The following is a 57012-nucleotide window of genomic DNA, read 5'->3' as shown; positions in this document are numbered from 1 at the left end:
AAGCTATAGCAGATGCGAAAAAAAGAATTATTAAAGTTGCTTTAATTGAGGGTACTGTTCCGCACGATGTTTATGGAGAGTATGACTCAGCAGTGGTTTTATTAAAACCTGCAAGGAGAGGTACTGGTGTGGTTGCAGGTGGACCAATGAGACCAGTATTAGAGCTCTTGGGAGTTACCGACGTTTTAGCAAAAATCGTTGGAAGAACTACAAATCCTAATGCTGTAGTTAGAGCAACGTTTGACGCACTTTTAAAGCTCAAATCTCCAGAAGAAGTTGCAAAAGTAAGAGGATTAGAAGAAGAAAAAATAAAATCTGTATATAGAATATATGCAGGAGGAGTGCCTGTAAGATGAAAATAAAAGTGAAATTAATTAAAGGATTGGCTGGTAAAGATCAAAAACAAAAACAAGCATTAAGATCTCTTGGATTAAAGAAGATTTATGAAGAAAGAATTTTAGAAAAAAATCCTGCGGTACTTGGCAATTTAGATAAAGTAAGACACTTAGTTAAAGTGGAGGAAGTTGAATAATGAGATTACATGAATTAAAACCTAACGAAGGTGCAACTCATAAAAAGAAAAGAGTAGGCAGGGGAATCGGATCAGGACATGGTAAGACTTCAACGAAAGGTCAAAAAGGACAGACATCAAGGTCTGGCGATTCTAAGCTTCCAGCAAGATTTGAAGGTGGACAAACTCCATTTATAATGAGAATTCCAAAAAGAGGATTCAAAAATCCTTCGAAGATAGAATACGAAATCGTTAATTTAAAAGCTCTTGAAAATAAATTTAATGAAAATGAAGAAGTTAATCCTCAAACCTTAAAAGAAAAAGGATTGGTGAAAAAAGGAGAATGTGTAAAAATCCTTGGTGATGGTCAGTTAACCAAAAAATTAACTGTTAAAGCCCACGCTTTTTCAGCTTCAGCTGAAGAGAAAATCAAATCAGTTGGCGGAATAGCTGAAAAAATAACAGCGGAGACAACTTGATAGAAAAAATAATCAACATACTCCAAATAAAAGAATTAAGAAATAAAATTCTTTTTACCTTAATTATGCTCTCTGTTTACAGATTGGGGACTCATATTCCAGTCCCCGGTATTAATTCCGAAACTTTACTTCATTATTTTAACTCTTCAGGTGGAGCACTTTTTAACATTTACAATTTATTCTCAGGTGGAGCCTTAGGAAGATTCTCCATTTTTGCCCTTGGAGTAATGCCATACATTTCTGCATCAATCATCATGCAGCTTTTAACTGCTGTCATTCCATCCTTAGAACGCCTTCAGAAAGAAGAAGGTGACTATGGTAGATGGAAGATTTCTCAATACACAAGATATTTAACAATTGCAATTGCGGGCTTTCAATCCTTAGGTTTATCTATATGGTTATCTAATCTTAAAACTGAGGCTGGAGCATCTCTAATTTCTATATCTCCTTTTTGGTTTGTAATTCTTACAACCGTTATAGTTACAACAGGGACGGTATTTTTAATGTGGATTGGCGAGAAAATTACTGAATTTGGTATTGGAAACGGTATTTCAATGATTATTTTGGCAGGTATAGTTGCTGGCATAATTCCTGCTATTTTAAAAACATATGAGCTTTTAAAAGTTGGCGAACTTTCAATATTGACACTTTTGTTAGCTATATTGATAATAGTATTGGTTGTAGCTGGTATTGTTTATATTCAAGAAGCAGAAAGAAGAATTCCTATACACCATGCAAGAAGGTCTATATCAATTACAAATCAATCTGCATCTTACCTTCCATTTAAACTTAATCCATCTGGTGTGATTCCAATTATTTTTGCCGTTGCAATTTTAATGTTCCCAGCAACAATAGCTCAATTTTTTGCAGGACATAGTGAAATAGCACGTATTATCGTTGATTATTTATCTCCACAAAGTTATGTTTATTTTGCTTTATACGTTGGACTAATTATCTTTTTTGCATATTTTTATACTGCAATTTTAATTAATCCTGTAGATATTGCAGATAACTTGAGAAAAAGCGGTGCATTTATACCTGGTGTTAGAGCAGGAACTCAAACGGTTGAATATTTAAATTATGTATTAACAAGGCTTGTTTTTGCAGGGTCAATTTTCTTAGCTGTTATAGCGGTATTACCAATGATACTAATTAAACTCTTAAATGTTCCATTCTATTTTGGCGGTACATCAGCTTTAATCGTAGTAGTTGTTGCCCTTGATACAATTCATCAAATTGAAGCTTATTTAGCCATGAAAAAGTATGAAGGATTTTTAAAGAGAGGTTAGGAAATGTCTAAAATAATTATCTTTCTTGGACCACCGGGAGCTGGCAAAGGAACACAATCACAATTATTAAAAGAAAGAAATGGCTTTATTCAAATTTCAACGGGAGATTTATTAAGAGAAGCAGTAAAAAATCAAACAGAATTAGGTAAATTAGCAAAACAATATATGGACGAAGGAAAACTTGTTCCAGACGACCTTATTATCTCTTTAATCAAGGAAAAATTACAAGAATATGCGGATAAAAATATAATTTTTGATGGCTTTCCAAGAACAATTCCACAGGCTGAAAGCTTAGATAATTTGTTATCCCATCTAAATAAAAACGTTGATGCTGTTATTCTCTTTAAAATCGAAGATGATGAAGTAGTAAAAAGACTCGCAGGGAGAAGAGTTTGTCCGTCTTGTGGAGCAGTTTATCATATGATTTACAATCCTCCAAAGACTGATGAAATATGTGATAAGTGTGGAGCCAGATTGATACAAAGAGATGATGATAAAGAAGAGGTTATAAGAAAGCGATTGGAAGTTTACCATCAACAAACAAAACCATTGATTGAATATTATAAAAATAAGATAGTAGAAATAGATGCAACAGATAACCCAAAAAATATTTACAATAAAATTGCATCTATGATATAATATTTGGTTCAAATGATAGAATTAAAAACTAAAGAAGAAATTGAGAAGTTAAGGATTGCCAACATACACGTAGCAGAAATTTTAAATTTATTAACTGAATATGTAAAGCCTGGAGTTAGTGCTGCTGAGCTTGATGAAATTGCTTTCAATGAATGTAAAAAACGAAATGTCAGACCTGCTTTTTTAGGTTTATACGGTTTTCCAGCTTCATTATGTGTTTCAATAAATGAGGAAGTTGTACACGGTATTCCAAGGAAGGATAAAATCATAAAAGAAGGCGATTTGGTAAGTCTTGATTTTGGCGTAGAATACGATGGTTGGTATGGTGATGCTGCTATAACGGTGGCAGTTGGAGAAATCAGTGATAGAAAACAAAGGTTAATAGAAGGTGTCAAATTAGCATTGGATAAAGCTATTGAACTTTGTTATCCGGGTAATAATTTAAAGGATATAGCAAGAGTTATAGAAGAAACGTTAAAAAGTTATAAATTAACACCTGTTTGTACTTATGGCGGGCATGGTATAGGTAGAAAGCCACATGAAGAGCCTCATGTCACAAATTGCTTGACAAATGCAGAAAATATTGAATTGAAACCGGGAATGGTTTTAGCCATTGAACCGATGGCTTACTTAGGCAAAGGGAAAATCAGAAAATTAAAGGATAATTGGACGATAGTTACAACTGATAAAACCCATGCTGCCCATTTTGAACATAGCGTAGCAATTACAGAAAATGGACCATATGTTTTATCAAAAATTTAAAAGGATGAAATAGAAATGGGAAAGAAAAAAGAAGCTCAAGAAAAGGAAAAAGGAATAGTTTTAGAAGGTACTGTTTTAGAGGCCTTACCTAATGCTATGTTTAAAGTCCAATTAGAAACAGGGCATGAAATATTAGCCCATGTTTCAGGTAAGATGAGAATGCACTTCATAAAAATACTTCCAGGTGATAAAGTTAAAGTTGAGCTGTCACCTTATGATTTAACCAGAGGAAGAATTATATTTAGAGTTTAAAGAAGGAGGAATAATTATGAAAATTAAAGCATCTGTTAAACCAAGATGTGAAAAATGCAGGATTATAAGAAGAAACGGTAGAGTTATGGTTATCTGTGAAAATCCAAAGCATAAGCAAAAACAAGGTTAAGGAGGCTAATTCAGTATGGCACGTATAGCAGGTGTAGATTTACCAGATAGAAAAAGGTTAGAAATCGCCTTAACTTACATTTATGGAATAGGTAAGACAAGAGCTAAGGAAATCTTGGAAAAGACTGGAATTGATGGAATGAAAAGAGTTGGGGAATTAACTCCAGACGAATTAAATACAATTAGAAGATTTATAGAACAAAATTATAAAGTTGAAGGTGACCTTAGAAGGGAAGTATCTCTTGCAATTAAAAGGCTTGTCGATATGGGTTGCTATAGAGGGATTAGACATAGATTAGGTCTCCCTGTTAGAGGTCAAAGAACAAAAACTAATGCAAAAACAAGAAGAGGAAAAAGAAAGAAGTAATTTAATAAAAAGAGGTGCATAAAATGGCGAAAAAAAGAAGAACTGTTAAAAAAGTAAAAAGAACAGTAACATCTGGGATTGCTCATATTCAATCTACATTTAACAATACAATTGTAACTATTACTGATAAAGAAGGAAATGCTTTAACATGGGCAACAGGTGGTACAGAAGGTTTTAAGGGAACAAGAAAGAGTACTCCATATGCCGCTCAGCTTGCGGCTCAAAAAGCAGCAAAAAAAGCTATGGATGAATATGGATTAAAAGAAGTTGAAGTATGGGTTAAAGGTCCAGGTGCGGGTAGAGAACCAGCTATAAGAACATTGGCTGCAATGGGACTTACAATTAAAGCGATTAGAGATGTTACGCCTATACCTCACAATGGATGTCGTCCAACAAGTAAAAGGAGGGTTTAATTTATGGGTAGATATATTGGGCCATTAACAAAAGTTAGTAGAAGATTAGGAGTTTTTGTTGGCGGTGATATAGAATCTTTTCAAAAGAGAAATTTTCCACCAGGTCAACATGGTAGAACTCAAGGAAGAAAGAAGCTTTCAGACTATGGAGTTAGATTGCAAGAAAAACAAAAATTAAGATTTTTATACGGCGGAATTAGAGAAGGACAATTCAAAAGATATTTTGAGAGAGCATCTAAAGCGGCTGGAAATACTGGTACAGTATTATTACAATTACTTGAAAGAAGGCTTGATAACGTTGTATACAGACTTGGTTTTGCAAAAACAAGGCTTCAGGCAAGACAATTGGTAAAACATGGCCACTTCTTAGTAAACGGAAAAAAAGTAGACATCCCATCTTATGAACTTGATAAAGGCGATATTATTGAAGTTAGAGAAAAAAGCAAAAAATTAGAAGTTTTTAAAGAAAATTTAGAGAGTAGAGATCCTCGTTCTGTTCCAAGATGGTTGGAGATCGATAAAGACAATTTTAGAGGAAAGGTTGTTGAAATTCCAGAGGAAATTGAATTAGAAATTCCAGTTAACGTTCAGTATATCATTGAGTACTACTCGATGTAATGATATTCCCCAAAACCGCCTGCCGGGTATAGGGGTTAAAATGGGCGGTAAATAAATAGCCCGGTACCGGTACACCGGTTTAATATGGAGTTAAAATGTCATTATTAGATTTTGTAATGCCAACAAAAATTTACTGGGATGAAGCAACTAAAACAGATACATACGGAAAGCTTTATGTTGAACCATTAGAAAGAGGATTTGGTATAACTATTGGTAATGCCTTAAGAAGAGTTTTACTCTCTTCATTGCCCGGAGGAGCAATTACGGCTGTTAAGATAATGGGTGTTCCTCATGAATTTACAACAATTAAAGGTGTACTAGAAGATGTAGTTGAAATAGTATTAAATTTAAAACAAATAAGATTGAAAATAGATGAGAATATAGAAAGAGATTTTGCTATATTAGAAGCAGAAAATGTAGGTAAAGTATATGCAAAAGATATAAAATTTCCAGCAGGAATAGAGTTAGTTACACCGGATGTGCATATCTGTACAATCTCTGAACCGACGAAGTTGCAAATGGAATTTAGAGTAGAAAGAGGCATTGGTTATAAAACAGTCGAAGAATTAGAACCTATTTCAGAAATAGGTTGGATAATTATAGATACAGCTTTCTCTCCAATTAGAAAGGTCGCGTTTAATGTAGAACCTACAAGGGTTGGAGATAAAACAGATTATGATAAATTAATTTTGGAAATTGAAACAGACGGGACAATTACACCGGATGAAGCATTAACAAAGGCATCAAATATTCTTATTGATCATTTTAATATTTTACAAAAACCAACTGTTAAAAAAGTTCAAGTAATTAAGAAAACCGTAGCTCCAAAATCTGAAGAAATAAAAATTGAAGAAGATAAACTTTCTTTATCTATAGATGAACTTGAAATTTCTTCAAGGGCTATAAATACTCTTAGAAAGCTGGGAATAAACACAATTGGTGATTTAGTGAGATTGTCTGAAGAAGATTTAAGAGAAGCTAAAAGCATTGGTAGAAAATCTTTAAAAGAGATCAAAGATGCTTTAGCAGAAATGGGATTAGAATTAGCCCCATCAAAATTAACATCTTAATAAAAAGGAGGCTTAAAAATGCGTCATAGAGTAAAAACGAAAAGTTTTCATAGAAAAAAAGAACAGAGAGAAGCTTTATTTATAAATCTTGCTAAAAGTTTAATACTAAATGGCAAGGTAGAAACAACTCTTCCAAAAGCGAAAGCCTTAAGGTCTTTTGTTGAAAAGCTTGTAACTTTGGCTAAAGAAGACACTATCCATTCAAAAAGGTTGGTAGCTCAAAGATTAAAAGACCAAAAAGTTGCAAAGAAGCTGTACACTGAAATAGCACCATTATTTAAAGAGAGAAATGGTGGATATACAAGAATTTATAAATTAGAAAACAGAAGAATTGGCGATGGTGGAGAAAAGGCTCTAATTGAGTTTGTAGAATATCCAAGCTAAATGTTTATCATATCTCAATTTTTTGTGGCAATGTCTGAAGTTTTGGACATTGCCCTTGAACTCTATAAGTGGATTGTCATAATTGCCACCTTAATATCCTTTGTAAATCCAGACCCTTATAATCCAATCGTAAAATTTCTAAGAAATGCAACCGAACCGATTTTTAGATTAATCAAAAGATATATTCCAACAGTTATTTATAACGTAGATTTTGCTCCTTTTATTGTGATTCTAATTATTATTTTTCTTCAAAAGTTTTTAGTCCCAATTATTTATAATTTTGGTATGAGTTTAAGATAACCAGGCTTTTATAATTTATTAATCACTTTCTCACTTCTTAAACAACTTTTTAAAATTAGGGTGTTCCAAGTTTCAACCAAGTCTAAAATTAACCAGTCTCTTGATCGTCATTCTGAGCGTAAGCGAAGAATCTCCTTTTTCCTCACTTTTAAAAGAGGAGATCCTTCGGCCTTACGGCCTCAGGATGACAGAGAAAGCGAAAGTATGTTAACAATTGCTTTATTTGTCATTCTGTAGCCGGCGAAAAATTTCTTAAATTTACCTCTCACTTTCTCACTTTCTCACTTCTTAAACAACTTTTAAACTCAACTTTTCCAATCTTTCTCTTCTTTGAAACTCTTCTTCTATAGCTTTTAAAACTTCCATTTTATATTTTGGAGAACACCAATATGGAGCTACAAGTTCATCTTCCGTAGCTTCTCCTGTTATCCTATGGACTATTATATCTTTTGGCAGGTATAATAAGAAATCAACGGCTAATTTTGCATATTCTTTCATATCAAGCTCTTTTATTTCTCCTCTGTGATACTGCTTTTCCATCGCAGTATGTTTTACTATATGAAGTGGATGGATTTTTATGCCATCTATTGGCAGTGCCGCAATAAGCTTTGCTGTTTCCATCATATCATCATAGTCTTCACCAGGAAGTCCAAGAATAACATGGACGCAGATTTTTATTGAAGACCTTTTTTTAGTTCTTAAAACTGCATCAACAAATTCAGAAACTCCATGAGCTCTGTTTATTTTTTTTAGTGTTTTATAATGGGCTGTTTGCAGACCATACTCTACCCATATTTCAGGTTTTTCAATGGTGTAAGAAGCTATCAGATCAAGAACTTCCTCCGGTACACAGTCTGGTCTTGTTCCGATAGACATTCCGATTATTTCTGGATAACTCATTGCCTGGTCATAAACTTCTCTAAGCTTTTCAACTGGTGCATAAGTATTTGTAAATGCCTGAAAGTATGCAAGAAAACCTTTTGTGTTTTTAAATTTATTCTTATAAAATTCCATGCTTTTTTCTATCTGATCTTTTACAGTTTGTTTTGTCATAGCATACGGGCTAAAAGATTCATTATTACAAAATGTACATCCACCCGATGCTTTAGACCCGTCTCTGTTTGGACATGTAAAACCTGCATCTATTGCTATTTTCTGAATTCTTCCACCGTATTTTTCTTTAAGATAATCATTAAACTTTCTGTAATACATTTTTTACCGTCCTTGTAGAGAGATTTTTGTTAATTTAATATAGTCTGCCACCTTATTTAAACAATGTATAACCTCATTCTATTTAAAAAAAATATAGATATAAATTTAAAAATACGTCGAGTGAGAAATCAATAAAAGTAGGAGATTCTTCGCACGGCTGCAGAATGACAAATAAGATTACCCTTTTTCTATTGCTTACTATTCAACCTTTGACTGTCATCCTGAGGACTTTAGTCCGAAGGATCTCCTTCTTAAGTTTAATAAAAATTTCTAATTTCTCATCCAAGGTATTTTTGATAAATATAATAATCAACTGCCGTGTTTTAAACAATGTTTATTTTAACATATAATCAATGATTTGAGTTATAATAATACTTTAAAAAATTCGCAGGAGGATTTTGTTTTATGTATAAAGTCTTGGTCACTGATGATATATCTCCAAAAGGATTGGAAATATTAAGCAACGATGAAGAAATAGACCTTGATTATCAACCAGAGATTAAATTTAATGAATTGCTTGAAATAATTAAAGATTATGATGCGATTATCACAAGAAGTAGAACGCCGGTTACAAAAGAACTTTTAGAAAGAGCAGAAAAATTAAAGGTAATAGGTAGGGCTGGAGTAGGCGTTGATAACGTAGATTTAGAAGAAGCTTCTAGAAGAGGTATTTTAGTTGTAAATACTCCGGGGGCTAATACGATCGGTGCTGCTGAAATCACAATGGCGCATCTATATGCAGTCTTAAGAAAGCTGCATTTAGCTCATGACTCTGTAAAGGCTGGTGAGTGGAAAAGGTCAAAGTTTATGGGTGAAGAGTTAGACGGAAAGGTGGTTGGAATAATTGGTCTTGGTAATGTTGGTTCTCAAGTTGCTATCAGATGTAAAGCAGCAGGAGCAAAGGTTATAGCTTATGACCCATACATTCCAAAAGAAAAAGGTGATAGGCTCGGTGTTGAGATAATAGACGATTTACATGAGCTTATAAAGATATCTGATATTATTACTCTTCATTGCCCATTAACAGAAGAAACAAGAAATATGATAGGAAAAAAAGAATTTGACCTTATGAAGAAAGGTGTTTATTTCATAAACTGTGCAAGAGGCGGGATCGTTGATGAAGATGCTTTGTATGATGCAATTCAAGAAGGCAAAATAGCCGGGCTTGGACTTGATGTATTCTCAAAAGAGCCACCGGATGAAAGAATCAGAAGATTATTTGAATTTCCAAATATTAGCCTATCTCCACACATTGGAGCAAATACTTATGAATCACAAGATAACGTGGCAATTAAAATAGCTCAGTATGTTATAGCTGCTTTAAAAGGTCAGTTTGTTGAGGTGGCAGTAAATGCACCATTTACAATAACAGAAGGATTTGAAAACATAAAAGCATATCTTGAACTAGCAGAAAAGCTTGGAAGCTTTTTAACTCAGTATGCAGGAGGACATTTTACAGAAATAAACATAGAAGTTAGAGGAAGTATAAAACAGCATATAGAACCGATAACAGCATTTTTCTTAAAAGGCTTTTTATCGCCAATTTTAGATACACCTGTTAATATAATTAATGCACCTTTCATAGCAAAAGAAAGAGGGGTTAATATCGTCAAATCTACAAGAGAGGCAGGGCTTAACTTTAAAGAGTTTATAAAAGTTACTGCAAGGTCTAAAGATAAAGAAGTGTCTGTCGGTGGAACTGCTCTTTATGACAAATTCCCAAGAATCATGATGGTTGATAACTACTGGATAGATATTGAACCACAAGGTGTGATTTTAATGTTTGAAAATAAAGACGTTCCTGGTGTAATCGGAAAACTTGGGACATTGCTTGCAAAACATAATGTAAACATAGCAGGATTTAGACTTGGAAGATTAGAAAAGGGTAAAATAGCTCTTGGAGCTCTTCAGCTTGACGATAGATTAAATGAAGAAGTTTTAGAGGAAATTCATCAAATACCAGAAATTATAAAAGCAAAACAAGTTATATTATAAGGAGGCGATAAATTGTCTGATAAGAAAATTAGAGTAGCTATTGCCGGGGTTGGAAACTGTGCAAGTGCTTTGATTCAAGGAATTTATTATTACAAAGATAAGCAAAATTTAGAAGCAAGCGGAATAATGCATGAAGAGATAGGCGGATATAAACCTTGGGACATAGAAATAGTGGCAGCATGGGATATAGATGCCAGAAAAGTAGGTTTTGATGTAAGTCAGGCAATTTTTGCACAACCAAACTGTACGACAATTTTTAAAAATGATGTTCCATATATGGGCGTTAAAGTCAGAATGGGTAAAGTCCTTGACGGCTATCCAGAACATATGAAAAACTACCCACCAGAAAATGCTTTTGTCTTAGCAGATGCAAAAGAAGATAGTTTAGAAACAGTTGTGAAAGTATTGATAGAATCAAAAGCAGATGTTTTAGTTAACTATGTGCCAGTTGGAGCTGAAAAGGCAGCAAGATTTTATGCTCAAGCATGCTTAGAAGCGGGTGTTTCATTCATAAACTGTATGCCAACTTTCATAGTATCTGACGATGAATGGGCTAAAAAATTTGAAGAAGCAGGCATACCGGTAATCGGAGATGACATTAAATCACAAGTTGGAGCAACAATAACTCACAGAGTTCTTACTCAGCTTTTATTAGAAAGAGGCGTTAAAGTAGATAGAACATATCAATTAAACGTTGGTGGCAATACTGACTTTTTAAATATGCTTGAAAGAAGTAGATTAGAGACTAAGAAAAAATCTAAAACAGAAGCTGTTACATCTTTAATACCTTACGGCATAGACTCAAGAAACGTTCATATTGGACCAAGTGATTATGTACCATGGCTAAAAGATAAAAAACTTGCTTTTATCAGAATAGAAGGAAGATTATTTGGTGATGTTCCTATGAACATTGAACTTAGATTGGAAGTTGAAGACTCACCTAACAGTGCAGGGGTTGCAATAGATGCTATAAGATGTGCTAAACTTGCTCAAGACAGAGGAATAGGTGGTCCGTTATATTCTATTTCTGCATATACGATGAAACATCCACCAATCCAGTATAAAGACTATCAAGCAAGACAGATGGTTGAAGAATTTATAGCAGGAATTAGAGAAAGGTGAGAATAAAGGTAAAAGTTAAGCCGGGTACAAGTAAAAACGAAGTTAAAAAGATAGATGAAAATCTTTATGAAGTAAGAACAACTACAATACCGGAGAAAGGAAAGGCAAACGAAAAAGTTGTTGAGCTTTTATCTGATTTTTTCGATGTTCCAAAAAGTAAAATAAAGATAGTTAAAGGTCAAACAAGTAGAGAAAAAGAGGTGGAGGTAGGAGAGTAACTACCTCCTTTTGATGTATTACCAAGTTTTATTCTCTTCCTTTTTTTCATCCTTTTTTTCGTTTTCTTTAGCTATAACTGGTCTTTCTATGATTTTATCTTTAGCATAGGTTTCTGCTAAATAGTTTGTAGCTTCAACAATAACCTCTCTTGCAACAGTATCCAATGCTAAATTATTCGACCAGCTCCATCCACCGCCACCACCGAAGCCACCAACTCCACCAGCACCAAAGAGTCCCCATGATGTTTTTTCAGAGTTAGCTTTAAAGCTTTTAGCTTCACTAATCTCTAATGTAACAGGGTCCATTAAAGCTACATCTATGCCAACTTCTGCAGATTGGGTATCTTTTTTAATTGCACCAATTATGGGTATAAGACCACCACCTAATGCACCAGAGCTTCTTGATAAAGCAATTTGAGTAATAGTTAAGTTTATAAACTTATCAATTTTTGGAGGTTGAACTTTTTGTCCTGTTGCTTCTAATTTTTTCTTGACTTGTTCGAATTGGTCTAAGTCAATAACTTTAAAACATCCACTTTCTTTAAGGGCGGTAATTAACATGTTCCCAAGTCCTTTTCCAATTCCTTGCACATTAGCACTTCCACCAAAAATAGCTGCAAGCATGTTTTGTTTAGGGTCAGCTGGAGCTTCACAAGCTTGAGCTTTGCAATCAACAGAACCTAAAGCAACGGTCATTACAGGCTGAGAGCATTTTACGATAGGTAGCTTGTTTTACTGTACTTTCGTTTCATCTCCTGCAAATGCAAAGCTAGAGACTGTAGCAACTGCTAAAGCTGATAAGAAGATTTTTTTCATAAGAAACCCTCCTGCAAATTTTTTCTAATACTATAAACGAAAAATTTTCCATTTTCTGACATATTGTATTAGTGAAAAGAAGTATTGGAAGTATAGATTTGAAAAAGTTTTATTCTGGGATTACTCGCTTGCTCAAAATCACTTTTTATTTGGAAGTTTTATTTTTGCTATCCTGAACAAATAAAAAATATGTTAAAATGCTTTTGGTGAGAAAGCATGGATTTTTACAAAATTTGGATAAGGAGATCCTTTAGACTAAAGTCTTCAGGATGACAGGAAAAGGTTGATTGATAAGATTAGAGGAAGGACATCCTTGTCTGTCATTCTGAGCGAAGCGAAGAATCTCCAACTTTTATTGAATTTTTAACCCGACGTATATGTATGGCAAACTATAAAAACTTGCATAAATTAAACACAAAATTTTAGATTGGAGGTAAAAAGGATTTTAAAATTAGAAGTTCAAATCCCGGCGGAAGCATTTTTTAACGTTGTAGGAACAAAGGATGAAAATCTCAGATTCTTTGAAGAAATCTTTGGATTAAAAATCTTTGCAAGAGGAACGTCAATCATAGCATCAGGAAAAGAAGAAAATTTAGACAGATTTGAAGAATTTATGGAAAAAGTGTCTTCTTATTTTGAAGTTGGACACGTTTTAATGCCTTCTGATATTAGAAATCTTGCCATTGGCTTTAAACTTGAAAAAGAAAGCCTAAAAGCTCCAAAAGAAGAAGATTTTACTGATACTATCCTATTTTCTCATAAAAGAAAGCCAATAATGGCTAAAACCCCAACTCAAAAGCTTTACGTAGAAACTATAAAACAAAATGATATAACATTTGGAATTGGTCCAGCTGGAACAGGTAAAACATACCTTGCAATGGCTGTAGCAGTCTCTTATTTAAAACAAAATAAAGTAAATAGAATAATTCTTACAAGACCAGCAGTAGAAGCAGGAGAAAAGCTCGGATTTTTACCCGGCTCCTTAGAAGAGAAAGTAGACCCGTATCTAAGACCATTGTATGATGCACTTTACGATATGGTAGACCCGGAGAAAGTGGCTGATATGATAGAAAAAAAAGTTATAGAAGTTGCACCCCTTGCATTCATGAGAGGAAGGACTTTAAACGATGCTTTTATCATTCTTGATGAAGCACAAAATACAACAAAAGAACAGATGAAAATGCTCCTCACAAGAATTGGTTTTGGCTCAAAAGCTGTTATCACGGGAGATATTACTCAAATAGACCTACCAAAAACAGCCCAATCTGGTTTAGTAGAAGCTATAAATGTTTTACAAGATGTCAAAGGGATTGGGTTTGTTAAATTTTCTGAAAAAGATGTTGTCAGACATCCAATAGTACAAAGAATAATAGAGGCTTATAGTAGATATGAAGAACAAAACTCAAAAGAATAGAATTTTAATCAACAAAGAAGTTTATAGCAAAGAAATAACAAAGAAATTTTTAAAAGATATTACTGAAAAAATTTTATCAGAGCTTAATCTTAATAATGTTGAAATAAGCATCACATTGACAGATAATGAAAGAATAAGAGAAATAAATAAAGAATGGAGAGGAAAAGACAAGCCTACAGATGTTCTATCCTTTCCACAAGATGAAACAATTGGATATAAATATAGACTTTTGGGAGATGTTATCATCTCCCTTCCTTACGCAAAAGCTCAAGCAGAAGAAATAGGGCTTACTCTTAGAGAAGAAGTTTTGAGATTATTGGTTCATGGAATTTTACATTTACTTGGCTATGACCATGAAACAAACGAAGAAGATGCAAAAATAATGTTTGATTTGCAAGATAAAATTTTTGACAAACTTACCTGCGAGCTATAGCACCCATAGAAATTAAAGCGTTATATACTTTATAAGCGTAATCTTTTCTACCGTTATAACGCCATATTGCATCCCATGTAAGCCCGTATCTCAAAACATTTTCTTTTAAAATATAAGCTGAAACCAATATATTAGAACAAGGGTCTAACAACTGTTGCGGTCTTAAGCCTAGTCTTTTGATATTTCTTGCATTAATCTGACCTACACCAACATCATAATTGTATCCATTGTCATGTAAATACTGAAGATATATAGCTGCCTCTTCCACAGACTTAGGATTTATTACTTTAACAGACATTCCATTTTGATTAATATTTATAACCCATGGTCTAAATCCTGACTCAACCTTTGCTATTGCTACAAGAAGCTGATAAGGTATATCATATTGAGCAGCCGCTTTAACAAAACATTCTTGATAAGGCACTTCAGCAAAAGAAATTCCTATTGTTAAAAGTAGAGTTATTAATATTTTTCTCATCATCTTATCCATTTTATTTATAATTTCGGTTGTTTTGAAAAATATTTTAGCATAGAAATGCGAAATAACTTTATTGACATATCGGAAAAACTAATTATGATAAAATATTTTCTGCCATAAAATTAATGGAGGATTTAATATGAAAAAGGCTTTTCTTTCATTTATTACTTTGATTATTTTCACAATCACATCAAAAGCAGGAGAGATTACAGTTTATGCTGCTGCGGATTTGACATATGCATTTACAGAAATTGAAAAAGTTTATGAAAATAAATTTCCAAAAGACAAACTTAAAATCATCTACGGCTCATCTGGTAAAGGATACACACAAATAATAAATGGTGCTCCTTACGATATTATCTTTTCTGCCGATATGGGTTATGTTGAAAAGCTAAAACAGCAAGGTTATATAATTTCAGAGGTTAAACCTTATGCTGTTGGAAGAATAGTTTTATGGACATTAAAAAATAGCGGTATTGATGTTTCAAAAGGAATTAACACTGTCTTAGACCCAAAAGTCAAGAAAATAGCTATTGCAAATTGGGAGCACGCTCCTTATGGAATTGCAGCAAAGGAATGCTTAGAACATTATAAACTTTTTGATAAAGTTAAAAATAAGCTTGTTTTAGGGGAAAATATTAGTCAAACAGCTCAGTATGTTGAGACAGGTGCCGCCGATGTTGGATTTATAGCATTATCTATTGCTAAAAGTGATAAATTAATGAGAGAAGGAGTTTATTATCTGCTGCCGGATACCTGCCATAAGCAAATATTGCAAGGAGTGGGAATCTTGAAAAATGCTTCATCAGACAAAGAAAAATTAGAAACAGCAAAAAGATTCTTTGATTTTATGAGCACGCCGGAAGCAAGAAAGATAATGATAAAATACGGTTTTGTTTTACCGGGAGAAAAAGATTGAATAGAGTTTTTGGAGAGATTATAAAAATAGATTATAAAGATAACTTCTCTGTTGCTGAAGTAAATACTAATCTTGGCAATTTGTTTGTAGCAGTATTAGAAACTCCTGAAACAGCAAGCTATCTTAAAGAAATGAAGTCTGTTAATCTTCTGTTTAATCCAACGGAACTTTTGATATTTAAAATTAAAGATGAAAACTTGTTAAACATGTTTGATTGTAAAATCATGGAGGTTGAAAAAGGAAAGCTACTATCGAATATTTTATTAGAAAAAGAAGGTATAAAATTAGAAAGTTTAGTTTTAACTAAACAAGCTGATAAATATGATTTAAAAATAGGAGATAAGGTCTTTTGTCATATAAAACCTACAAGTATATTTTTTGAGGTAGTTTGAAGTTTGGATTTTTTGGAGATTATTAAGCAGATAGATTTTGAGCCATTTTATTTAACGTTTAAGCTTGCATCTTTAACGACTATTATTTTACTTATAATTGGCATTCCTGTAGCATGCTTTATAGCATATTCAAGATCTAAATTTAAATCTTTCTTTGAAACAGTTATTGCATTGCCTCTTGTGTTACCGCCATCAGTTTTAGGGTTTTATCTGCTATTAATACTAAGCAGAAATGGATTTCTTGGAAGTTTTTGGGAAAAGTATTTTGGACATCAGCTTGCTTTTCATTTTGAAGGAATTTTGATAGCTTCAGTAATATTTAGCTTTCCTTTCATGGTTCATCCGTTGGTTTCTGGATTTAAAAGCATTGATAAAGGTATGATAGAAGCATCTTATACTCTTGGGAAATCTAAATTAAAAACGCTTTTTAAAGTTATTCTTCCTAACATAAAGCCGTCAATTTTAAGTGGCATTACTTTATCCTTTGCACATACTGTTGGTGAGTTTGGAGTTGTTTTAATGGTTGGTGGTAGTATAGACGGAGAGACAAAGGTTGTATCAATTGCAATTTATGATGCAGTAGAAAAGTTAGATTATACATCTGCCCATGTTTATTCGGCAATTCTTTTTGGATTTTCGTTTTTTATTTTGCTTGTGGTTTATATGTTTAATAGTTCAGGATTTGGGGTAAAGAGGTGAAAATGTAAAAGGTTTTTTTGTTCTCTAATATTCAGATTAGATTTTATTTTAAAGTTTTTTCTTTTTGTTTGCCGATTTCGTCTTTTATCTCCATAATTTCTGTTAGGATTAGATATAATAAATCTTTATCTGACCTATCTACTCTGTCTATCAAAAGCTTTCTTATTAGTACTTCATTTTCTTTCTCTCTCCCTTTTAACTCTCTTTTTATTTCTTCTAAATCATTATCTATTTTGTCTATTTTTACTTTTAACTTTATCTGGTCATTTTTAATCTCTGAAACTTCTTCTTTAACATATTCAAAGTTCTTTTTTAACACTTCCGTGTCATTTTTTAATACTATTAAATCTTGTTTTATTTCTTTTGTTCTTTCATCAAACAATTTATATAGAACATTCTTTACGAAGTTAACACCATCTTTCAATATCTCATAAATGTTTCCTATATCCATAGATTTAACCTAAAAAAGATTTTTATTAAATAATAATATATCACAATCTACTTCTTTACAAATATAATTCAAGGTTTAAGAAAGACTGTTGCTAAAATTCCGGTAGCTAAAAATAAAATAATCTTTGTTCGTCGTCCTGATTCTGTAAAGTCAAAGGATCTCATTCTTTAAAAAAGTGAGAAAGTAAGAAAGTGAGAGGTAAAAGTGGGAGGTTCTTCACTGTAGCTGCAAGATGACAAAAAAGTAAAAAATAAGATTTTTCTCACAAATGTAAAATGAAAGCGTAATCTATGCAATTCTAAACTTTAGAATTTTTTGGAACACACTTATTCAAATCTACTTATTTATATATATAATTCAACTTGCATAAAATAAAAAGGTGAATAATCAATTAGGCATTGCAGGTAAATGGACTTGAAAACATTTTGATTATTAAAAACCTCTCACCTATTCACTTATTCTCTCTCACTTTAATAAAGAGGTGAGCCATGAAGCCCACCCTATTTGATTTATATTAATAAGTTCTTTCTTGCGGTTGATATTTTGTGATTTTTACTTCAGAGTATTCTACTTTTGGACCTTCTGGTGTGTAATAAGATAAGCTGTGCTTTAAGAAATTTTCATCATCTCTGTTTGGATAGTCTCTTCTTGCGTGAGCACCTCTGCTTTCTTTTCTTAACACTGCCGTTGTTGCGATAGCCTCAGCAAGGTCTAAGAGATATCCAAGCTCTATGTAGTTTATAAGAGCTGTATTGAAGATTTTTCCGCTATCACCCGGAGCAAGGAGTTTATATCTTTCTTTTAACTCCTTAATTTTTTCTATAGCTTCAAGCATTGGTTTTTCTTCTCTGAAAATTCCAACTTTATCCCACATTGTTTGAGCAAGCTCAATTCTGATGTTATTTATGTTTTCTTTGCTTTCTTTTTTAAGAAGTTGTTCAATTTCTCTTCTTGCTCTTTCTTCTTCTGCTTTTAAGTTAAAGTTATCTGCTGATTTGCTTCTTGCATACTCAACTGCAGCAGCTCCAGCCGGTTTTCCGAATACTACTAAGTCAAGTAAAGAGTTTCCCCCAAGTCTGTTTGCTCCATGAACAGAAACACATGCACATTCACCAACTGCAAACACACCATTAACGCCTGTCATACTTGTTTTATAGTCTCTTACATCAATACCACCCATAGAGTAGTGAGCTGTTGGTCTAACTGGAATTGGCTCTTCTATTGGGTCAACACCTTCAAAATCTATGCATAACTGTCTAATCTGAGGAAGTCTTGATTTGATTTTTTCAGCTCCAAGATGTCTAAGGTCAAGGTGGACGTATGCCATCATTCCTTCGCCCCAACCTCTACCTTCAAGGATTTCTGTCTCTATAGACCTTGCCACAAGGTCCCTTGGACCAAGCTCCATCTTTTGTGGAGCATATCTTGCCATAAATCTTTCGCCTTTATTGTTGATTAAGTATCCACCTTCACCTCTTGCACCCTCTGTAACAAGTATACCAGTAGACCTTAATCCTGTTGGGTGGAATTGAACAAACTCCATATCTTTAAGCGGAATGCCCGCTCTGTAGCAAATAGCCATTCCATCACCGGTTGAACCTATAGCATTCGTGTTTCTTACCCAGTAAACTCTTGCATAGCCACCTGTTGCAAAGATAACGGCCTTTGCTTTTATTGCATGCACTTCGCCACTTCTTATATCTATAGCTATAACACCTTTGGCTTCGTTGTTATCTATGATTAACTCTGTTACAAACCATTCGTTTAAAAATTCAACATCATTTTTTAAGCATTGTTCGTATAATGTATGTAAGATTACGTGTCCTGTTTTATCTGCTGCATAGCATGTCCTTGGAAATCCAGCGCCACCGAAAGGTCTTTGTGCTATTCTTCCATCTGGCAATCTTGAAAATGGAACTCCTAAGTGTTCTAATTCGTATATTCTTTTTGGAGCTTCATAACACATAAATTCTATAGCGTCTTGGTCTCCAAGATAATCACTACCTTTTACAGTGTCAAAAGTATGAACTTCTGGGCTATCTGATGGGTCAAAGTTTGCAAGAGCAGCATTAATTCCACCTTGGGCTGCACCTGTGTGAGACCTTGTTGGATAAACTTTTGTAACAACCCCTACTTTAACATCTTTTGCTTTGCTTGCTTCAAGTGCAGCCATTAATCCAGCTCCACCGGCTCCAACTATTAAAACGTCATAGCTTAGCATTTTAGCTCCTCCTGATAAAATAAAACAATGTTTTATTATAAAACAATATAAAAATATTTTCCAGTAGTTTTCATGTAAGATGTGAAACTAAGGTTGCCATATTTGATTTAGCTGAGAAACTTTCTTTATAGTGATTATATTTAATTTACTATCTTCCTTTTGCACAGGACATAAAACATTTTTTATTCCAAGCTTTTCACACTCTTTTAATCTGATGTCTGTGTAGTAAACAGACCTAACTTCACCTGTTAGACCTATTTCACCAAAAACTGCTGTTTTTTCTGGGATTGGCAGATTTTTATAAGAAGAATAAATGGCTGTTGCTACTGCAAGGTCTACTGCAGGCTCATCAATATTTATTCCACCAACTACGTTTACAAAGATATCTTTATCTTTTAGATTTATTTTTAACTCTTTTTCTATAACAGCAATGATTATAGAAAGTCTATTTAAATCAATTCCTTGGGCTCTTCTCTGTGGAACAGGATAAAAAGTTTTAGATACAAGAGCTTGAACTTCAACAAGTATTGGTTTAGACCCTTCTGTAAATGGAAAGATTACGCTACCGCTTGCAGATTCTGGCTTTTCTGCCAAGAAGAAAGAAGAGGGCTGTAGAACTTCTTCCATTCCTTTTTCTGTCATGTTAAAAACTGCAAGCTCTCCGGAAGAGCCAAATCTGTTTTTTATCACTTTTAAGATTCTGTAAGCATAACCTCTTTCACCTTCAAACTGAGCTACTGTATCTACCAAATGCTCTAAAACCTTTGGACCTGCGATGCTTCCTTCCTTTGTAACCTGACCTACTATCAAGGATATTATTGATTTAGATTTTGAAATTTCTGTTATTTTACTGCTTACATACTTAACCTGACTTACAGAGCCGGCGGGAGATTCTAAATTTTCTGAATAGACAGTTTGAACAGAATCTAAAACTATCAAATCCGGCTTGATGTTTTCAATAGCTTGTAAAATTGCTTCAAGATTTGTCTCAGATAAAATATAAAGATTTTCTTTTAGGGCATTTAATCTTTCTGCTCTAATGTAAATCTGATACTGAGATTCTTCAGCTGATATGTATAAAACTTTTTTATCATTTGCAAAGTAAGATGAGATTTGTAAAAGTAGTGTAGACTTACCAACCCCCGGCTCACCGGAGACAAGAACAACCTGACCATCTACAAATCCACCGCCAAGTGCATTATCTAAGCTTTCAAATCCTGTTGAATATCGCTTTACTTCTGCTTCTTTTTTTAACTTTGTTATTGGCAATGCTTGAGAAGTTGATTGTGGTTTGAAAACTGTTTTTGTATCTTGTTTTATCTCTTCAACAACAGAATTATACGCACCACATACAGAACACCTTCCTACCCACGTTGGATAGGTTGCCCCACACTCATTACATACATAAATTGTTTTTACCTTATTTTTCTTCATTTTGCATATACTTTAATGCTTCCATTTTTGCTACTTTATCACAGTATTCATTTTCAGGATGTCCGTTATGTCCTTTAATCCAATATGCTTTTACATTATGTCTTTGTAAAAGCTGGTCTAATTTTTGCCATAAATCTATGTTAAGCACATCTTTCTTATTTGATGTTTTCCAGCCGTTTTTCTTCCATTTTTCAAGCCAGCTGTTTATACCATCAACTACATATTTGCTATCAGTGTAAAGCTCTATATTATAGCTATTTTTAATCTTTTCAAGGGCTTTTATTACTGCCATCAATTCCATCCGATTGTTCGTAGTTTGCTTTTCTCCACCTTTTACAATAGCTTTTTTTTCTCCGTCTGTTATGATACTACAATAACCACCGGGTCCAGGATTTCCAAGACTTGAACCATCGGCAAAAATTTTTATTGTTTTCATCTTTCCCTTGATGTTTAAAATTTAAATTTGGTAAAATCTTATCAAAAAAGAGGAGAAAACTCAATGATAAAGGCAATTTTAACAGACATAGAAGGCACAACAACGCCAATCTCTTTCGTAAAAGATGTATTGTTTCCTTATTCTTATGAAAAAATAGAAGAGTTTGTAAAAAACAATCTTCAAAATCCACAAGTACAAAAAATTATAGAAGATGTAAAGAAAGAGATTAATAAAAGTGATGCTTCTTTGGAAGAGGTGATAGAAAATCTTAAAAGTTGGATAGTTGAGGATAAAAAAATTACTCCTTTAAAAGAGTTGCAAGGGCTGATTTGGGAAGAGGGTTATAAATCTGGTAAACTGCAGGGCTTTGTATATCCGGATGCTTATAATAAGTTAAAAGAATGGTTTGATTCTGGAATAAAGATTTTTATATATTCCTCCGGTTCTGTAAAAGCTCAAAAGCTCTTGTTCTCTAATACAAATTATGGAGATTTAAATTATCTATTTTCTGGCTATTTTGATACCAACATCGGAAATAAGAAAGATAAACAGTCTTATGTAAAGATTGCAAAGGAGATAGGATTTAGTCCTTCAGAGATTTTATTTTTATCAGATAATCCGGATGAAATAATAGCAGCTGCTTCTGCTGGATATAATGTTATTAGACTTGTAAGACCGTTGGATGCTGATCATATAGATAATTTTCCATACAAGCAGGTTGAAAGTTTTGATGAGATAGAGATTGGGAGGGTGTGAGTGTGGGATTAAGCTATCAGAAAATGGTATAATTATCAAGCATCAGGCAATTACGTCTTTGCCTGTCATTCTGAAGCCGGCGAAGAATCTCATATTTTTTCTTTTCAAGTCAAAAAATCAAAAAAGAGATCCTTCAGACTTCGCTCTCAGGATGACTAGGAAAGGCAAATTTAAAAAATTTTGGAACACCCTCAGTCCTCAGGATGACAGAGAAAGTGAAATAGTATAGGCAATCATGAATTACCATACACATTATACGTTAACGATTGCCTTATTGGTTATTCTGTAGCTGGCAAATTCTACCTTTTACTTACAAACTCCTCTAACTTCTCTTTAAACCCATCTACCGATACATTCTCATCTACGCCTAAAATTTCAAGAAGCTTACCTATGCTTATCCATTTTTTCAATACCATTCCCTGGGTAAGAAGCTTTTCAAATGGTTCATCTACGGATACTAAACCTATATCCTTCAAAAACTTAGTGAAAAATCTTGAATATAAAAGATGTAAAACAGCATGCTCTATACCGCCAATGTATATATCAACCGGCATCCAGTAGTCAACTTTTTCTTTATCAAAAGGAAGTTTGTCATTTTTTGGGTCGCAGTATCTTAAAAAGTACCATGAACTGTCAACGAATGTATCCATTGTGTCGGTTTCTCTTTTTGCCGGCTTTCCACACTTAGGACAGGTTGTATTGACAAACTCTTCCACCTTTGACAACGGAGATCCACCAACTCCTGTAAATTCTACATCCTGTGGAAGGACTACAGGTAAATCTTCTTCTGGCACCGGAACTATTCCACAATCATCACAGTAAATAATAGGTATAGGAGTGCCCCAGTATCTTTGACGAGAGATGTTCCAGTCTCTTAGTTTATAGTTTATGGTTTTCTTTCCTAAACCTTTTTCTTCCAAATATTTTGTAATCTCCTGCTTTGCTTTTGAAGATTCAAGTCCACTAAATTCTCCTGAGTTTATTAAAATTCCTTCTTCTTCATGCGCTGATTTTTCAAAATCCCATTCTTTATCTTTTGGCTGTACTACTACTTTTATAGGAAGGTTATATTTTTTTGCAAACTCAAAATCTCTTTCATCATGAGCCGGAACTGCCATAATTGCTCCTGTTCCATATCCCCAAAGTATATAGTTTGCTGCATATATAGGAATCTCTTCATTTGTAAGTGGATTTATTGCATACTTTCCTGTAAACACGCCTTCTTTTTCTTCAACAATTCCCCTTTCTTTTGTAGACATTGCTTTGATTTTATCTACGAAAGCTTTAACTTCTTCAAAATATGGAGTGTCTTTTGCAAGGTCTAAAACTAGAGGATTTTCTGGTGCCAATGCCATAAACGTAACGCCAAAAATAGTGTCCGGTCTTGTTGTAAAAACTTCTATGTAGTCTGATGAATCTTTAACCGGAAATTTTATCGTTGCTCCTTCTGATTTTCCTATCCAATTTTCTTGCATAATCAAAACTTGTGAAGGCCATTTTCCTTTTAGTTTTTCTAAATCTTCAAGAAGCCTTTCTGCATAGTCTGTTATCTTTAAATACCAAGACGGAATTTCTTTTTGAACAACAGGAGTTCCACACCTCCAACATTTTCCTTCAATAACTTGTTCGTTTGCCAGTACTGTTAGGTCATGCGGACACCAGTTTACAATTGCTGATTTTCTGTATGCAATTCCTTTTTCAAACATCTTTAAGAATATCCATTGGTTCCATTTATAATATTCCGGATTGCAGGTAGTCACTTCTCTGTCCCAATCATAAGAAAAGCCAAGTCTTTTTAATTGTTGTCTCATATAGTCTATGTTTTCATAAGTCCATTTTGCTGGATGGACGCCGTGCTTTATTGCTGCGTTTTCTGCAGGCATTCCAAAAGCATCCCATCCCATCGGATGAAGTGTATTTTTTCCTGCCATTCTATAATATCTGTTTACTATATCACCTATTGCATAGTTTCTCACATGTCCCATATGGATTTTTCCGGATGGATACGGAAACATTTCAAGAACATAATATTTATTTCCTTCTTCCTCTTTTGTTTTGAATATTTTATTTTCTTCCCATTCTTTTAAAAAACTGTTTTCAATTTCTTGAAAGTTGTATTCCATCTTCTAAACCTCTTTAAACTTTATTCAGATACTCTAAAGGTTATTACATTATCATCTTTAACCTTTCCGGAAAGACTTTCATAAGATGAATAGTAGTAAGGCGTAAATGCTTCAAACTCTGCCGCACACGTATCAACAACTTTATAGCTTACCTCTATTCTTCTTTTTCTAATCTCTTCCTCTGTTGTTTTTAGAAGTCTTGCAAGCTCTCTATCAGAAAATCCCCATTGCTTAGCTTTTTCAAGCTCTTGGTCTGTGATTGTGTTTATATCCTTTGTAGATAAATAAAGCTCATAATCTATGATTTCTTTGATTTGACTTAAAAACCATTTATCTATGTGAGATAATCTGTTTATCTCATCTATGCTATAGCCTCTTCTAAAACCTTCAGCAATATACCAAAGCCTGTCTGGATTTGGCTTTATTATTTTTTCTTTTAATGTTTGCTCATCTTTATTTTCCAATCCCATGTAGAATCCATATCTTCCAAGTTCAAGACTTCTTAACGCTTTTTGCAGACTTTCTTTAAACGTTCTTCCGATAGCCATAACTTCGCCGACGGATTTCATCATGGTTGTAAGGGTTGGGTCTGCTTCTGGGAATTTTGCAAAATCAAATCTTGGTATTTTTACAACTATATAATCTATCGTTGGTTCAAAAGATGCCGGTGTTTTTTTAGTAATGTCGTTTGGCAGTTCATCAAGCGTGTATCCAACAGCGAGCTTTGCTGCAATCTTTGCTATTGGAAAGCCTGTAGCTTTTGATGCCAAAGCTGATGAACGAGAAACCCGTGGGTTCATCTCTATTACATAGAATTCGCCGGTTTTTGGATTTTGTGAAAACTGAACGTTAGAACCACCTGTCTCAACCCCAATCTCTCTCATTACCGCTATAGAGTAATTTCTTAAGATCTGATATTCTCTATCTGACAGCGTTATTGCAGGAGCAACTGTTATACTATCTCCTGTATGAACGCCCATTGGGTCTAAGTTTTCTATTGAACAGATGATTACACAATTATCATTTTTATCTCTCATAACTTCCATCTCAAACTCTTTCCAACCAATCACCGACTCTTCAAGTAGCACTTCATGAATTGGAGATGCATCAAGACCTGCTTTTACTTTTGGATAAAATTCATCTCTGTTGTATGCTATACTACCACCTGTACCACCAAGTGTAAAAGATGGTCTTATGATTACCGGAAAGCCTATCCAATCAATAACTTCTTCAGCTTCTGCAATAGATTTTACTACTGCACTTTTTGGCATAGACAGACCGATATTTTCCATAGCTTTTTTAAATAAATCTCTATCTTCTGCTTTTTTTATGACTTCATACTTTGCACCTATAAGCTCAACGTTGTATTTATCTAAAATTCCTTTTTCATACAAATCTATTGCAAGGTTTAATGCTGTCTGTCCACCAAGTGTGGGAAGTATTGCATCCGGTCTTTCTTTTTCTATGATTTTCTCTAATACCGGTGTAATCAATGGTTCTATGTATGTTTTATCTGCTATGTTTGGGTCTGTCATGATGGTTGCTGGATTTGAATTTACGAGAATAACTCTATATCCTTCTTCTTTTAATGCTTTTGCTCCTTGCGTTCCTGAGTAGTCAAACTCTGCAGCTTGACCGATTATTATCGGACCTGACCCAATAAGCAGAATCGTTTCTATATCCGTTCTTTTAGGCATATTCTACCTCTGATAAATTTTAAATATATATTTTATCATTCTTGGGACTTTGATAGAGAGTTAAGAGTAAGGATGCTTTAAAATTTTAACTAAGTCTAAAAATTAAATAGCGTTTTGATTACTATTTCAAAGCCGAGCAAAGAATCTCCGCCTTTGTCCCTCTACAGTGTCATTCTGAGCGTAAGCGAAGAATCTCCGTCATTTTACTTCTCACTTATTCACTTTCTCACTTTCTTTGAAAGAGTAGATCCTTCGGACTTATGTCCTCAGATGACAGGCAAAAGTAAAGTTATATCTACATATACATTCTATATCTTAAAAAAATTTTGCAGCATTCTCAGTTAAGAAAAGGTTGTATTATTTTACGATACCGATCAATTTAGCCAAAAATTCTAAGGAATTTTGATTTAAAATTACTATAATAGCGATTAAAATTATGACTGCATTTCTTAAGTCTTTCTTGAATTCTACTCTTGTTATTTCAATTTCTTTTCTAACGATATCAATCTCCTTCTTAAATTCAACTTCCATCGTTTTCATTTCTTGCCTTAATAATTCAATATCATACTTAGAAGCAAGCTCTTTTTTAAGCTCCTCCGAGATAGAGATTTTCAATTTTTCTTCAGAAGACTCTAAGGATTCATTAATAGATTTTTGTAGTATCTCAACAGCTTTTTGAGCATCTTCTTTTCCGAGTACTTTTTCAAACATCTGATATACTTCAAGTGGTATTCCATATGCCATAATTAACACCTCTTGTGTTGACTGCAATTTTAATATAAATCCATAAAAATAATTTTACAATAAAATACGTTGTGTGAGAGATTAAATAAAAGTGAGAGAAGGAGTCAGCGAATAAGATTTTTTAAACACTCTTTAAAAAATCTACGCTAATAGTCTTTTCTCCAACTTTTTCAAACAGTACAGTTGCATTTTTTCCAACTATTTTTTTAACAACACCTTTACCAAAGACATCATGTTTAACAAGCATTCCTACTCTTATATCTGAATCAAAATCAAAGTAGGATTTTGATTGAGATTTAATTGTTAGATTATGTCTGTTGCTTACGTTTGGTTGGGTTTTTTGTTTAACTGGTAGTTTTATATGTTCTTTGATATCATCAATAAATTGAGACCTTTTAGTTGGAACGCTTTTATTTCCGTAGCTTTTTCTTTCTTTTGCATAAGTTAGATAAAGTTTATTTTTTGCTCTTGTGATTGCCACATAGAATAATCTTCTTTCTTCTTCAAGTTGGGTTGGGTCGTCAAAGGCTCTTCCGCTTGGGAATATTCCTTCTTCAAGACCTGCTACAAAAACAGTATCAAACTCTAATCCTTTTGCTCCATGAACTGTCATTATTTTTGCTTTATTTTGATTGTCTATTGTATCTTGTGCTTGCATTAAAGCTGATTCTTCAAAAAACTGGTCTAAGGTTTTTCCTTCTTTTTCTGCCTCTTCCAATGCAATTATTAACTCGTTTATGTTTTCTACTCTGTCTTCCCAATCTTTTTCATATTCTTTTTGTAAATATTCTTGATATCCTATCCTTTCTACTATTTCTTTTGCTGTTTTTGAAGGACTGAATTTAGCATTTTCTAACACATATTCCATAAGCTCTAAATATTCTTGTAATTTTATCTTTACAGATTTATTAAACCTTTCATAACTGTCTTTTAAGGCTTGAATCCAATCTGTTTTAAAATTAGATTTGATATATTCAAGACCTTTGTCTCCAACGCCTCTTGGTGGAACTGTCAATGACCTTTCAAAGCTTGCATAGTCTTTTGGATTTACTGCAAGTTTTAAGTAAGCTAAAATATCTTTTACTTCTGCTCTTTCAAAGAATTTAAGCCCGCCAATAACCTGATAAGGAATTCCGTTGCTGATAAAAGCTTCTTCAATATTTCTTGTTAAAAACGTCATTCTTACAAGAACTGCAAAATCACCGTAAGAACCATCTTGTGCAAGTTGTTTTATTTTATTTGCTATAAATCTCGCCTCTTCTTTCTCATTTTCTAATGGAACCAAAAATATGTCTTCTCCTTCCTCCTTATCAGTCCAAAGGGTTAAAACTTTTCCTTTCCATTTTCCTTTTGATTTTGAAATAACTGCATTTGCACAATCAAGTATCTTCTTTGTGCTTCTGTAATTTCTTTCTAATTTAACTATCTTTGTACCGGGAAAATCTTTTTCAAAATCTAAAATATTTTCTGGATGTGCTCCTCTCCATGTGTATATACACTGAGCCGGGTCTCCAACAACGGTTATAGTGTGCTTATCTCCAACAAGAAGTTTTAAAAGTTTATGCTGAATTCTGTTTGTGTCTTGATACTCGTCTACGAGGATATAATCAAACTTATTTCTCCATCTTTCTAAAACTTCTGGATGATTAGACAGGATTTTGACTGTTTTGATAAGTAAATCATCAAAATCAAAAGCATTGCTGTTTTTAAGCTCTTCTTCGTATTTCTCAAAAACGGTTTTTATATAACTGTTTGAAATGCTATAAATTTCAAGTTGGTCTTCTGGATTATCATCTTGTTTTATTTTTGAAATGATATCTTTTATTTTGTCTGGTTTAAATTTTTCTTCATTTAAATTTAAATCTTTTAAGACTTTTTTGATTAATTTTTTACTGTCTTCTTCATCGTAGATGACAAAATTTCTATCATATCCTATGTTTTCTGCTTCCATTCTTAAAAATTTTGCTGCAAAGCTATGAAAAGTCATCACCCATTGAGGCTTTTCTCCGATAGCTTTTTCAATTCTTTCCTTCATCTCTTCAGCTGCTTTGTTTGTAAACGTAATAGCAAGAATTCTGTTTAACGGAATTCCGTAATGTTTGACTAAATACATGATTTTATGAGTGATAACTTTGGTTTTTCCTGAACCTGCTCCGGCCAAGACCAATAAAGGAGAATCAAAATGTAAAACAGCTTCTTTCTGTCTTTCGTTTAAACCTGAAAGGATAGGGTCGTTTAACAAATTCTGTTCCTCTCTTTTCCTCTTAAAAAGCTTTCTATATTGAGATATATTTCTTTAACAAGCTTATTTCTTGCTTCTATACTTGTCCATGCTATATGTGGAGTTATTAATAACCTATCTTTATTTTTTATATGAAGTAATGGATTGTTTGGGTCTATTGGCTCTTTTTCAAGGACATCTAAGCCTGCTGCTGCGATCAATCCTTCATCTAAAGCTTTTGCTAAATCCGCTTCGTTAACAATTCCACCCCTTCCAAGATTAAGCAAAATTGCAGATTTTTTCATCAATTTTAGTTTTTCATACGTGATTAAATTTTTAGTATTTTGATTTAAAGGTGCATGGATTGAGATTATATCAGATGTTGATAAGAGCTCATCTAAGCCTTTATGTGTATAGTTTGGATTAAAATTTTTTCCGGAAGTTGAGTAATAAATTACATCACATCCAAAGCTTTCTGCTACCTGTGCAACCTTTTGTCCAATGGTTCCAAGTCCTATTATGCCCCAAACTTTACCACTTATTTCCCAAAATGGTCTGCCAAGATGTGTAAAAATAGGGCTTTTAGCATACTCTCCTGATTTAACATAATCATCGTAATATCTAAGACTTTCTAAAAGATAAAAGAGCATTGCAAAAGTATGCTGAACAACGCTGTTAGTTGAGTATCCCGACACATTAGTAACAGCAATTCCTTTTTGCTTTGCATAATCTATATCTACGTTGTTATATCCGGTTGCAGCAACGCATATTAATTTAAGATAAGGCGCATTATCCATAACTTCTTTATCAATGATTACTTTGTTAGTAATTATTATTGTCTTATCTTTTACTCTTTCTACGGCTTCCTGCTTAGAGTTTGTAATTTGATATATTTCAAGATATCCAAAGTCTCTAAAAATATCTAAATTAACATCATCACCAAGGGTTGCAGCATCAAGTATTGCAAGCTTCATTTTATTCCTCTCAAATTAATACTTAAATAGTAAGTTAAATACGTCGGAGAGTTTTCCAGAATTTTTGTAAGTTTACCTTTGCCGTCATCCTGAGGCTGTAAGCCGAAGGATCTCCTCTTTTAAAAATTCAATAAAAGTGAGAGATTCTTCGCTTCGCTCAGAATGACAAACAAGGTTATCCTTCCTATAATACTTATCAATCCGTCTTTCGCTGTCATCCTGAGGACGTAAGTCCGAAGGATCTCCTGTTTTTTGTCTTATGAAAACAAAAATGAGATTCTTCGCTTCGCTCAGAATGACATATAACGGTTATCCTTTCTCTAATACTTATCAGCCAACCGTCATCCTGAGGGCTTTGCACTTATTAAACTTTAAATAAACAATGAACTTACAGAGCTTTCTATATTTATTCTCTTAATAGCTTCTCCGATCAATTCAGCAACAGATATAACTGTCAATTTATCAAACTCTTTTCCATCTACGGGAATAGTGTTTGTAGCTATTACCTCTTGAATAGAAGAATTTTTTAATCTTTCAACGGCAGGTCCTGAGAAAACAGGATGAGTACATGCTGCAATTACAGATTTAGCACCTTTGGAAATTAACATATCAGCAGCTGCTACAATAGTTCCGGCAGTATCTATAATATCATCAATGATTACAGCATTTTTACCGCTCACATCACCAATAACATCAAGGGTTTCCACTACGTTTGGAGCCGGTCTTTTTTTATATATTATTGCAAGATTACCGCCAAGCCTATTTTGAAGCATTCTTGCCCTTTCAACACCGCCTGCATCAGGTGAAACAATAACTAAATCTTCTATGTTTTTTGCTTTTAAATACTCATATATAACAGGTAATGCAAAAATATTGTCAACCGGAATGTTGAAAAATCCTTGTATTTGGGCTGAATGTAAATCTACCGTTAAAACTCTGTGAGCCCCGGCTGTTTGAATCAAATCTGCAAGTAATTTAGCACTGATAGGCACTCTTGGTTTATCTTTTCTATCTTGTCTTGCATATGCATAGTATGGAATAACAGCAGTTATTCTATGGGCTGAAGATCTTTTTAAAGCATCTAATAAAAGTAAAAGTTCCATTATACTATCGTTTGTAGGATGGGTTAGAGATTGGATAACAAAAACGTCAGCACCTCTAACATTTTCATTTATTTGAACTCTGATTTCTCCATCACTAAATCTTGTAAGAAGAACATCGACCAATGGAGTTTCTAAGTAATTTGAGATTTCTTTAGATAGTGAGAGATTGGCATTTCCACTGATAATTTTTAAGGCTCTACTCAATTGAATCCTCCGAAGACAACTTTGATTGTAGCTGGGGAGGGAGGATTCGAACCTCCGACACCCGGTTCCAAAGACCGGTGTTCTGCCGCTGAACTACTCCCCAGTGTATTTATTTGAGTTTCGTTTTTATTAATCTCCAACCTTTAATGGCTGCAGCTTTTTCAACTTCTGCAGTTGGCCTTCCTATTACGTACACACAGCTGCCACTACCGGATACTTTCGGTGAAAATCCTAAATAATTTAAAAAATCATAAGCTTCTTTTATCTCTGGATACAAATCTAAGGCTATATTACCTAACTTATTCTCAATGTAAGCTTCTAATTTCTTTATATCGTATTCATTAATCAGAGATAATATTATATTTAAATCTCCTTTATTTGTCAATATAGATTTATCAACCTTGGAGTATACAGTTTTTGTGTCCGACTTTATGTTAGGATAGATTATAAAGATTTCCTCGTTTAAAGTTTTTGGTAAAAATGTAAGTTTTTCTCCTATGCCTTCTCCTATAGCAAAACCACCTTTTAAGAAAAACGGAACATCAGCACCAAGCTTGACAGCAATTTCAAATAATTTTTCTTCCGGCAGGATATTGTCATGTTTTTTATTTAGATAATTTAAAACAGTAGCAGCGTTAGAACTTCCACCGCCAAGACCACCACCAACCGGGATGTTTTTCTCAATAATAACCTGTAAATTTTGTTCTATGCCTGTATAACTTTCAAACAACGAAATAGCTTTATACACTATGTTTTCTTCTTGCTTTATCTCCGGCATCGAGGTTTTTACTTCTAAAAATGGATGCTCTTGAATTATAATTCTGTCATAAAAATCAAGAGTATGATATAGAGTAAAAATTTCATGATAACCATCCGGTCTTTTATCTACTATCCATAAACCTAAGTTTATTTTAGCTGGTGAGTATAATATTTCCATAGATACACCTATTTTTACCTGATTTTTTTGCTATATATAAATATTTATCGGTTTCTTCCATATCCAAATAAGGATTATCAAAATTTTCTATTTGCTTTATGCCACAGCTTATTGTAACTTTTCTATCAAGACCAAAATCAAAATTTTCTATATTTCTTCTAATTTTTTCTCCAACAACAATGGCGCCATTTATGTCTGTGTTTGGCAAAAGTATTAAAAATTCTTCTCCACCGTATCTAAAAACATAATCCGATTCTCTAATTGAATATTTTATTATAGAAGCGACCGTTTTTAATACTCTGTCACCCTCTAAATGTCCATATGTATCATTTATGCCTTTAAAATTATCTATATCTAACATAATAATTGAAATAGGCAATTTATGTCTTTTTGCATATTTAGCTGATTTATATAAAATACTATCCAGCAAAGCTCTATTGTAAACTTGTGTTAATTTATCGTAAATTGCTATGTGGCTTAGATTTTCTGTATAGATTTTATTCAATAGATAGATTAATTTTAAAGAATTATCCTCTAAATCTTTAAGAAGTAATATTTTGGTAAAATTGTCTTTACTCTCTAAGATTTTTTGAGCCATAAGATGAAATTTTTCATGCAAAGATTCTATTTCTTTGATTATATTTTTGTTATTTACTAAATTTGTCAAACTATCCCTTAACCACTGAGTGAATTCACAGTCTTCGGCAGATTTGATTTTAACATGGTTTTTCCCGGAGAATAAAAATCTCAATAATTTATTTTTTATTTTTAAATGAATATTTATTCCTTTTTCTACACTTAATACATACTCTAAACTACTATCTTTTAATATTTTTTTATCCTCTTTATAAGATAAATTAACGTAGGGTGAAATAACGATTATAAAATCAAAGCTAATTTTTTCTTTTAGAATTTCCCTTTTGCCCTCATCTTCTATCTTTTCAACAGCCCTTAGTATAATCTTATACACTTCAACAACAGAAAATTCTGAGACTAGTTTAATTAATAATCTTTCTCCCAGTCTTCGCAAAAGTTTTATTCTATTTTCATCAGGATATACAGGCAAATAATTTTTTATATACCTTTTAATGAAACGAAATAATATCTTTCTGTCTTCTTCAGATATAATTTTTAAAGATACATTTGTCTCAAAATGTTTAGAAAAATCTTCAAAAATTATCTCAATATCTTTTGAGTCTATTTTCCATTTTTCTTTTGGAATCTTTTCCTGAAACCCCCTAAGTAGTTCTTGTAGCATTCTTTTTAGCCTCATTTTTCAAATCCTTAAATATGATAACATAAATTTTTTTAACCTAAACAATCAACATAGCATCGCCGTAGCTGAAAAATCTGTATTTTTCTTTTACAGCCCCGTTGTAAGCTCTTAATATAAAATCTCTATCTGCAAATGCAGAGACTAACATTAAAAGGGTTGATTTTGGGAGATGAAAGTTTGTGATGAGTTTGTCAACGATTTTAAACTCATAAGGTGGATATATAAAGATATCTGTAAAACCTTCAGTCTTTCCAAATTTGCCGTAAGTCTCTAATGCTCTAACTACGGTTGTTCCAACAGCTACAAGGGATTTTTTATTTTCTTTAGTTTTTTTTATCATCTCTAAGGTTTCTTTTGGAATTGTAAAGTATTCTTCATGCATCTTATGTTTTGTAATATCTTCTGTTTTGACAGGCTTAAACGTTCCAAGTCCAACATGAAGAGTTATGTAAGCAATGTTTACACCTTTTTCTTTTATTTTTTCTAATAACTCTTTTGTAAAATGAAGTCCGGCTGTTGGAGATGCTACTGAACCCTCTTTATCTGCAAACACTGTTTGATAATAATCTTTATCTTTCTCTTCATCTTCCCTTTCTATATAGGGTGGAAGTGGTACATGTCCATACTTTTCTAAATCAGATTTAATATCTTTGCTATGTATTTTTACAATTGCTTTTTCATCATCTTTACTTAAAAATTCAACGTAAAAATCATCTGATATTATTATTTTTTGATTCTTTTTTAGCCTTCTTACGTTTTTTATCAAAGTTTCCCAAATGTTATCTTCAATAGGTCTAAGTAAAAAAACCTCAATATTTGCGTTTGTTTTTTCTTTTTTACCAATCAATCTCGCAGGAATAACTTTTGTGTTGTTTAAAACTAAGGTATCTCCCGGCTTTAAGTAATCAATAACATCTCTAAATATTCTATGTTCTATGGTTTTATCTTTTCTGTTTAAAACCATAAGTCTACAAGAGTCCCTTGGCTGGGCCGGATATTTTGCTATAAGCTCTTTTGGAAGGTGGTAATCAAAATCTGAAAGTTTCATTTTGATAACTTAGAGATGAGAGTTAAGATTAGCGTTAGCAAAATACTTAAAATTATAGAAGTTGTTAATGGAAAATAAAAGGTAAAGTTATCTCTTTTGATTAAGATATCTCCGGGTAATCTACCTAAGCCAAGTGGTAGTTTTTCTATGAATAATAGAAGAATGCCTATTAAGATTATAAAAAAGCCTATAAAAATTAGAGTTTTGCCTATGCTATCCATTTGTTGGTTACCTTAAAGTAAGGGAGGATGACGGGACTTGAACCCGCGACCCCAAGGGCCACAACCTTGTGCTCTGCCGACTGAGCTACATCCTCCATCAAGAGATATATATTATAATATCTATCATTAAATTTTGCAATAATTGGAGCGAGAATACTTTAAAATTCCTGCAAGTTGTATAATTTATGTGTAAAATGAGTTTACCTTTACCCGTCATCCTGAGGACGTAAGTCCGAAGGATCTCCTCTTTTATTGTTATTTGAAAGGGAGAAGAGCAAAAAGGAGATTCTTCGCTTCGCTCAGAATGACGATGTTGATTTTTGGAAAATTCTAATAATTGGAGCTTACAATGTTTACAATAATAGCAGGTCCATGTGTAATAGAAAGTAAAGAGATATGTTTTGAAGTTGCCCAAGTTTTAAAATCCCTTCAAGAAAAACATAAAAATGTAAGATTTGTATTTAAATCTTCTTTTGATAAGGCAAACAGAAGTAGTGTAGATTCTTTTAGAGGTAAAGGGTTAGAGTATGGTTTAGCTGTTTTAAAAGATGTAAAAGATACTTTTAACCTTCCGGTGCTAACTGATATTCATGAAAGCTATCAAGCAAAACCTGTGGCGGAAGTGGTAGATATTTTACAAATTCCTGCATTTTTATGTAGACAGACAGATTTACTACTTGCAGCGGTAGAAACAGGCAGAGAGATAAATGTAAAAAAAGGACAGTTTTTAGCACCATGGGATACTAAAAATATCGTTGAAAAGCTTAAATTTGGTGGAGCAACAAAGATTTACCTTACAGAAAGAGGAACAACCTTTGGATATAATAATCTTGTTGTAGATTTTAGAAGCTTGCCAATCATGAGACAGTATGCACCTGTCATTTACGATGCAACCCATAGCGTACAACTTCCAGGAGGACTTGGGAAGGCATCGGGCGGTCAAAGAGAGTTTGCATATCCATTGGCAAAAGCTGCCATCTCTGTTGGCGTTGATGGATTATTCTTTGAAACCCATCCAGACCCAGACAAAGCCTTGTCAGATGGACCAAATCAATTACCGCTAAAAGAATTTCCCAATATTGTAGAAAATTTATTAAAACTAAGAGAGTTTATTCTTGAAAATGGGATTTAAGTATAAGAATTCTGATAAAAATGTTACTTTACCTGTCATTCTGAAGCCGGTGAAGAATCTCATGAATTTAATTCTCGCATTTCACTTTTTAAAAGAAAAGATCTTTCAGACTAACGTCTTCAGGATGACGAGAAAAAACGAGCCTACAAAAATTTTAGAATACTATCATGGCATATTAAAAAGCTTTTTATTAATTCTTCTACTTACAACCTTTTCCTGTGGTGTAAAAGGAAATCCAAAACCACCTCCATCAATCACACCTAAATCGGTAGAAAACTTAACTATAAAACAGTATGATGGAAGATATTTAATCTACTTTAACTATAGTCCACTTTATACCGACGACAGACCAATGAAAGAAGATTTTAAATTTATCATTTATAAAAATTCAAAGAAATTTGACGCAAACCTTTTTAAAGAAGATGCTACATATTGGTTTTTTGACAGTATAGAAAGTAAAGAAACCTGCTATCAAGTTCAAGTAAAAACAAAACATAAAGAAAGCACATTGTCAAAACCTGTTTGTATAGTTGGAAAAGCTATAAACATAGAAAAGCCAAAACCATTATTAATATCCATTGTTGAAGATGGACTAAAATTAACCATCCCAGAAAATGGAACCTTTAACATTTACAAAGTAAAAGATGAATCTGACTTTTATCCAATACCTTACAAAAAAGTAGTAAAAGAAAAAGAATTTATAGATACAAACGTTGAGCTTGATAAAAGATACTGCTATTACTATACGGCTTTGATTGATGATGTAGAATCAGAAAAATCAGACACAGTTTGCCAAACATTTAAAGATATTTTCCCGCCACTTCCACCGGAAAATGGCAAGTTGATTGTAGATAAAAATGAGGCTACAATAATATTTGAACCAAGTAAATCTAAGGATGTTGTAGGATACATCTTTTACAAAAATTCTAAAATAATCAACAATACTCCTATTAAAACATACTACTTTATAGATAAAGACTATAAACCTGGGGATGTTTATCACGTTGAAGCCGTAGATAAAGCAGGAAATAAAAGTCAAAAATTGGAGATAAGAGAATGAAATTAAAAATAGACAAAGTTGTTTACGGTGGATACGGATTAGCTAAAGAAAACAATACAGTATATTTTGTTCCTTACACTTTGCCGGGTGAAGAAGTTGAAATAGAAGTAGTAGAAGATAAAAAAGATTATAAGCTTGGAAGATTGGTTGATGTATTAAAACCATCCGAGTATAGAGTAAAACCAGCATGTGAATACTTTACGGCATGCGGTGGATGTGATTTTCAGCACACGACTTACGAAAACCAGCTTTTATTGAAAAAAGAAATTTTAAAAGACCAGCTTCTAAGAATTGGAAAGATTGAAACAGAAATAGAAAAAATAATTCCATCAAAAGAGCCTTTTAGATACAGAAACAGAGCCCAATTAAAGTTTGATGGAAAAAATCTTGGCTTTTACAAAAAAGATTCAAACGATTTAGTTAATGTAGATAACTGCCTTTTGTTAAAAGAAGATATAGAAAAACTACTAAACCCATTAAAAAAATTTCTCATAAAGTATGCAATAATGCCATCTAACATTCATATTTTCTCAAACACAAAAGAAGAAAAGCTAATTAGATTTGAATTTTTAGATGAAAGTCAGTTTTCAAACATCATCTACGATATGAATATCTTCAGAGAAGAGATTGATGAAAAAATCAAAGGAATAGGTTTTTATGCCAAACATAAAAGATATTCCTTACTTGGTGAGGATGTAGTCTTTGAAAACATTGGAGATTATAAATTTAGAGTGAGCATGGACAGCTTTTTTCAGGTAAATGTATATCAGATAAAAAATCTGATTGATGAAGTAGTCAGTGAAATTAAAGACAAGGGTTTTAAAAAATTGGTAGATTTTTACTGTGGAGTTGGAACGCTAACAATACCAGCATCAAAGTATGTAAAAGAAGCCCTTGGAATAGAAAGCAACGAAGAAGCCGTAAAAGATGCAAAAGCAAACATAAAACACAACAAATTAAAAAATGTAAAATTTTTAAAAACCCAAACAGAAAAAGGTTTAAAGTATGCAAAAGACTTTCTACCAGAAGTAGTAATTTTTGACCCACCCCGTAGCGGCTTAAACAGAAAAATAGTAAACGAAATTTCACAAATTCAAACAGTTAGAAAAATTATTTACGTTTCCTGCGACCCGTCAACTTTATCAAGAGACTTGAGACAGTTTGTAGAAAATGGATTTAAGTTAAAAAAAGTTAAATTAATAGACATGTTCCCTCAAACCTATCATATTGAGAGTATAAGCGTATTGGAAAGATAGAGAGAATAATAAAAATCATAATAATTATTCAAAAAGCTTTATAATATTTATTCATTTAAAGAAGATTTTTATTTAAAAAGGAGTTTTTATCATGACTAAAGAAAAAAGAGGAGCAGATATAGTAGTTGATGTTTTAATAAAAGAAGGCGTTGATACTGTTTTTGGTTTACCTGGTGGAGCAATAATGGAAGTTTACGATGCATTGTTTGATGCTCCATTTAGAAACGTACTGACAAGACACGAACAGGCTGCATGTCATATGGCCGATGGATATGCAAGAGCTACCGGAAAAGTAGGGGTAGTTATAGCCACATCAGGTCCTGGAGCTACAAATCTTGTTACAGGATTAGCTACTGCATACATGGATTCAATTCCACTTGTTGCAATAACAGGTCAGGTTCCAAGACATTATATAGGAACTGATGCATTTCAAGAAGCAGACGTTATAGGTATCACAAGACCAATCACAAAGCATAACTTCTTAGTAACTGATATAAAAGATTTACCCCTTATTTTAAGACAGGCATTTTATATAGCAAGAACCGGAAGACCCGGACCTGTTTTAGTTGATATCCCAAAAGACATAACTCAACAAAAAACAACTTACAAAATGCCAACAGATGAAGAAGTTAGAGAATCTTTACCCGGATACAACCCACATACAGAAGGAAACCCGGTTCAGATAAAAAAAGCTGCAGAACTGATTAGAAAAGCAACAAGACCGGTGTTATACGTTGGTGGTGGTGCCATCCTTTCAGATGCTGCAGAAGAAATCTATAAATTAGCACACTTGGCCCAAATACCGGTTACTACTACAAATATGGGCAAAGGAGCATTTCCAGAAACTGACCCTCTTTCATTACACATGCTTGGAATGCATGGAACATATTACGCAAATATGGCTGTTTATCATAGCGATTTACTTATAGCTGTAGGAGCAAGATTTGACGATAGAGTTACAGGAAAGATCAATGAATTTGCACCGGAAGCTAAAATCATTCATATTGATATAGACCCGGCATCTATTAGTAAAACCATAACAGTTGACGTTCCAATCGTTGGTGATGTTAAGAATGTTTTAAGAAAGCTTATTAAAGAGTTAGAAGAAAAACCTATTGAATGGATTGCAGCAAGAGAGCAATGGCTTAAACAGATTAACGAATGGAAAGAAAAGCATCCATTAAATTACAGAAAGTCTGATAAAATAATAAAACCCCAAGCGGTAATAGAAGAGATATACAATATAACTAATGGAGAGGCTATCATCTCTGCCGGCGTAGGACAGCATCAAATGTGGGCTGCAATGTTTTATAAATATAAGTACCCAAGACAATTTTTAAACTCAGGCGGTCTTGGAACAATGGGATTTGGTTTTCCGGCTGCTGTTGGAGCTAAAATAGGAAGACCGGATAAAACAGTATTTGCCATAGAAGGTGATGGTTCATTCATAATGAATGTCCAAGATTTAGCAACAGCTGTTCAGTATAGAGTTCCGGTAAAAATAGCCATAATAAACAATGGATTTCTTGGAATGGTAAGACAGTGGCAACAATTTTTCTACGATAGCAGGTATGCAAGCGTATGTTTATCTGTTCAGCCGGATTTTGTAAAATTGGCAGAAAGCTTTGGTGCTGTAGGTCTTAGAGCAACAAAACCATCAGAAGTTAGGGAAGTATTATTAAAAGCTATGGAAATAAACGATAGACCTGTTTTAATGGATTTTGTGGTTGATAAGGAAGAGAATGTTTTACCAATGGTACCAGCCGGAAAAAGCTACAGAGAAATGATATTAACACCTAACCAAAAAGGCGAAGCAGAGACTATGTACTTAGTGGGGTAAAAAATGAGCGATATTAAAGTTTTAAAGGTTAGACCAGAGCCAGAAAAAGTAATAAGAAAACATATTATCACCGTAAAAGTTCAGCATAACTTTGGCGTTTTAGCAAGGATAACTGGACTTTTTGCCGGCAGAGGCTATAATATAGAAAGCTTAACTGTAGGCAGAACCCATGAGCCAGACATTGCAAGAATTACAATAGTAGTAGAAGGTGATGAAAGAGTAATAGAACAGATCATAAAACAACTTAGAAGACTGATAGAAACACTAAAAGTAAAAGATATTACAGATTTACCGCACATAGAAAGAGAGCTTGCACTGATAAAGATATACACTGCCGACGACAGAACGAGAGATGAAATAATGAGGCTTGTCTCAATTTTTAGAGCAAAGGTTGTAGATGTATCAACAGATAGCTACACAGTAGAAATTACGGGAGATAATGAAAAGATAGAAGCTTTTATTAATCTTATTAAACCTTTTGGCGTTAAAGAAATGGCAAGAACTGGAACGCTTGCTATGGTTAGAGAGTCTGCTAACATAAAGATGGAAAAGGGAGACAAAGAGTAAATGAAAGCTTCTAATATTTTTTTAACAGTTTTAAGCTTAGCCACTATTTCTTTTGCTCAAGAGATAGGTATAGCTAAAACAAGCGTAGAAAATTTACCAGAAGGCTATGGTGAGGTTTTTACACAATTCTTATCTCAAAACTTAGAATCTTCTGAAGCTATACAAAAAGGGAAAGATTATCTTTTTACAATCTACCCATCTATAAGCTGGGAAGGAAAAGCTTACAATGTATGTTTTAAAACATATAAAGTAAACAGTCTTTACTCTTCTCAATGTATAACTGTCAATTATGCAGAAGATATATACGATAGACTTAAAACATTGTCTAATTCAGAATTCTTTAGATTAAAAAATCTAAAACAGCAACAAATTTCTGTTAAAGTAAAATTGGATAAACCTATGAATTATGATAAAGTTAAAATTACATCTTTAAGAGGTGATAGCTTAACAAGGTATGTTTCTGTAGTAAAAAACGGAAAAAGTGATTTAGACTTAGGAAATGCTTCTTTAAACTTAAATATTGTGATTTTGTCCGAAGAAGGGGCTGAAAAGCTCTTTAAAAGCTTATTAGAAAATAAAAAAGTTGAATCTTTAGTGTCTGAATAACGTATAATATACCTTGGGTGAGAAATTAGCGGTTTTTTATAAAACTAAAAAAGTGATCCTTCGGACTTACGTCCTCAGGATGAAGGGAAGCAAGAAGTGAAAAGTCATCTGTTTTTTTATTCTGTAGCTATAGCGAAGAATCTCATGCTTTTTTGAATTTCTCATCCAAAAATATACTATAATAACGTATAATATACAGAAAAAATTTATAGGAGGCAAAAAATGGCAAATATTTATTACGATGAAGATGCATCTTTAGACTATCTAAAAGATAAAACAGTTGCAATTATAGGATACGGTAGTCAAGGGCATGCTCATGCGTTAAATCTAAGAGATAGCGGAATAAAAGTTATAATCGGTCTATTGGCCGGTAGCAGGTCGATTGAGAAGGCAAAAGCAGAAGGATTTGAAGTTTACTCACCGGATGAGGCTGCGAAAAAAGCAGATGTAATAATGATTCTTACACCGGATACGGTTCAACCAGCATTATATCAATCGGCTATCTTACCAAACCTTGACGAAGGCAATGCACTTGCATTTGCACATGGATTTAACATACACTTTGGACAAATAGTTCCTCCATCTTATGTAGATGTATTTTTAGTTGCACCAAAAGGACCTGGTCATTTAGTAAGATGGATGTACGAAGAAGGAAAAGGTGTTCCTGGATTGTTTGCAGTTTATCAAGACTTTACAGGAAAAGCAAGAGAAATAGCAATGGCTTATGCGAAAGGAATTGGAGCAACAAGAGCAGGATTGATTGAAACAACATTTAAAGAAGAAACAGAAACAGACTTGTTCGGAGAACAGGCAGTTTTATGCGGTGGAGCTACAGCTTTAATAAAGGCAGGATTTGAAACATTAATAGAGGCTGGATATCAACCGGAGGTTGCATATTTTGAATGTTTACATGAATTAAAACTTATTGTTGATTTAATATATCAATATGGAATCTCCGGAATGAGATACTCTATTTCTGATACAGCAAGATACGGTGACGTTACAAGAGGAAAGAGAGTTTACGAAGCTGTAAAACCTCTTTATAAAAAAATACTTGAAGAAATTCAAGAAGGCGAATTTGCTAAGGAATGGATTTTAGAAAACGTAGCTAACAGACCACACTTTAACGCACTTGTCAAAAAAGATGAAGAACATCCAGTAGAAAAAGTAGGAAAAGAGTTAAGAAAAATGATGCCTTGGCTTGGCGGAAGAGGTTTATAAAAATTAGCAGGATTTAGGAAATGAACTTAACATCAAAAAGAAAACAGTTAAAAAAAGTATATGAACCTGTTGGAGTCCTCCTTGCAAGGAGGACCAAAATCACACCTAACATTATAACCATAATATCTGTTATCATCGGAGTTTTTGCCGCAATCTCTTTCTTTAAAGAAAAGCCACTTCTTGGTGCAACACTACTATTTATAAGCGGATTTTTTGACCTTTTGGATGGTGTCGTTGCAAGAGAAAGAGAAAAAGCATCTAAGTTTGGTGCAGTGTTTGACTGGCTTGCTGACAAATTTGTAGATGGTTTTTTACTATTTTTTATTGGCATTACATACTCAACACCATATTTAACAGCAATAGCAATAACAGCAAATATGCTCCACACATTCATAAAACCCGTTGCATACGCAGAAATTGGCTTTTCTAACAGAACAAAAGGAAAGATAGATGACCCATTAGAAGGTGTAGGATTTTTTGGAAGACCGGAGACATTGCTTACAATAATAGTTTTTTCTATATTTGAACATTTTAAAATCTTTGGTGGTCTTGAGTTTGGATTTGTAGTAATAACGGCATTGACTACTCTTTCTTTATTACAAAGAATAGTATACTTGTACATCAAGTACAACAAAGATTATGACTAAGAGGAAATCATGAAAAGACCTTATGTAATAATTGTATCTGAAGTTACGGTAGATGGTAAGTTAACACTTAGTAAAGGTGTTTCTTCAAAAGAAATCATGAAATTTATGGATGAAGAAGCTAATCGATACCTTCACGAAACACGGGCAAAAGTTGATGGCATAATGGTAGGAGCAGAAACTATCAGAACAGACAATCCATATCTCACAGTAAGGTATGTATCAGGAAAAAATCCAACAAGAATAATACCAACATCAACTGCAGATATTCCCCTGGATGCAAACATTCTCAAAAAAGATTCTCCAACTATCATTGTAACAACAGAAAAAGCTCCGGAAGAAAGAGTAAAAGCGTTGTCTGAAAAAGTTGAAGTAATTGTAGCCGGAAAAGAAGAAGTAGATTTAATCAAAATGATGGATATTCTATACAATAAAGGAATCCGTAATTTAATGGTAGAAGGTGGGTCTACTTTAAATTGGAACTTAATAAAAAATGGTTTGGTAGATGAGATAAGAATCATCCATATGCCTTTTATAGTAGGTGGAACAGATACTCCTACATTGGTCGGTGGTGAAGGATTTAAATCCTTAGAAGAAGTTGTAAAACTTAAACTTAGAGCACATTTTATGAGAGGATCTCATCTTATCACGGAATGGGAAGTTAAGTATGAAGGTTAAGGTTTTATATTTTTCACAAGTTAAAGATAAAATTGGAAAAAATGAAGAAGAGATAGAGTTTGAAGGAAAAACCCTAAAAGATTTAGTTGATGTGTTAGCCAAAAAATATCCAGATATTAAAGAGATCTTGAAAAGATCTATGTTTGCTGTAAATGAAAGTTATGAGACTATGGACTATAATTTACAAGATAACGATATGATTGCAATCATCCCACCTGTGAGCGGTGGATAAAAGTATATTTTTATTCTTATCCGAATTAACTATTTTAATTCACTTTCTTTGGATCTTATTTTTAATTTTTGGCTCGTTTATCGGTATAAAGTACAAAACACTCAAGTATCTTCATATTTTTGGCTTAGGATTTTCGATATTTCTTCAAATATTTGAACTTCAATGTCCTTTAACATATCTTGAAATTTGGTTTAAACAAAAAGCTGGATTAAAAGGTTATGAAGGCGGATTTATCGCATTTTACTTAGAAAAAATCGTTTATATTCAAATAGAACCAGCTATAATATTTATTGCGACGTTGATTTTAGTTTTAGTTCATTTTTATGTGTATAAAAACTGCAGCAGGGGTTTGTAAATGAAAGCAGTATTCTTAGATAGAGATGGAGTTATAAACGTTGATAAAGGGTATGTTCATAGAATTGAAGATTTTGAGTTTTATCCAAACGTTTTTAAAGCTTTAAAAAAACTTCAAGATGCAGGATATAAGCTTTTTATCGTTACAAATCAATCTGGAATAGCTGTAGGCTACTATACAGAAGAGGATTTTTTAAAACTTACTGAATTTATGTTAAAAGAGTTTGAAAAGGAAGGAATAAAAATAGAAAAGGTTTATTATTGTCCGCATCATGAGGATGGTATAGTTGAAAAATACGCTATTAAATGTGATTGTAGAAAGCCGGAAAGTGGAATGATAAGGAAAGCTATTCAAGAATTCGGTGTCGATCCTACAAAGTCTTTTTTAATAGGTGATAAAGAGAATGATATTTTGGCTGCACATAAAGAAGGCGTAAAAGCAGCTTTTGTAAAAACAGGGCAAGGTATGAAATATGTAGATACAACCACGGCTGATTACGTTGGTGAAGACATCTTGGATGTTGTTGATAATTTTATTTTAAAGACAGATGAGAGAGTGAAAGAGTAAGCTGTTATTATTTTGACCGCTTTTCGCTTGACTGCTTCATACATCTTATATCTTAACTAACTTTAAATCTAAAATAGATTCTCATTTACTTTATAATTTATAGCTTCAAAAACATGCTTAGGTAAGACTTTTTCGCTGTTTTCTAAATCTGCTATAGTCCTTGCCACTTTCAAAACTTTATGAAAACTTCTTGCTGTAAGATTAAATCTTTTTGTAGCATTAAGCATTACATCTTTTGCTTCTTTTGTGATATTTCCATACTCTTCAATATGTGTTGGTGTCATTTGACTGTTAAATTTGATATTTTCGTTTTTAAATCTGTTTCGTTGTATCTCTACCGCTTTTAAAACTCTATCTCTTATTTTAGCCGAAGGTTCGCCTTCTGGTTTGTTTGCAAGCTCTTCTGGTGCTACCGGTAAAACCGTTACTGCCAAGTCTATTCTATCTAAAAGTGGTCCTGAGATTTTGCCGAGATACCTTTTTATTTCTGCCGGCGTACATCTGCATTCTTTTTTAGGGTCAAGCTTATAGCCACATGGACAAGGATTGGCTGCTGCTATAAGCTGAAAATTTGCAGGAAATTCTATTTTTCCTGATGCCCTTGATATAGAAACAACCTTATCTTCAAGCGGTTGTCTTAAAACTTCTAAGGTAGATTTCTTAAATTCTGGTAGTTCGTCTAAAAACAAAACACCGTTGTGTGCCAAAGACACTTCACCGGGTTTTGGAAAACTTCCCCTGTAAAACTCAAAAATTATTGCGAAATTAATTTTACTTAAATCATTGATAATCAACAATTTCCTAAAAAACTCTTTTCACTAAACTCACAAAAATTATTGCAAAATTATTCTTAAAATACAAAATTTATTGCAAAATTTTAGAAAATTTGATATAATTATTGCGAAAATTTGGAAATAGTTTGGAGATAGAAATGAAAAGAAAGAAAAAAGTGGGTGTAAGAAACATTCCAACAAAAAGAGTTTCTGTTAGGGGAAAAATGTATAGCTATAAAAATAAAATAGTTGTATACCACGAATCACTACTTGAAAGAAACTATTTTTATACGCTTGAAATAGATGAAGATGTTATTAGATACTTACCACAGCCACTAAAGGTAGATTTATACGTTCCAGATGTTTTAGTTGAAAGGAAAGACAAAAAACAGCTTGTAGAAGTAAAACCGTTAGAAAAAGTAAAAAACATGGACGATAAATTAGCAAAGAAAATAGAAACGTTAAAACAATACTGCCAAGAAAACAATATAGAGTTTTTAATTATAACGGAAGAAGATATAAATCAAAATATTCTGCAAGTTTCAATGGCACTCCATCAGCACACTCAAACAAAAGTTCCAGCAGAATATAAAGAGAAAATTTTAGAGATTGTTAAAAGTCATGAAAAAATCTCCTTTCAAGACCTGTTTAACAATTTAGCTACTTATTACGATGCAATAGAAAATGCAAAAATAAAGGGATATATACTGTCACTAATAGCTAACAAAGAACTTAAAATATTAAATATTGAAAATGGATTAAACAGCAATACTCTAATATGTATAAACTAAACGTGAGGCTAAGCTAATGATAGAAATTAAGAAAGGAAAAGTGATTGAGCTTGATAAAGAATACATAATTGAGAATTATAGCATAAATACTGAAAACAATACTATAGACGTAGTTTTAAGAGATACGAACTATAATCAATTAATTACTATACCATTATCTAATCTACAAGAAAAGTTATTGGAACAATATGAAAAAAAGAACAAGCAAGAAGACGAAAAACTAACTCCTTTCGACAAGATAGATGAAGAACTATCAAAAGAGGCACAGAGAAGACTTGAAATAGTCAAAGCTGTTATGAATGCTAAATCAGTTAAGGAAAGAGAAGAAATTGCCAAAAAATGCAATGTCCATCTATCTACCATATACAGATGGATGGAAAGATACAAAAAAAGTGGAGAAACTATATATGGACTATTGCCAAGATACGAAAGGCGTGGCGGCAAAGGTAAAAAAAGAATAGGAGAAAAAGCTTTAGAAATAGTTGATAAAATGATAAAAGAAAGATATTTAACTCATCAAAGAATATCTGCTAAAAGGCTTTACGAGGAAATTAATGCTGAACTTATAAGCCAAAAGCTAAAACCTATTGCCTATACCACATTACTTTACTATCTAAAAGAAATAGACAGAGAAACAATATACAAAAAACGTGAAGGCAGAAACAAGTATTTAAGCACAATAAATCCTGCAAAAAATTCATTTGAAGCAAACTATCCATTAGAATGGATACAAATAGACCATACTCCTTTAGATATTCAAGTAGTATCAGAAATAGACAGAAAACCTATTGGAAGACCTTACATAACAGTAGCCTTAGACGTTTACAGCAGAATGGTATATGGAATTTATATATCATTAGACCCTCCAAGCTATTATTCAGTAGGACAGGCTATATATATGGGACTGATAAACAAAAATCATTACTTGGAAACACTTGGAATAGAAGGAAAATGGGATATTTATGGCTTACCTGTTAACATTCACACAGATAATGCAGCAGAATTTGACGGAACTAATCTTGAAAAATTCTGCATGACTCTGGGAATAAACTTAGTATATAGACCTGTAGGAAAACCATTCTACGGCGGGCACGTTGAAAGATTTATAAAAACTTTAAACAAAGAGCTACACAACGTAAGCGGAACAACCTTTTCTAACACAAAAGAAAAGAGAGAATACAATCCAGAAAAAGAAGCTGTATTTACTTTAAAAGAACTTGAGAAATTTATCGTTTATTGGATAGTTAATTACTATCATCAAAAACCGCATGATGGACTGCAAGGATTAACACCTTATGAAAAATTTAAAGAAGGATTAACTAAATCAAACCATGGAATAAGAATCTTAAGCCAAGATGAATTAAGAATAGCAAGAATATCACTGCTGAAATCTGATTACAGGAATGTATCAAAAGAAGGAATAAGATTTAAAGATCTGCACTACTACTCAGATATTCTTGTAAGATACGCAGGAGATAATAAAAAATATGAAATCAAGTATGATCCAAAAGACATAACAAAAATATATTTCTACGATGAAAATTTACAGGATTATATAGAAGCTTACTGCAAAACACCGATTCCGATAGGAACTACTTTGTGGGAATTAGACAAGGCAAAAGAGATATTAAGAGAAAGGAGAGAAAAAATAACATCATATAAAATTTATGAAACAATTAAAGAACTAAGAAAGATGGAAGAAGAAGCAAGAGAAAAAACAAAACTAATGAGAAAACAAATAGAAAGCAATAAGACCAAATTAAGTTCCAAAGAAATTTCAGAAAAATTAGAAAAACCTATCGATAAAACAGAAGAAAAACCACAAATTAAAAAAACAAACGAAATAAAACCCTTTGACATAGAATTTGATTAATAGGAGATAAAAACATGAGCCAAAAAGTAGAAAACAACAATTTTTATGAAGACTACGAACATTTAATTCCGCCAATTGTCAAGGAAATCAGAGATAATGCAGCAGATAAAGAAAGAATAGAGTTTATCAGAAAGCCAAAATTTATCAGACACAGCAAAGCCGAAGCTATGTTCAAAATGCTTGATGAGTTATACTATGCACCAAGAGAGGACAGAATGCAGTCGTATCTATTTGCAGGAGACGGAAATATGGGAAAAACCTATACTATTAAGAGATATGCAAAAATGAAAAACAACCAAGACGATCTTAATGACATACAAACAAAAATTCCTGTTTTGTATGCATTGGCTCCAGTGAAAGCAAACTATAAAGTATTATATGACAATATCCTAACAGCATTGCAAGTTCCTTTCAGAACAACAGATAGCGATACACAAAAGGAAGTCAAGATAGCAACATACATAGAGGATTTCCAAGTAAAGATGCTGATAATTGATGAAATTCACAATGGACTAACAGGTTCGGCAAACCAGCAGAAAGAATTCACCAATGCAATAAAAAACTTATCAAATATATTAAGAATTCCTATTGTTTTAGTAGGTGTAGGGGAAGCGGTATCCTTGGTAGACAGAGACCATCAGCTAAAAAGTAGATTCAAGCCTATAAAAATTAAAAATTGGGAAATAGATAACGAATTCATAGCCTTCCTTAAATCGATCGAAATAACACTACCTCTAAAAGAAAAATCCTACATCTTTGCAGATGAAAAATTCATTACAAAAATACACCAAGTGACAAATGGGATAACAGGAGATGTTATCTCAATAATAAACAAAATGGCTATAAGAGCTATAGAAAAAAAGAAGGAAAAAATAGATATAAAGCTATTTAATGAAATTGATTATATAACTGTAGACAACTCAAAAATTTACGCACAAGAAGGCTCCACCTTGCAAGGTGAAATGAATTGTAATATAATTATACTACAATGACCAAAGCAGAAAAAATAAAACAAACAATTAAGGAAACCAAAGAGAGAAGGAAAAACCTTATTCCTGTTATTTATCAGCTCAAAATCCAAAATCTATCAAAAGTCAAAGAAGAAAAGCTTAACAGAGTATTTTTAGAAGCAAAGTGGTTATATAATTGGATTGTAGCAGATATAAATAGAATAAACATCTCTACTAAAGAAATCAAAGAAGTAGAGATAAAAGTAGGAAATGAGTTTGAAAAAAGAGAAATAAAATATTTAGGATCTCAGTTAAAACAAGTGATTCAAGACAGAGTAAAAAATAATTTAAAAGCTCTAAAATCTTTAAAAGAAAACGGACATAAAGTAGGAAGGCTAAAATTCAAAAAATCAATATCTTCTATAAGTCTAAAACAATACAAGGTTAGTTTTGATATAGATTTTGAAAGAAATAAAGTTAGAATTCAAGGGCTTGGTTGGTTTAGAGTATTGGGATTACACCAAATTCCACAAGATTATGAAATTGCAAACGCACAGCTTATTAAAAAGCCAAGTGGTTATTATGTTTATTTAACTTGCTATGTGAAGAAAGAATATTTTGAGAGAGATAAAGTAGGAGATGCTATAGGTATAGATTTTGGAGTAGCAAATAAATTAACGCTATCTAACGGCTTAACGGTTGATTTTAAAATAGAAGAAAGTAAAAGATTAAAGAAATTGCAAAAAGAATTAGCAAGAAGAAAGAAAGGTTCTAAAAATTGGATAAAAACACAAAAGAAAATTCAAAGAGAACATGAGAGATTAACAAATAAAAGAAAAGAGATACATAATAAACTTTTAGCACTTTTTAGACATTACGGAACGGTTATCTATCAAGACGATAACATAAAATCATGGCAGGAAGGGTGGTTCGGTTCTCAAATCCAACACTCAGGAATAGGGATGCTAAAAGCAAGACTGAAAGACAGACTTGCGACTATTCCTGTAGATAGATTTGAGGCTACTACTCAAGAGTGCTGCGTTTGTGGATATAAGCAAAAAATTAGCCTTTCTAACCGTATCTATTGTTGTCCTGTATGCGGAAACACAATAAACAGAGACCTAAACTCTGCCATTAATATTTTGAAGAAAGGGCTTGACCTGAGCCAAAATCAGGTCGTAGGGGTGGACCGCTCCGATCTTAAGCCTGTGGAGATGGCATTAGCTACCAAGATATTAGGGTCAAATCCCTATGTCAAGGTAGACGTCATCGATGAAGCAGGAAGCCCTCGCTTTTATAAGTGAGGGAGGGGTCACGCACAAGAGATATGAATGAATCTCTAAAATGAACGAAAAATTTAGATTTTATTCAGATAGAAGCTTCTTATACAGATATAGAGTCCAAAAAGACGATTACAGAGAAACATTAGCCAATGCAGTTATTCCAAATCCACTAACACCTTTCAAAGATGAGCTTTTCTCATCATGGATTGCAAGACTTTCTGCCAAATTTGACTGCCAAGTATCCACTTTTCTAAACATATACTTTCCTTTTCTTAGGGATAAAAGACTAACAGCAAGAGATACGGATTTAGTTTTGGACTCTGAGTTAGCAGAAATTTTTAGTCAAAGAACAAGAATAAGTAAAACTATCATATACAACACAGGACTAAAAAGTTATGAAAGTTATCTGTCAGAAACAATAAGAGATAATTCAAGAAATAACTTAATATCAACAGTAAAGATAAAAGGAAGTTATTCAAAATCTTACGGCTTAAAATATTGTCCCTACTGTCTGAGAGAAAACAACTATTTCAAAAAACAATGGAGATTATTATTTGTAAATGTATGCGAAAAACACAACTGCTATTTACTTGATAGATGTCCATCCTGTAATAACCCAATTACAATAACAAAAAGGAAAAAAGGCATAAAGTTCTTTAACTGTCCTTTTTGTGGCTTTGAATTTCATAAGGCAGAAAGCAAAAAAATACCAAGCCAATCTAAGGCTGTAGAAAACCAAAAGAAAATGTTAGAGATCTTAAATGATGGCTATTTTATTTTTGAAAACAAACCTTATTACTCAATTTTTTACTTTTGGACTGTAAAAAAGTTAGCCAAGTTAATTTACTTAGATGAATATAGAAAAGACGATGCACTGCAAACAGAAATTGAGCTACATAACTATCCTTTGAAAAGTAAAAAAGAAATCAAAAGTAGGTTTATTGAAGATTTCTTAGAAGTAAAGGAAGGTATTTCTCTATTTACAGCAATATACGACATTTTGAAGGATAGAGAAAGCTTTGATAAGTTTGTAAAGGATAATAATTTATCCTTTTATATTTTAAATACATTTAAAGAAGGAAGCGATTATAATCCGCCTTATTGGTATATTGATTTGATAAGCAATTACCAAGTAGGTATAAATAATCAAATAGTAACTGAGGAAATGATTAGAAATGCTGTTAAATGGATGCAGAAAAACGGTATAAGAGTTAGTTTGAGAAATTTAACAAAATGGACTGGGATAGATTTTTGTAGTAGCAAGAAGGTAAAGGTGTTGAAAGAAATAGTAGAAAATAGCGAAACTAAACAAGGTAGCATGTATAATTTTTCAAAAAAGAACTATACCCATAAAAGAGCATGAACATTATATAATTATATTATAATGATAATATAAGAACAAGAAAAAGTTATAAGTAAGGTATTATTATATTTTGGAAAATTTAATGTTTGCTTGATAAAAATATTTATTTTTTATAAATTTTAATCTGGCAGGAGATTATAAATGAATTATTATGCAGACCATTCAGAAGTATTTAGTTATAACAAGGTTTTAAGCAAAAATAATAGATACTTATTTAAATTCAAAAAAGTTAACTTGCACAAAAATAATAATTCAAGAAAGGATAGCATGATAGAATTAAACCCATTTGCTGCTATTCACTTGTATGAAAATGAAAGAATCAAACTTGGTGCATTTTATACACCCCCACATGTCGTTGATAAAGTTTTTGAACTTATAAATCCTTATTTGAATAATATGAATGATGTAGTCGTAGCCGACATTGCTGCTGGGGGCGGAGCTTTTCTATTTCCGTGCTTAGCTTTAAGTATTGATTATAGAGCTGCTGATTACGACGATAAAGCAATCTCATTTCTCAAGCAATATTTTTCACATGAAAAAATTTTTAAGACAAATTCATTAGTTAATGTAAGTAGAGAAAAATTTAAAATAGGCAAAGAACAATTTCTCATTGTCGTTGGCAATCCACCATATAACGATACAACATCTCTTTATAAGAAAAACGAAAAAGGAAAGATCGAGTGCGATGAAGATGTTTACGATAGAGATATGGGAATTGCATTTTTGAAAGCTTACGCCAAGTTAGATGCTGATATTATCTGTATACTACACCCACTGTCTTATCTCATTAAAGAGGCAAACTTCAAAAGGCTTAAAGGTTTTACAAATTCCTACCGTATAAAAGATGGTTATATCTTCTCAAGCAAAGAATTTTTATTTACAAAGGATACTGAATTCCCTGTAGTAATAGCATTATATGAGAAAAACAAAGAAGGAATGAATTATGACTATATTAGAGATTTTGAATTTAAACTGCTAAATAGTAATAAAAGATTTATATTAAGTAATTATGAAACTATAGATGGGTATATACATAAATACCCACCTCGCAAGAATGAACCTAAGCTGTCCTCTATAAACATCTATTACTACACTTTTAGAGATTTGAATTCTACCTTGAGAAATACCACGTTTTTAGATAAAGAACATAGTAATGGAATACCGGTTAATAAAGAAAATTTTTACAAATATGCATATCTTTATTGCCTAAAAAAGTTTGTTTCGAAGATAAAAAAACAAAAAGAAGACTTATTCATTTTTGGTAATATTTCGCCTTTGGTTAATAAAGACTTTGTAGAAAAAAATAAAGAACTCTTTGTCATATATGCTCTAAAAGATCACAAACTTTTTAAGAAATACCTTCAATTAGTAAAGGAACTTTTTGATTTTTATAAAATCAATGATAAAAATATAGATTTACAAAAAATTGAAAAGAAATTAAATAATTATTTTGCTTCCTTGTATAATATATAATTATAATATATAATTATGGTAAACGAAAAGAAAGTTTACAGGGAGAATGGGTTGATTAAATTAGAAGTTTTAGAGAATGAAATTAAGATTATTATCAAAAAGTTAAGTCGAGCTTATCCTTAAAATCTCCTCTACGATCCACTTAAAACTATCTTTAAAATTAAAACTACTTGATGAAAATACATAAGAACCTGAATTTTTAATAACAGGAAACACAACTAAAACATGCTTGCTTTTATAAACAAAATAAATAACTCTGCACTCTCTCCAAGAACCTAAATCTATAAAATTTTTTATTCCTTTATGCTTTCTTAAAGCATCTATCAAACCATCAACATCGTCATTTTCTACGCTTTTCATTTTAGATGCATAACCATCTTTGCTCTTTTCAAAACCAAAACCACCTTCATCAATTTCTTCATTGCTGTATTCAGTTATCGGAATGAGACTATTATTGGTATGATTTTTTGACTTTTTCTCTGGCTCTAATTTTTCTAATCGACCTATATATCTAAAACCTTTATTTGCAAATTCTCTATCTTCTATGCCCGATTTTAATGGGTGATATACATCACTTCCCTTCATATTAATATCATTAACTTTTTTTAATTTAAAATACCTTTTTGAAGATGAAATTGGATGACCTGTCTCACCTTTCCCAGAATACCTGTAAAAAATCTTTATACCAAAATCTATTGGATGTATCCTGTAAGCAATAAATATGTTATTAATATATTCGCCCTCAAAAATATATTCAGTTTCCATGTTAAAAGGAAATTTATAATAAAATTCTATTTCTTTGTTTTCAATAGATTTATGCTCTAATTCTATCTCCTCTGTTTGTGCTTTTTTCATTTTAATTATGTTATGATAAATTAAAATCTCTCCTTGTCTCTTTCTTGCCTCTTCATGACAAGCATACAGATACAGAAGAACGATAGAAAGCTTGGAACTTTCAGGAACATGCTTTTTCAATGAAAGAGTTTTATTATTGCAATCAACCTTATTAATATCAATATAACTATCAAGTTGTTTAAACCCTATTGTAATATTGCTGATAATATCGTCGGGAAAATAAAATGGTATAAGCAGTAGAAAGTCAGGAATTATTATTATGCTATCCTTGTTTTGTGGGAAAATATAAAAATATGGCTTTTTAACAACAAACTTTCCACTGCTCCATTTAGTAATATCTCCATATATAGACTTTGAAATTACATCTTTCTCTTTTCCGCTTAATTCATCATACTTATATGCTCTAAATTTATAAAAATTATGCTTTATATTTACTTCCCGAAACTCCGTATATTTTACTTCATTCTTATATATTTCAGTTCCGATAGGCAATAAACTCAAAGACTTTACAGGTATTTTATGTGCTATTAGATAATTACCACTGCTTTTATCTCTTAATATGACCTTTATAGTAGCATCGCTTACATGACTAAAATTTAAATCTGTATAACCGCAAACTACCAAAGTAGACTTTTTCTGTGCTTGAATGATTTTTTTGTTAGATTCATTGTTAAGAATATTAAAAGCTTCACTATTCATTTTAGCCTACCTTTTGAATAAATAGGTGCAGGAAAGAAAAATTGACTGACTGTTAAATAGCGTAGATATCTAAATAAAAAATTACTATTTATAAATGTTTTGCAATAATTTTTGTATTTTTCGCAATATATTTTGAGTTTTCGCAATAATTTTTGAGTTTTACATCCCCCACCAATAAGTGCAATACGCTAATCGTATGGTGTGGTGCTCTAAATGGCCTACATCTTACAATGTTGTCTTTCAAAACTCCTGCTATGCTGTGTATTTTTGTTACTTCTATTGCTTCTTGGAATGTGAGTGGAGGCAGTATTGATAAAAATCTTCTTGCAAGCATGGTTTTACCCGAGCCCGGCGAGCCAATCATTAGCAGATTATGAAATCCTGCCGCTGCAATTTCAAGAGCCTTTTTGACTGTATACTGCCCTTTTACTTCTGCAAAATCTCCTATATGGTCTAAACTACATTCTAAAACTTCATCAACATCTATCTTTTTAGGCTGTTTTTCTAAATTTCCGTTTAAGAACACCACAATTTCTTTAAGATTAGCAAATCCATAAACATCAAGGCCATTTACGATTGCTGCCTCCTCTTCATTTTCTAATGGAACTATAAATCTTTTAAAGCCAACTTCTTTTAGCTTGATTGCAATCGGTAATACTCCTTTAACACCTCTTAAGTCTCCATTTAAAGCAAGCTCACCAATAAAAGCTGTATCTTTCAAATCGTTCTCGTTAATTATTCCGGAAGATGCTAAAATGCCTATGGATATTGGCAGGTCATACAACGTCCCTATTTTTAATACGTCTGCCGGTGCAAGGTTTACTGTAATTTTTTTAACCGGGAACTTATATCCTATATTTTCTATTGCAGACCTGACTCTTTCTCTGCTTTCCTTTACTGCCGTATCCGGTAGTCCTACAACTGTAAACTGTGGCAGTCCTTGAGAAATATTTACTTCAACATCTACAACATAGCCATTTATTCCATACGTTCCACCACTTTTGACAACAGAAAGCATTCCTTACAAATCCCCTTTTATTTCCATAATTGATTTAATTTTAGCATAACTAATTTAAATGAAGTAAGAAAGTGAGGGGTGAGAGGTGAGAAAGTGAAAAAAGTGATTCTTCGCTGTAGTGCAGAAGACAGATTAGGGGCATAAAAAACGGAGATTCTTTGCTATCGCTCGTAATGACAAAGTAGGAGTATAAAAAAACCAGCATAGTCTTCTCTGTAGCTTCAGAAGAATGTCATTATTCTTTTCTCTATTATCGTGAGGCTGTAAAGTCGAAGGATCGCTTTTTTTAAAAAGAAAAACAGGAGATTCTTCGCTATGCTCAGAATGACACCATTGGTTAGCTTTTGTCAGCAAGCAACAAGCTAAAGGGTCTCATAATTTTATTTTTTTATTTTTTTAATTTTCCTAAACTGATATGACTTATACAAAAAATGATATAATAATAAGTTTTATTTTTAAATTTCACAAGGAGAAAAAATGTTATTAGAAGAGAAAAGAGTACCAAAAGCAGTTAGGGAAGATATTAGGAATATTGCTATTATTGCCCACGTAGACCATGGAAAAACAACGCTTGTTGACGCACTACTTAAACAAAGTGGTACTTTTAGAGAAAATGAAGAAGTAGCGGAAAGAGTTATGGATAATATCGACTTAGAAAGAGAGCGTGGTATCACAATTATGGCAAAAAATACAGCTATAAGATATAAAAACTATAAAATTAACATCGTTGATACTCCGGGGCACGCTGATTTTGGCGGAGAGGTAGAAAGAACATTAAAAATGGTTGATGGTGTAATACTTCTTGTTGATGCATCAGAAGGACCACTTCCTCAGACAAGATTTGTTTTAAGAAAAGCGTTAGAATCTAATCTAACACCTATCGTTGTTATAAACAAAATAGATAGACCGGATGCAAGAATTCAAGAAGTGATAAATGAAGTTTACGATTTATTTATAGATTTAGACGCAACGGAAGAGCAGCTTGAATTTCCAATTCTTTACACGATAGCAAGAGACGG

Annotated in this window: 62 protein-coding genes and 2 tRNA genes (2 of these 64 running past the window's edge); 42 read left to right on the top strand and 22 right to left on the bottom strand. The window is 32.6% G+C overall.

Going from position 1 to position 57012, the window contains the following annotated elements; all coding sequences use genetic code 11:
• The 14 genes from rpsE to SYO3AOP1_RS01340 all read left to right on the top strand — a co-directional run.
• Positions 1–356: the 3' portion of a 30S ribosomal protein S5 gene (gene rpsE / locus SYO3AOP1_RS01405; RefSeq protein ID WP_012459008.1), read on the top strand. 229 nt of this gene lie to the left of the window's left edge; the window shows 356 of its 585 coding nt (coding positions 230–585); the start codon falls outside the window, past its left edge; it ends in the stop codon at positions 354–356.
• Positions 353–532 carry a 50S ribosomal protein L30 gene (gene rpmD / locus SYO3AOP1_RS01400; protein WP_012459007.1) on the top strand — a complete coding sequence of 60 codons (180 nt, stop codon included), beginning with the start codon at positions 353–355 and terminating at the stop codon, positions 530–532. The genes rpsE and rpmD overlap by 4 nt, the downstream gene beginning before the upstream one ends.
• Positions 532–990, top strand: coding sequence for a 50S ribosomal protein L15 (gene rplO, locus SYO3AOP1_RS01395; RefSeq protein ID WP_012459006.1), 459 nt, complete (start codon positions 532–534; stop codon positions 988–990). The genes rpmD and rplO overlap by 1 nt, the downstream gene beginning before the upstream one ends.
• Positions 987–2279 (top strand): preprotein translocase subunit SecY, encoded by a 1293-nt coding sequence (secY, locus tag SYO3AOP1_RS01390; protein ID WP_012459005.1) that lies wholly within the window; start codon positions 987–989, stop codon positions 2277–2279. Before rplO ends, secY begins: the two co-directional genes overlap by 4 nt.
• A 3-nt stretch (positions 2280–2282) precedes the next feature.
• On the top strand, positions 2283–2918 hold the full coding sequence (locus SYO3AOP1_RS01385; protein ID WP_012459004.1) for an adenylate kinase: 636 nt from the start codon (positions 2283–2285) through the stop codon (positions 2916–2918).
• A gap of 12 nt (positions 2919–2930) precedes the next feature.
• Positions 2931–3680: a type I methionyl aminopeptidase gene (gene map / locus SYO3AOP1_RS01380; RefSeq protein ID WP_012459003.1), complete on the top strand. Its 750-nt coding sequence runs from the start codon at positions 2931–2933 to the stop codon at positions 3678–3680.
• A 15-nt stretch (positions 3681–3695) separates the two neighbouring features.
• Complete coding sequence (gene infA, locus SYO3AOP1_RS01375) at positions 3696–3932, top strand: translation initiation factor IF-1 (protein ID WP_012459002.1); 237 nt, start codon at positions 3696–3698, stop codon at positions 3930–3932.
• A 16-nt stretch (positions 3933–3948) separates the two neighbouring features.
• Positions 3949–4062: a 50S ribosomal protein L36 gene (gene rpmJ, locus SYO3AOP1_RS01370; protein ID WP_012459001.1), complete on the top strand. Its 114-nt coding sequence runs from the start codon at positions 3949–3951 to the stop codon at positions 4060–4062.
• A 15-nt stretch (positions 4063–4077) separates the two neighbouring features.
• A complete protein-coding gene (rpsM, locus tag SYO3AOP1_RS01365) occupies positions 4078–4428 on the top strand; it encodes a 30S ribosomal protein S13 (RefSeq protein WP_012459000.1) in 351 nt (116 codons plus the stop codon).
• Positions 4429–4451: 23 nt separating this feature from the next.
• Complete coding sequence (gene rpsK / locus SYO3AOP1_RS01360; RefSeq protein WP_012458999.1) at positions 4452–4841, top strand: 30S ribosomal protein S11; 390 nt, start codon at positions 4452–4454, stop codon at positions 4839–4841.
• Positions 4842–4844: 3 nt separating this feature from the next.
• Complete coding sequence (gene rpsD, locus SYO3AOP1_RS01355) at positions 4845–5459, top strand: 30S ribosomal protein S4 (RefSeq protein WP_012458998.1); 615 nt, start codon at positions 4845–4847, stop codon at positions 5457–5459.
• A gap of 95 nt (positions 5460–5554) precedes the next feature.
• A complete protein-coding gene (locus SYO3AOP1_RS01350) occupies positions 5555–6529 on the top strand; it encodes a DNA-directed RNA polymerase subunit alpha (protein ID WP_012458997.1) in 975 nt (324 codons plus the stop codon).
• Positions 6530–6547: 18 nt separating this feature from the next.
• A complete protein-coding gene (gene rplQ, locus SYO3AOP1_RS01345; protein ID WP_012458996.1) occupies positions 6548–6913 on the top strand; it encodes a 50S ribosomal protein L17 in 366 nt (121 codons plus the stop codon).
• A gap of 30 nt (positions 6914–6943) precedes the next feature.
• Positions 6944–7213 carry a YggT family protein gene (locus SYO3AOP1_RS01340; RefSeq protein WP_281340767.1) on the top strand — a complete coding sequence of 90 codons (270 nt, stop codon included), beginning with the start codon at positions 6944–6946 and terminating at the stop codon, positions 7211–7213.
• Positions 7214–7501: 288 nt separating this feature from the next.
• Here SYO3AOP1_RS01340 and SYO3AOP1_RS01335 read toward each other — a convergent pair whose 3' ends face one another.
• Positions 7502–8425, bottom strand: coding sequence for a TIGR01212 family radical SAM protein (locus SYO3AOP1_RS01335; RefSeq protein WP_012458994.1), 924 nt, complete (start codon positions 8423–8425; stop codon positions 7502–7504).
• 405 nt (positions 8426–8830) lie between these two features.
• On the opposite strand from SYO3AOP1_RS01335, the gene serA reads away from it, so the two are divergent.
• The 3 genes from serA to SYO3AOP1_RS01320 are packed head-to-tail and all read left to right on the top strand — an operon-like array spanning position 8831 to position 11760.
• Positions 8831–10420, top strand: coding sequence for a phosphoglycerate dehydrogenase (gene serA / locus SYO3AOP1_RS01330; RefSeq protein WP_012458993.1), 1590 nt, complete (start codon positions 8831–8833; stop codon positions 10418–10420).
• A gap of 12 nt (positions 10421–10432) precedes the next feature.
• Positions 10433–11542: an inositol-3-phosphate synthase gene (locus SYO3AOP1_RS01325; protein ID WP_012458992.1), complete on the top strand. Its 1110-nt coding sequence runs from the start codon at positions 10433–10435 to the stop codon at positions 11540–11542.
• Positions 11539–11760, top strand: coding sequence for a DUF167 domain-containing protein (locus SYO3AOP1_RS01320; RefSeq protein ID WP_012458991.1), 222 nt, complete (start codon positions 11539–11541; stop codon positions 11758–11760). Before SYO3AOP1_RS01325 ends, SYO3AOP1_RS01320 begins: the two co-directional genes overlap by 4 nt.
• Before the next feature lie 18 nt (positions 11761–11778).
• On the opposite strand, the gene SYO3AOP1_RS01315 is transcribed toward SYO3AOP1_RS01320, so the two are convergent.
• The gene (locus SYO3AOP1_RS01315; RefSeq protein ID WP_012458990.1) at positions 11779–12456 is read right to left on the bottom strand and encodes a CsgG/HfaB family protein; all 678 of its coding nucleotides are present in this window, start codon (positions 12454–12456) and stop codon (positions 11779–11781) included.
• A 547-nt stretch (positions 12457–13003) separates the two neighbouring features.
• Between SYO3AOP1_RS01315 and SYO3AOP1_RS01310 the strand changes: the two genes are divergently transcribed.
• Together SYO3AOP1_RS01310 and ybeY are read left to right on the top strand one after the other, a co-directional pair.
• Entirely contained in the window at positions 13004–13990 is a 987-nt protein-coding gene (locus SYO3AOP1_RS01310) for a PhoH family protein (RefSeq protein WP_012458989.1), read from the top strand.
• Positions 13965–14423, top strand: coding sequence for an rRNA maturation RNase YbeY (gene ybeY, locus SYO3AOP1_RS01305; protein ID WP_012458988.1), 459 nt, complete (start codon positions 13965–13967; stop codon positions 14421–14423). The genes SYO3AOP1_RS01310 and ybeY overlap by 26 nt, the downstream gene beginning before the upstream one ends.
• On the opposite strand, the gene SYO3AOP1_RS01300 is transcribed toward ybeY, so the two are convergent.
• Positions 14407–14913 carry a lytic transglycosylase domain-containing protein gene (locus SYO3AOP1_RS01300; protein ID WP_281340766.1) on the bottom strand — a complete coding sequence of 169 codons (507 nt, stop codon included), beginning with the start codon at positions 14911–14913 and terminating at the stop codon, positions 14407–14409. The genes ybeY and SYO3AOP1_RS01300 overlap by 17 nt on opposite strands.
• A gap of 127 nt (positions 14914–15040) precedes the next feature.
• Between SYO3AOP1_RS01300 and modA the strand changes: the two genes are divergently transcribed.
• The 3 genes from modA to modB are packed head-to-tail and all read left to right on the top strand — an operon-like array spanning position 15041 to position 16911.
• On the top strand, positions 15041–15820 hold the full coding sequence (gene modA / locus SYO3AOP1_RS01295) for a molybdate ABC transporter substrate-binding protein (protein WP_012458986.1): 780 nt from the start codon (positions 15041–15043) through the stop codon (positions 15818–15820).
• On the top strand, positions 15817–16212 hold the full coding sequence (locus SYO3AOP1_RS01290) for a hypothetical protein (RefSeq protein WP_012458985.1): 396 nt from the start codon (positions 15817–15819) through the stop codon (positions 16210–16212). The genes modA and SYO3AOP1_RS01290 overlap by 4 nt, the downstream gene beginning before the upstream one ends.
• Positions 16213–16215: 3 nt before the next feature.
• Complete coding sequence (modB, locus tag SYO3AOP1_RS01285; protein WP_012458984.1) at positions 16216–16911, top strand: molybdate ABC transporter permease subunit; 696 nt, start codon at positions 16216–16218, stop codon at positions 16909–16911.
• Positions 16912–16954: 43 nt separating this feature from the next.
• On the opposite strand, the gene SYO3AOP1_RS01280 is transcribed toward modB, so the two are convergent.
• The 4 genes from SYO3AOP1_RS01280 to rnhA all read right to left on the bottom strand — a co-directional run bounded on the left by SYO3AOP1_RS01280 (position 16955) and on the right by rnhA (position 21453).
• A complete protein-coding gene (locus SYO3AOP1_RS01280; RefSeq protein ID WP_012458983.1) occupies positions 16955–17362 on the bottom strand; it encodes a hypothetical protein in 408 nt (135 codons plus the stop codon).
• Positions 17363–17876: 514 nt separating this feature from the next.
• Positions 17877–19583: a succinate dehydrogenase flavoprotein subunit gene (sdhA, locus tag SYO3AOP1_RS01275; RefSeq protein ID WP_012458982.1), complete on the bottom strand. Its 1707-nt coding sequence runs from the start codon at positions 19581–19583 to the stop codon at positions 17877–17879.
• An 87-nt stretch (positions 19584–19670) separates the two neighbouring features.
• The gene (gene radA / locus SYO3AOP1_RS01270; RefSeq protein WP_012458981.1) at positions 19671–21017 is read right to left on the bottom strand and encodes a DNA repair protein RadA; all 1347 of its coding nucleotides are present in this window, start codon (positions 21015–21017) and stop codon (positions 19671–19673) included.
• On the bottom strand, positions 21004–21453 hold the full coding sequence (gene rnhA / locus SYO3AOP1_RS01265; protein WP_012458980.1) for a ribonuclease HI: 450 nt from the start codon (positions 21451–21453) through the stop codon (positions 21004–21006). The genes radA and rnhA overlap by 14 nt, the downstream gene beginning before the upstream one ends.
• Positions 21454–21516: 63 nt before the next feature.
• Between rnhA and mtnC the strand changes: the two genes are divergently transcribed.
• Entirely contained in the window at positions 21517–22209 is a 693-nt protein-coding gene (gene mtnC, locus SYO3AOP1_RS01260) for an acireductone synthase (protein WP_012458979.1), read from the top strand.
• A 299-nt stretch (positions 22210–22508) separates the two neighbouring features.
• Here the strand turns inward: mtnC and leuS are convergent, their stop codons facing one another.
• From leuS to SYO3AOP1_RS01195, 12 genes are all read right to left on the bottom strand, one after another.
• Positions 22509–24332, bottom strand: coding sequence for a leucine--tRNA ligase (gene leuS / locus SYO3AOP1_RS01250; protein WP_012458978.1), 1824 nt, complete (start codon positions 24330–24332; stop codon positions 22509–22511).
• A gap of 20 nt (positions 24333–24352) precedes the next feature.
• Entirely contained in the window at positions 24353–26029 is a 1677-nt protein-coding gene (carB, locus tag SYO3AOP1_RS01245; protein WP_012458977.1) for a carbamoyl-phosphate synthase large subunit, read from the bottom strand.
• A 357-nt stretch (positions 26030–26386) separates the two neighbouring features.
• Positions 26387–26773, bottom strand: coding sequence for a hypothetical protein (locus tag SYO3AOP1_RS01240; protein WP_012458976.1), 387 nt, complete (start codon positions 26771–26773; stop codon positions 26387–26389).
• A 121-nt stretch (positions 26774–26894) separates the two neighbouring features.
• On the bottom strand, positions 26895–29015 hold the full coding sequence (locus tag SYO3AOP1_RS01235; RefSeq protein ID WP_012458975.1) for a UvrD-helicase domain-containing protein: 2121 nt from the start codon (positions 29013–29015) through the stop codon (positions 26895–26897).
• Positions 29009–29968 (bottom strand): D-2-hydroxyacid dehydrogenase, encoded by a 960-nt coding sequence (locus tag SYO3AOP1_RS01230; RefSeq protein WP_012458974.1) that lies wholly within the window; start codon positions 29966–29968, stop codon positions 29009–29011. The genes SYO3AOP1_RS01235 and SYO3AOP1_RS01230 overlap by 7 nt, the downstream gene beginning before the upstream one ends.
• Before the next feature lie 371 nt (positions 29969–30339).
• On the bottom strand, positions 30340–31275 hold the full coding sequence (locus tag SYO3AOP1_RS01225; protein ID WP_012458973.1) for a ribose-phosphate pyrophosphokinase: 936 nt from the start codon (positions 31273–31275) through the stop codon (positions 30340–30342).
• 31 nt (positions 31276–31306) lie between these two features.
• Positions 31307–31378, bottom strand: a tRNA-Gln gene (locus SYO3AOP1_RS01220).
• A 6-nt stretch (positions 31379–31384) separates the two neighbouring features.
• Positions 31385–32212: a 4-(cytidine 5'-diphospho)-2-C-methyl-D-erythritol kinase gene (locus tag SYO3AOP1_RS01215; protein ID WP_012458972.1), complete on the bottom strand. Its 828-nt coding sequence runs from the start codon at positions 32210–32212 to the stop codon at positions 31385–31387.
• Positions 32187–33470, bottom strand: a complete 1284-nt coding sequence (locus SYO3AOP1_RS01210; RefSeq protein ID WP_012458971.1) for a sensor domain-containing diguanylate cyclase — start codon at positions 33468–33470, stop codon at positions 32187–32189. Before SYO3AOP1_RS01210 ends, SYO3AOP1_RS01215 begins: the two co-directional genes overlap by 26 nt.
• Before the next feature lie 55 nt (positions 33471–33525).
• A complete protein-coding gene (gene queA / locus SYO3AOP1_RS01205; RefSeq protein ID WP_012458970.1) occupies positions 33526–34536 on the bottom strand; it encodes a tRNA preQ1(34) S-adenosylmethionine ribosyltransferase-isomerase QueA in 1011 nt (336 codons plus the stop codon).
• Positions 34533–34757 carry a DUF2905 domain-containing protein gene (locus SYO3AOP1_RS01200; protein ID WP_012458969.1) on the bottom strand — a complete coding sequence of 75 codons (225 nt, stop codon included), beginning with the start codon at positions 34755–34757 and terminating at the stop codon, positions 34533–34535. The genes queA and SYO3AOP1_RS01200 overlap by 4 nt, the downstream gene beginning before the upstream one ends.
• A gap of 22 nt (positions 34758–34779) precedes the next feature.
• Positions 34780–34852, bottom strand: a tRNA-His gene (locus tag SYO3AOP1_RS01195).
• A gap of 254 nt (positions 34853–35106) precedes the next feature.
• On the opposite strand from SYO3AOP1_RS01195, the gene kdsA reads away from it, so the two are divergent.
• The 12 genes from kdsA (at position 35107) to gmhB (ending at position 44915) form a co-directional block, all read left to right on the top strand.
• Positions 35107–35889, top strand: coding sequence for a 3-deoxy-8-phosphooctulonate synthase (gene kdsA / locus SYO3AOP1_RS01190; RefSeq protein WP_012458968.1), 783 nt, complete (start codon positions 35107–35109; stop codon positions 35887–35889).
• 124 nt (positions 35890–36013) lie between these two features.
• Positions 36014–36949 carry a hypothetical protein gene (locus SYO3AOP1_RS01185; protein WP_156769229.1) on the top strand — a complete coding sequence of 312 codons (936 nt, stop codon included), beginning with the start codon at positions 36014–36016 and terminating at the stop codon, positions 36947–36949.
• Entirely contained in the window at positions 36946–38205 is a 1260-nt protein-coding gene (gene rlmD / locus SYO3AOP1_RS01180) for a 23S rRNA (uracil(1939)-C(5))-methyltransferase RlmD (protein ID WP_012458966.1), read from the top strand. Before SYO3AOP1_RS01185 ends, rlmD begins: the two co-directional genes overlap by 4 nt.
• 91 nt (positions 38206–38296) lie before the next feature.
• Complete coding sequence (gene ilvB / locus SYO3AOP1_RS01175) at positions 38297–40045, top strand: biosynthetic-type acetolactate synthase large subunit (RefSeq protein ID WP_012458965.1); 1749 nt, start codon at positions 38297–38299, stop codon at positions 40043–40045.
• Between the two features lie 3 nt (positions 40046–40048).
• On the top strand, positions 40049–40612 hold the full coding sequence (gene ilvN / locus SYO3AOP1_RS01170; protein ID WP_007546234.1) for an acetolactate synthase small subunit: 564 nt from the start codon (positions 40049–40051) through the stop codon (positions 40610–40612).
• Positions 40613–41218, top strand: a complete 606-nt coding sequence (locus SYO3AOP1_RS01165) for a hypothetical protein (RefSeq protein WP_012458964.1) — start codon at positions 40613–40615, stop codon at positions 41216–41218. It abuts the gene before it with no gap.
• A 222-nt stretch (positions 41219–41440) separates the two neighbouring features.
• On the top strand, positions 41441–42439 hold the full coding sequence (gene ilvC / locus SYO3AOP1_RS01160) for a ketol-acid reductoisomerase (protein ID WP_012458963.1): 999 nt from the start codon (positions 41441–41443) through the stop codon (positions 42437–42439).
• Between the two features lie 20 nt (positions 42440–42459).
• The gene (locus SYO3AOP1_RS01155) at positions 42460–43086 is read left to right on the top strand and encodes a CDP-alcohol phosphatidyltransferase family protein (protein ID WP_012458962.1); all 627 of its coding nucleotides are present in this window, start codon (positions 42460–42462) and stop codon (positions 43084–43086) included.
• 9 nt (positions 43087–43095) lie between these two features.
• Positions 43096–43761 (top strand): 2,5-diamino-6-(ribosylamino)-4(3H)-pyrimidinone 5'-phosphate reductase, encoded by a 666-nt coding sequence (locus SYO3AOP1_RS01150; RefSeq protein ID WP_012458961.1) that lies wholly within the window; start codon positions 43096–43098, stop codon positions 43759–43761.
• Positions 43751–43993 (top strand): molybdopterin converting factor subunit 1, encoded by a 243-nt coding sequence (gene moaD / locus SYO3AOP1_RS01145; RefSeq protein WP_012458960.1) that lies wholly within the window; start codon positions 43751–43753, stop codon positions 43991–43993. The genes SYO3AOP1_RS01150 and moaD overlap by 11 nt, the downstream gene beginning before the upstream one ends.
• Positions 43986–44348 carry a DUF2784 domain-containing protein gene (locus SYO3AOP1_RS01140; RefSeq protein WP_012458959.1) on the top strand — a complete coding sequence of 121 codons (363 nt, stop codon included), beginning with the start codon at positions 43986–43988 and terminating at the stop codon, positions 44346–44348. Before moaD ends, SYO3AOP1_RS01140 begins: the two co-directional genes overlap by 8 nt.
• Entirely contained in the window at positions 44349–44915 is a 567-nt protein-coding gene (gene gmhB, locus SYO3AOP1_RS01135) for a D-glycero-beta-D-manno-heptose 1,7-bisphosphate 7-phosphatase (protein ID WP_012458958.1), read from the top strand.
• 68 nt (positions 44916–44983) lie between these two features.
• Here gmhB and SYO3AOP1_RS01130 read toward each other — a convergent pair whose 3' ends face one another.
• Entirely contained in the window at positions 44984–45709 is a 726-nt protein-coding gene (locus SYO3AOP1_RS01130; RefSeq protein ID WP_012458957.1) for an ATP-binding protein, read from the bottom strand.
• A 137-nt stretch (positions 45710–45846) separates the two neighbouring features.
• Between SYO3AOP1_RS01130 and SYO3AOP1_RS01125 the strand changes: the two genes are divergently transcribed.
• The 6 genes from SYO3AOP1_RS01125 to SYO3AOP1_RS01100 all read left to right on the top strand — a co-directional run bounded on the left by SYO3AOP1_RS01125 (position 45847) and on the right by SYO3AOP1_RS01100 (position 53421).
• On the top strand, positions 45847–46479 hold the full coding sequence (locus SYO3AOP1_RS01125; RefSeq protein WP_012458956.1) for a TnsA endonuclease N-terminal domain-containing protein: 633 nt from the start codon (positions 45847–45849) through the stop codon (positions 46477–46479).
• Positions 46480–46495: 16 nt separating this feature from the next.
• Complete coding sequence (locus tag SYO3AOP1_RS01120) at positions 46496–48352, top strand: Mu transposase C-terminal domain-containing protein (RefSeq protein ID WP_012458955.1); 1857 nt, start codon at positions 46496–46498, stop codon at positions 48350–48352.
• Positions 48353–48366: 14 nt separating this feature from the next.
• Positions 48367–49344 (top strand): TniB family NTP-binding protein, encoded by a 978-nt coding sequence (locus tag SYO3AOP1_RS01115; RefSeq protein WP_012458954.1) that lies wholly within the window; start codon positions 48367–48369, stop codon positions 49342–49344.
• Positions 49341–50606, top strand: a complete 1266-nt coding sequence (locus SYO3AOP1_RS01110; RefSeq protein ID WP_012458953.1) for an RNA-guided endonuclease TnpB family protein — start codon at positions 49341–49343, stop codon at positions 50604–50606. The genes SYO3AOP1_RS01115 and SYO3AOP1_RS01110 overlap by 4 nt, the downstream gene beginning before the upstream one ends.
• Before the next feature lie 40 nt (positions 50607–50646).
• Positions 50647–51948 carry a TniQ family protein gene (locus SYO3AOP1_RS01105; protein ID WP_012458952.1) on the top strand — a complete coding sequence of 434 codons (1302 nt, stop codon included), beginning with the start codon at positions 50647–50649 and terminating at the stop codon, positions 51946–51948.
• A 141-nt stretch (positions 51949–52089) separates the two neighbouring features.
• The gene (locus SYO3AOP1_RS01100) at positions 52090–53421 is read left to right on the top strand and encodes an Eco57I restriction-modification methylase domain-containing protein (RefSeq protein WP_012458951.1); all 1332 of its coding nucleotides are present in this window, start codon (positions 52090–52092) and stop codon (positions 53419–53421) included.
• 102 nt (positions 53422–53523) lie between these two features.
• On the opposite strand, the gene SYO3AOP1_RS01095 is transcribed toward SYO3AOP1_RS01100, so the two are convergent.
• Together SYO3AOP1_RS01095 and SYO3AOP1_RS01090 are read right to left on the bottom strand one after the other, a co-directional pair.
• Positions 53524–54975 carry a hypothetical protein gene (locus SYO3AOP1_RS01095; RefSeq protein WP_012458950.1) on the bottom strand — a complete coding sequence of 484 codons (1452 nt, stop codon included), beginning with the start codon at positions 54973–54975 and terminating at the stop codon, positions 53524–53526.
• A gap of 88 nt (positions 54976–55063) precedes the next feature.
• Entirely contained in the window at positions 55064–55993 is a 930-nt protein-coding gene (locus SYO3AOP1_RS01090; RefSeq protein WP_012458949.1) for a magnesium chelatase domain-containing protein, read from the bottom strand.
• 477 nt (positions 55994–56470) lie between these two features.
• Here SYO3AOP1_RS01090 and typA point away from each other — a divergent pair, with 477 nt between their 5' ends.
• A protein-coding gene (typA, locus tag SYO3AOP1_RS01085) for a translational GTPase TypA (RefSeq protein WP_012458948.1) crosses the window boundary here: on the top strand, positions 56471–57012 show its beginning. The gene runs 1285 nt beyond the window's last position; the window shows 542 of its 1827 coding nt (coding positions 1–542); its start codon is at positions 56471–56473; its stop codon lies off the right edge, out of view.

This window comes from Sulfurihydrogenibium sp. YO3AOP1, from assembly GCF_000020325.1.
Lineage (GTDB): Bacteria > Aquificota > Aquificia > Aquificales > Hydrogenothermaceae > Sulfurihydrogenibium.
This window is presented reverse-complemented; position numbering and strand designations above follow the sequence as displayed.

Excerpts from the sequence above, each read along its gene's own strand:
- SYO3AOP1_RS01095 (WP_012458950.1), bottom strand. The coding sequence starts at position 54,975 with ATGAATAGTGAAGCTTTTAATATTCTTAACAATGAATCTAACAAAAAA.
- sdhA (WP_012458982.1), bottom strand. The coding sequence starts at position 19,583 with ATGCTAAGCTATGACGTTTTAATAGTTGGAGCCGGTGGAGCTGGATTA.
- ilvB (WP_012458965.1), top strand. The coding sequence starts at position 38,297 with ATGACTAAAGAAAAAAGAGGAGCAGATATAGTAGTTGATGTTTTAATA.
- SYO3AOP1_RS01350 (WP_012458997.1), top strand. The coding sequence starts at position 5,555 with ATGTCATTATTAGATTTTGTAATGCCAACAAAAATTTACTGGGATGAA.
- rplO (WP_012459006.1), top strand. The coding sequence starts at position 532 with ATGAGATTACATGAATTAAAACCTAACGAAGGTGCAACTCATAAAAAG.
- SYO3AOP1_RS01230 (WP_012458974.1), bottom strand. The coding sequence starts at position 29,968 with ATGAAGCTTGCAATACTTGATGCTGCAACCCTTGGTGATGATGTTAAT.
- rlmD (WP_012458966.1), top strand. The coding sequence starts at position 36,946 with ATGAAATTAAAAATAGACAAAGTTGTTTACGGTGGATACGGATTAGCT.
- SYO3AOP1_RS01300 (WP_281340766.1), bottom strand. The coding sequence starts at position 14,913 with ATGGATAAGATGATGAGAAAAATATTAATAACTCTACTTTTAACAATA.
- gmhB (WP_012458958.1), top strand. The coding sequence starts at position 44,349 with ATGAAAGCAGTATTCTTAGATAGAGATGGAGTTATAAACGTTGATAAA.
- SYO3AOP1_RS01100 (WP_012458951.1), top strand. The coding sequence starts at position 52,090 with ATGAATTATTATGCAGACCATTCAGAAGTATTTAGTTATAACAAGGTT.
- SYO3AOP1_RS01110 (WP_012458953.1), top strand. The coding sequence starts at position 49,341 with ATGACCAAAGCAGAAAAAATAAAACAAACAATTAAGGAAACCAAAGAG.
- kdsA (WP_012458968.1), top strand. The coding sequence starts at position 35,107 with ATGTTTACAATAATAGCAGGTCCATGTGTAATAGAAAGTAAAGAGATA.
- modA (WP_012458986.1), top strand. The coding sequence starts at position 15,041 with ATGAAAAAGGCTTTTCTTTCATTTATTACTTTGATTATTTTCACAATC.
- rpmD (WP_012459007.1), top strand. The coding sequence starts at position 353 with ATGAAAATAAAAGTGAAATTAATTAAAGGATTGGCTGGTAAAGATCAA.
- SYO3AOP1_RS01115 (WP_012458954.1), top strand. The coding sequence starts at position 48,367 with ATGAGCCAAAAAGTAGAAAACAACAATTTTTATGAAGACTACGAACAT.
- SYO3AOP1_RS01155 (WP_012458962.1), top strand. The coding sequence starts at position 42,460 with ATGAACTTAACATCAAAAAGAAAACAGTTAAAAAAAGTATATGAACCT.
- SYO3AOP1_RS01340 (WP_281340767.1), top strand. The coding sequence starts at position 6,944 with ATGTCTGAAGTTTTGGACATTGCCCTTGAACTCTATAAGTGGATTGTC.
- SYO3AOP1_RS01090 (WP_012458949.1), bottom strand. The coding sequence starts at position 55,993 with ATGCTTTCTGTTGTCAAAAGTGGTGGAACGTATGGAATAAATGGCTAT.
- rpsM (WP_012459000.1), top strand. The coding sequence starts at position 4,078 with ATGGCACGTATAGCAGGTGTAGATTTACCAGATAGAAAAAGGTTAGAA.
- moaD (WP_012458960.1), top strand. The coding sequence starts at position 43,751 with ATGAAGGTTAAGGTTTTATATTTTTCACAAGTTAAAGATAAAATTGGA.
- SYO3AOP1_RS01240 (WP_012458976.1), bottom strand. The coding sequence starts at position 26,773 with ATGGCATATGGAATACCACTTGAAGTATATCAGATGTTTGAAAAAGTA.
- infA (WP_012459002.1), top strand. The coding sequence starts at position 3,696 with ATGGGAAAGAAAAAAGAAGCTCAAGAAAAGGAAAAAGGAATAGTTTTA.
- SYO3AOP1_RS01280 (WP_012458983.1), bottom strand. The coding sequence starts at position 17,362 with ATGGATATAGGAAACATTTATGAGATATTGAAAGATGGTGTTAACTTC.
- serA (WP_012458993.1), top strand. The coding sequence starts at position 8,831 with ATGTATAAAGTCTTGGTCACTGATGATATATCTCCAAAAGGATTGGAA.
- queA (WP_012458970.1), bottom strand. The coding sequence starts at position 34,536 with ATGAAACTTTCAGATTTTGATTACCACCTTCCAAAAGAGCTTATAGCA.
- rplQ (WP_012458996.1), top strand. The coding sequence starts at position 6,548 with ATGCGTCATAGAGTAAAAACGAAAAGTTTTCATAGAAAAAAAGAACAG.
- carB (WP_012458977.1), bottom strand. The coding sequence starts at position 26,029 with ATGCCTAAAAGAACGGATATAGAAACGATTCTGCTTATTGGGTCAGGT.
- ilvC (WP_012458963.1), top strand. The coding sequence starts at position 41,441 with ATGGCAAATATTTATTACGATGAAGATGCATCTTTAGACTATCTAAAA.
- leuS (WP_012458978.1), bottom strand. The coding sequence starts at position 24,332 with ATGGAATACAACTTTCAAGAAATTGAAAACAGTTTTTTAAAAGAATGG.
- SYO3AOP1_RS01210 (WP_012458971.1), bottom strand. The coding sequence starts at position 33,470 with ATGCTACAAGAACTACTTAGGGGGTTTCAGGAAAAGATTCCAAAAGAA.
- SYO3AOP1_RS01200 (WP_012458969.1), bottom strand. The coding sequence starts at position 34,757 with ATGGATAGCATAGGCAAAACTCTAATTTTTATAGGCTTTTTTATAATC.
- rnhA (WP_012458980.1), bottom strand. The coding sequence starts at position 21,453 with ATGAAAACAATAAAAATTTTTGCCGATGGTTCAAGTCTTGGAAATCCT.
- rpsK (WP_012458999.1), top strand. The coding sequence starts at position 4,452 with ATGGCGAAAAAAAGAAGAACTGTTAAAAAAGTAAAAAGAACAGTAACA.
- map (WP_012459003.1), top strand. The coding sequence starts at position 2,931 with ATGATAGAATTAAAAACTAAAGAAGAAATTGAGAAGTTAAGGATTGCC.
- SYO3AOP1_RS01165 (WP_012458964.1), top strand. The coding sequence starts at position 40,613 with ATGAAAGCTTCTAATATTTTTTTAACAGTTTTAAGCTTAGCCACTATT.
- rpmJ (WP_012459001.1), top strand. The coding sequence starts at position 3,949 with ATGAAAATTAAAGCATCTGTTAAACCAAGATGTGAAAAATGCAGGATT.
- rpsD (WP_012458998.1), top strand. The coding sequence starts at position 4,845 with ATGGGTAGATATATTGGGCCATTAACAAAAGTTAGTAGAAGATTAGGA.
- SYO3AOP1_RS01185 (WP_156769229.1), top strand. The coding sequence starts at position 36,014 with ATGACGAGAAAAAACGAGCCTACAAAAATTTTAGAATACTATCATGGC.
- mtnC (WP_012458979.1), top strand. The coding sequence starts at position 21,517 with ATGATAAAGGCAATTTTAACAGACATAGAAGGCACAACAACGCCAATC.
- SYO3AOP1_RS01385 (WP_012459004.1), top strand. The coding sequence starts at position 2,283 with ATGTCTAAAATAATTATCTTTCTTGGACCACCGGGAGCTGGCAAAGGA.
- SYO3AOP1_RS01125 (WP_012458956.1), top strand. The coding sequence starts at position 45,847 with ATGAAAAGAAAGAAAAAAGTGGGTGTAAGAAACATTCCAACAAAAAGA.
- SYO3AOP1_RS01315 (WP_012458990.1), bottom strand. The coding sequence starts at position 12,456 with ATGACCGTTGCTTTAGGTTCTGTTGATTGCAAAGCTCAAGCTTGTGAA.
- SYO3AOP1_RS01120 (WP_012458955.1), top strand. The coding sequence starts at position 46,496 with ATGATAGAAATTAAGAAAGGAAAAGTGATTGAGCTTGATAAAGAATAC.
- SYO3AOP1_RS01150 (WP_012458961.1), top strand. The coding sequence starts at position 43,096 with ATGAAAAGACCTTATGTAATAATTGTATCTGAAGTTACGGTAGATGGT.
- SYO3AOP1_RS01335 (WP_012458994.1), bottom strand. The coding sequence starts at position 8,425 with ATGTATTACAGAAAGTTTAATGATTATCTTAAAGAAAAATACGGTGGA.
- radA (WP_012458981.1), bottom strand. The coding sequence starts at position 21,017 with ATGAAGAAAAATAAGGTAAAAACAATTTATGTATGTAATGAGTGTGGG.
- SYO3AOP1_RS01215 (WP_012458972.1), bottom strand. The coding sequence starts at position 32,212 with ATGGAAATATTATACTCACCAGCTAAAATAAACTTAGGTTTATGGATA.
- ilvN (WP_007546234.1), top strand. The coding sequence starts at position 40,049 with ATGAGCGATATTAAAGTTTTAAAGGTTAGACCAGAGCCAGAAAAAGTA.
- ybeY (WP_012458988.1), top strand. The coding sequence starts at position 13,965 with ATGAAGAACAAAACTCAAAAGAATAGAATTTTAATCAACAAAGAAGTT.
- SYO3AOP1_RS01105 (WP_012458952.1), top strand. The coding sequence starts at position 50,647 with ATGAACGAAAAATTTAGATTTTATTCAGATAGAAGCTTCTTATACAGA.